Below are 56,531 nucleotides of genomic sequence, written 5' to 3'. Positions count from 1 at the left end.
CCCGAGACGGACCGGCCATCAAACCTCCTACGGGTACCGTCGTGCAAATTCTGTGTACCGGCCGTACGCCAGCTGTAACGCTTCCGCGACGCTTCTTTCGCGTACGGTCACGGAACGGGCACCGAGCTTGACGTGTCAGTGCCCTGGGGCAGACTTGGCCGGGAATAGCACATTCGATCACCGGGATCCGGTCAACGGACAGTCGATCGCGGGAGCACAGCAGCCGCTGCCGCGCCTATGGGGGACGCAGAACATGAGCCAGGACGGCGCACAGGGCCGGTTCGCGGGGCGGGCGCTGGCCGGCGGCCGCTACCAGCTGCGCGACTTGCTCGGCGAGGGCGGCATGGCCTCGGTGCACCTCGCCTACGACTCCGTACTCGACCGCCAGGTCGCGATCAAGACCCTCCACACCGAACTGGGCCGGGAGCAGGCCTTCCGCGAGCGCTTCCGCCGCGAGGCCCAGGCAGTGGCGAAGCTCACGCACACCAACATCGTCTCGGTCTTCGACACCGGCGAGGACGACCTCGACGGCATGACGACGCCGTACATCGTCATGGAGTACATCGAGGGCCGGCCGCTGGGCTCCGTGCTCGAGGAGGACATCCGGCAGTACGGCGCGATGCCCGTCGACAAGGCCCTGAAGATCACCGCCGACGTGCTCGCCGCGCTGGAGATCAGCCACGAGATGGGCCTGGTCCACCGGGACATCAAGCCGGGCAACGTGATGATGACCAAGCGCGGCGTCGTCAAGGTCATGGACTTCGGCATCGCCCGCGCCATGCAGTCCGGCGTCACCTCGATGACCCAGACCGGCATGGTCGTCGGCACCCCGCAGTACCTGTCGCCGGAGCAGGCCCTCGGCCGGGGCGTGGACGCGCGCTCGGATCTGTACTCGGTCGGCATCATGCTGTTCCAGCTGGTCACCGGGCGGCTGCCGTTCGACGCGGACTCCCCGCTGGCCATCGCGTACGCGCACGTACAGGAGGACCCGGTCGCGCCCTCCTCGATCAACCGCTCCCTGCCCCCGGCCGTGGACGCGCTGGTCGCCCGCGCGCTGAAGAAGAACCCGAACGAGCGCTTCCCGAACGCCGAGTCCATGCGCGACGAGTGCCTGCGCGTGGCGGCCTCCTTCCAGGCGGCCCCGCCGAGCATCGTCCCCGGCGCCCACACGCCGAGCGGCGCGGGCGTCGGCTCCGCGGTGTTCCCGCCGGTCGACGCGGCCCCGGCGCCCTCGGGCAACGTCCAGACGCCGTACCAGCCGACCCCGAACCCGTACGGCACCCCGGCTCCGCCGGCCGCCTCCGCGCCGTCTGCGGCATACGGCTACCCGCAGCAGGCCGGCTACCACACGCCCACCCCGTCGGCGTACACGCCGCAGCAGGCGTCGACCCCGCCGCCATACATCTCCTCGCAGGCCACGACCCCGATCGGCGGCCCGGGAACCGGCGGCAGGCGCAACCGGCCGGTGATCATCGGGTCGATCGCCGTCGCCGTCATCGCGGTCGTCGGCCTGGTCGCGGCCCTGGCCCTGAACAACAACGGCAGCGACAACAACGCCAAGGGCGGGGGCAGCAGCGCCAGCGCGTCCACGTCGGCGGTCGCGGGGCACCGCGGGCCGGACCCGTCCAAGACGATCGACAAAAGCGAGTGCACGGAGCCGAACGAGTCGTACAACGACCCGAACAAGATCCGCGTGCCGGACTTCCAGTTCAAGTACATCAAGTCGGTGAAGGAGTGCCTCCAGGCCGCGGGCTGGCAGGTGAAGATCGTCCCGGTCGACGAGAACACGTACGGCGAGGGCACGGTCATGAACCAGTTCCCCGCCGCCGACACGGACGTCGATCCGAAGAACATGCCCGAGATCCAGCTCGACGTCTCGACGGGCAACCCGCCGTCGTCCTGACCGATCCACCCCGGTCAGAGGTGAGGGCCCGGCAGTCCGACTGCCGGGCCCTTGTCGTGTATGCGCCGACGAGGGCGCACTGAGGGGTACGGGCTACAGGTACGGCCCGCCCGCGCGGCCGCCCGCGCGGTGGTCGTCGCTCCCGTCGTGGCCGATGCCCGGCGGAAGGGCGCGGCGCATCTGCTCCAGCTGGGCCCGCGCAGCCATCTGCTGAGCGAACAGGGTCGTCTGGATCCCGTGGAAGAGGCCCTCCAGCCAGCCCACCAACTGCGCCTGCGCGATGCGCAGTTCGGCGTCGCTGGGGGTCGCGTCGTCCGTGAACGGCAGGGAGAGCCGCTCCAGCTCCTCGACGAGCTCCGGCGCCAGGCCGTCCTCGAGCTCCTTCACCGAGCTGGCGTGGATCTCCTTGAGCCGGACCCGACTGGCCTCGTCCAGAGGAGCCGCGCGCACCTCTTCGAGGAGCTGCTTGATCATGCTGCCGATCCGCATGACCTTGGCGGGCTGCTCCACCTGCTCCGTCACCGGGGTCTCGCGGGAGTCGTCGTCCCCACCGCCGCCGAGCGCCATGCCGTCCTGGCCCACGACCAGGATCTGCGGATTCTCCGGCGACCTTTCGTTCCTCGGCATCTCCATGCCGCCATTCTCTCGCACCCGTACATCTCACCTCCGTAGTGCCCCCTGCGGAAGGTGATCCAACGTGTGCGAGGGGGTGGTTTTCCAGGGACGCGGGGTGGTTTTCCCAGGGACGCGGGCGGTTTCCAGGGACGCGGGGCAGGTTTCCGGGGACGCGGGGCAAGTTTCCGGGGACGCGGGGCAAGTTTCGTGGGCGCAGGCGGATTCCGTCAGGCATGTGCTGGGGCGCGGGGCCTTCAGAGGGCGCGGGTCAGTCCTCCGCGTCCGCGCCGTCCGGGCGGTGCAGGCGCAGCAGGCGGGCCTCGCAGTGATCAAGCCAGCGGGCCTCGGCCTCCGCATGGCAGATGAGCCGCTCCAGGACCAGCAGCCGGGCCATCTCCTCCGGGCGCCCGGGCGAGCGGGCCAGCACCTCGGCCCGCTGCCGCACGTAGGCGTGCAGCGCCTTGGACACGTGCCGGCGCTGCGCCGCGACGACCTCGCGTTCGTCGACCCCGGGCGCCCCCACCGCCAGCACCAGCTTGATGGCCAGCTCGTCACGCGGCGGGCTCGCGCGCTCCACGGGCCGCGCGTACCAGGCGAGCAGCTCACCGCGGCCCGCCTCGGTCAGCGCGTACAGCACACGGCCGGCCTCGTCCACGCCCGCCTGGACCACCATGCCGTCCCGTGCCAGGCGGCCGAGCGTGGAGTAGACCTGGCTGATGTTCAGCGGCCAGGCCGCCCCCGTGCGCGCCTCGAACTCGGTGCGCAGCCGTGAGCCGTAGCGGGGGCCGTCCTCCAGGAGCGCCAGCAACCCGTGACGTATCGACATAGCCGGATTGTGCAGTGGGGTCGACCCGCTGGCCGAACCCGGAATGCCGGATTGCGCCAATGATGTGAGTGTTATTCCACTGATCTGCTGACCGGGCACCGTGAGGGGGTCCCGATTTGACTACATGGCTGCGCGCCGCACTGCGGGCGACGGGACCGCTGATCGTGCTGGGAGCGGTCGTCCTGCCCTGCGGCTCCGCCTTGTCGTACGGCGTCGCAGCCGCACCCTCGGCGCCCGCGTCCTCCTCCTCCGCATCCTCGGCGCCCGCGTCCTCCTCCTCCGCACCCTCCTCCTCCGCGTCCCCGTCCGCCGGTGGCTCTTCCCCCTCGCGTTCCCCCGAACCGTCGCGGGCCGGGAGCCGGGCGGGTGAGGGGAGGCAGCGGCCGGGGCGGTCGGGGGAGCCGGCGAAGGAGGTGGAGGGCGACGACACGGCGGAGCCGGAGGAGGAGGGCGAGGAGAGCGAGGCCGGCGAGGACGGCGGGGGCGTGACCGGCACCCCGAAGGCAACGTCCGCCTCGCAGTCGCCCGACGAGGCCGGTGTGGTGCCGTCCGCATCCCCGAACCGCCCCACGTCCCAGCCCATCGCGCAGACCGAGCGCTCCGCCGAGCCTGTGCTGCGGATCCTGCCGCTCGGCAGCGGACTGGTCCTGATCGGCCTCGGCCTGGGACTCGCGTTCGTGGCGCTCAGGGTGCGCCGGAGTTAGCGCCCTTCGCCGACCCCGGGGTTCAGGGCACCACCAGGAGCACCTTGCCGATGTGGCCGCTCTCCTCCACGATCCGGTGGGCGGCCGCGGCGTCGTTCATCGGCAGTTCGCGGTCGACGACCGGCCGTACGTGACCGGCGGCGAGCAACGGCCAGACGTGCTCGCGTACGGCCGCGACGATGGCCGCCTTCTCGCCGAGCGGACGGGCGCGCAGCGAGGTGGCACTGATGGCGGCTCGCTTGTTGAGCAGCGCGCCGATGTTCAGCTCGCCCTTGGCGCCGCCCTGGAGGCCGATGATCGCGAGCCGGCCGTTGACGGCGAGGGTCTGGACGTTGCGGTCGAGGTACTTGGCACCCATGTTGTCGAGGATGACGTCGGCGCCGGCCCCGTCGGTGGCCTGCTTCACCTCGGCTACGAAGTCCTGCTCGCGGTAGTTGATCAGGACGTCGGCGCCCAGTTCGGCGCAGTGGTCGAGCTTCTCCTTGGTGCCCGCGGTGACGGCGACCTTCGCGCCGACGGCCTTGGCGAGCTGGATCGCCATCGTGCCGATGCCGCTGGAGCCGCCGTGCACGAGCAGCGTCTCGCCGGGCCGGAGGTGGGCAACCATGAAGACGTTGGACCAGACGGTGCAGGTCACCTCGGGCAGCGCCGCGGCCTGCTTGAGGTCGACGCCCTCGGGCACGGGCAGCAGCTGACCGGCCGGAACGGCGACCTTCTCGGCGTAGCCGCCACCCGCGAGCAGCGCGCACACTTCGTCGCCGACGGCCCAGCCGGACACGCCGGGCCCGACCGCGGCGATCCGCCCGGAGCATTCCAGACCGGGGTACGGGGAGGCACCGGGTGGCGGGTTGTAGAGCCCCTGCCGCTGCAGAATGTCGGCCCGGTTGACGGCACTGGCCACCACGTCGACCAGCACCTCGCCCTCTCCGGGCACCGGATCCGGCACCTCGTCCCACACCAACGCCTCGGGCCCACCAGCCTCAGGAATCGTGATCGCATGCATGGGGCCGACGCTACTCCTCACCACGACGGCCACCCCGGCGGCGGGCACCTCGACGAATCCCGTGCGACCACGGATGAGTGTCTCGTGGATCTGGGCGATGTGGGCGGTGGCTCAATTCTGGGGCAGCGGCCGGGAGTCCGGGGTGACCTTGGCACCCGGCGTCGCCCGTACGATCGTGATCAGACGGTCCGTCAACTGCAGGGTTCCGATGGACGGATCGTCGTAGCCGAGGACCCGGTGCCCGCGTACGACGCTCACCACCAGGTCGTCCGTCTCGCGTGGGCTCTTGCCCACCTCGGCCTTTATGACGGGCCGTTCGACGATGTCCAACCCGCTCCCCTGCTGGATGAAGTCCTCCATGACCATGCCGGCGGCAGGGCTGAGCACGGACAGGCCCAGGAGGCGGCCGGCCGCGCTGGCGCTGGTGATCACGGCGTCGGCGCCGGACTGCCTCAGCAGCGGCGCGTTCTCCTCCTCGCGTACCGCAGCCACGATCTTCGCGCTGCGGTTGAGCTGCCGGGCCGTGAGCGTCACGAGCACGGCGGTGTCGTCCCGCTGCGTGGCGATGATGATCTGCCGCGCCCGCTGCACCTCCGCGCGCTTCAGCACCTCACTGCGCGTCGCGTCCCCGATGACGCCCGCGTACCCGTCCGCCGTCGCCGCCTCGATCACCTTCGCACTGGGGTCGACCACGACGACCTGCTCCTTCTTCAACCCCGTCGCACAGACGGTCTGGATTGCCGACCGCCCCTTCGTCCCGAAGCCGACGACGACGGTGTGGTCGCGCACGGTGGACCTCCAGCGGTTGAGGCGCCATTCCTCACGGGTGCGTTCGGTGAGGACTTCGAGCGTGGCGCCGACGAGGATGATCAGGAACAGTACGCGCAATGGCGTGATGACGAAGATGTTGGTGAGCCGGGCCGCGTCGCTGACCGGCGTGATGTCGCCGTATCCGGTGGTGGAGAGGGTGACGGTCGCGTAGTAGGCAGCGTCGAGCAGGTCGACCGAGCCGTCCGAGTTGTCGTGGTAGCCGTCGTGGTCGGCATAGACGATCAGGACGGTCGCGACCAGCACCAGCAGGGCCATGACCAGCCGTTTGCCGACCTGCCGTATCGGGCGCTCCGCTATCTTTCTCGGGAGTTCCACCCGATGGGTCACGAGATGTTCGTCCGCCTGGCGGGCGATCGCGTCATGGCCCGGAAGTTTCACGTGAAACACACCCCGATCCCGGCGGCGGCCCAGGGCAGATCGAGGAGTTCGGTTTCCTGACCGGGCCGGGCACCGCCCGGTGGTACGACGGCGAGGGCATCGGCCGCCGCAATACCGCGCAGCATGGCCGGGCCGTTGTAGTGCAACGGGACGGCGTGGTCACCGCGCAGCACGACGGGGACGAGCCGGGTGTCGTACGGATGCCCGTGCACCGCCTCCTTCAGCGGCAGCGTGTACGGCTCCGGGGCAGGGCGCGCCGCCAGGGTGCGCAGCAGCGGCTCGGCGAGCGTGAGTAGCCCGGAGACGGCCGCGAGGGGGTTGCCGGGCAGGCCGACGAGGTGCTGGTTCTCCTTGGTGCGGGCCAGGAGCATGGGGTGGCCGGGGCGCACCTTGACGCCGTTCACCAGGAGCTCGGCGCCGATGCGGCGCAGGGTGGGGTGGACGTGGTCGACCGGTCCGGCGGCGGTTCCCCCGGTGGTGACGATCAGGTCGGCCTTGGACTTGGTGACGGCCTTGTGCAGGGCCTTCGCGTCGTCGCCGATCCGTCGTACGGCGGTGACGTCGGCGCCCAGCGCCCGCAGCCACGGCGGCAGCATCGGGCCGAGCGCGTCCCGGATCAGGCCGTCGTGCGGCAGGCCCTCGGTGAGCAACTCGTCGCCCAGTACGAAGACGTCGACGCGGGGGCGGGGGACCGCGGTGAGGGTGTCGTACCCGGCGGCCGCGGCGAGGCCGAGCACGGCCGGGGTGACGAGGGTGCCGACGGGCAGCAACTGGTCGCCGGTGCGGCACTCCTGGCCGCGCGGGCGGATGTCCTGCCCGTGCCCCACCTCGCGGGTCGCGTGCAGCCGGCCCTTGGCGTCCGTGCGGCCGTGCTCGCTGCGCAGCACCGCGGTGGTGTCCTGCGGAATGCGGGCGCCGGTCGCGATCCGTACCGCCTCCCCGTCGGTCAGCGGCTCGGGCTGCCCGTGCCCGGCCAGGACGCCCTCATCCCGTACGTCCCAGGGGCCGGGGCCGGCGACCGCCCAGCCGTCCATCGCGGAGGTGTCGAAGGAGGGAAGGTCGGTGAGGGCGGTGAGGGGGGCGGCCAGGACCAGACCCAGGGCGGCGTCGAGGGGCACCGACACGGGGGCTCGGCGGGCGCCGGTGGAGGTATCGCCCGGGCGATGGGGGCGGGCGGTGCGGGCGGCGGTGTCACGGGCCTCGGGCCAGGGGGTGGCCTGGTGGCGGTCTGCGGGATGGGGGGAGCCACGGCCGGGTGCGGCCGTCGCCCGGCCCGGGCGCACGCCCTCGAGGGAGGACGTCCCGGGTGCGGTGGCACCGTCGCGCGCGGAAGCGCCCTGGCCCGGCGAACGGCCGGCGCTATAGCCGCCTCCCGGGCCGTTGCCGTTGCCTTCCTTCACGAGGGCGAGCACCTCCTCGACATCGAGGTCCTCGGCGTCCTCGCCGGCCTGGACGCCGCGGGCGGTCATCCGGCGTCCGGGCCCGCGCCGGGCCCCGCCTCGGCGGTGTCCTCTTCCGCCCAGCGCAGGGCGAGGGCGGCGGCCTTGCGGGCGGCCTCGGCGACCGCTTCGGGGCCGCCGTTGCCCTGTGCGGCCGCATAGCCGACGAGGAAGGTGGTCAGGGGTGCCGCGGGCCGAGCCACGCCGTGGGCGGCGTCGCGGGCGAGGTCGAGCAGGACGCCGGTGTCGACGTCCAGGTCGATGCCCAGCTCGTCCTTGACTGCGGAAATCCATTCATCCAACACGTGCCCATGCTCCCTGATCCGTGCTCTGGCGGTGGCGATGTCGTCCCAGGTGTCGCAGTCGAACGACGCGACGGGGTCCGGGACGCGGGTGAGGTCGAGCGCGGCGGTCAACCGACGTAGCGGCAGCCCGGTGAGGGCTCCGTGTGCGCCGGCGAGGGCAGCCAGTTCGCGGCGCAGCGCGTGCGTGCGGTAGGCCGCCACGAGCGGCTGGTCCCGTCCGTCGGCGTCGGTGAGCAGCACGCCGTCGGCGGCGCCCGTGCGCAAGGCGCTCAGCAGCCGCCGTACCGAGGCCTCTTCGAGGAACGGCAGGTCGGCGGAGAGCACGACGACGTGCTCCGCCGTGGTGCGGCGCAGCCCGGCGTCGAGCGCGGCGAGCGGGCCCGCGCCGGCCGGCTCCTCGCGCGCCCATCGCACGGGCCGCGCGGTGGGTCGGGGATCGGCCACAACCACGGTCGTGCGCGCATCGGCGCAAGCGCCGAGAACGCGGTCCAGCAGCGCGCGCCCGCCCACCCGGACGCCTGGTTTGTCGGCGCCGCCGAGCCGCCGGGCGGCGCCGCCGGCGAGCACGACGGCGTCGTAGGCGACATCGGCCCCCGGCGCACGCTCGGTGGCGGCGCCGGGGTCGCCGGAGGGCTCGTACGGGGTCACCCCCCGAGTATGCGTCCCGCCACGATCACAGGGAATGCGGGCGTGCCGACGCGGTCACAACGTCCGCAGCAGCACCGACGGCTGTTCCACGCAGTCGGCCACATACCGCAGGAAACCGCCCGCCGTGCCTCCGTCGCAGACCCGGTGGTCGAAGGTGAGCGAGAGCTGGACGACCTGCCGCACGGCCAGCTCGCCCTCGTGTACCCAGGGCTTGGGCACGATGCGGCCGACGCCGAGCATGGCCGCCTCGGGGTGGTTGATGATCGGCGTGGAGCCGTCGACGCCGAACACCCCGTAGTTGTTCAACGTGAAGGTGCCGCCGGTGAGTTCCGCGGGTGTGAGGGTGCCCGCGCGGGCCGCCTCGGTCAGCCGGGCGAACTCGGAGGTCAGCGACTCGGCGTCCCGCGCGTGCGCGTCCCGCACGACCGGTACGACGAGCCCGCGCTCGGTCTGCGCGGCGAAGCCGAGGTGCACCTCGGCGAGCCGGACGACCTCCCTGGCCTCCATGTCGACCATCGAGTTGAGCTCGGGGTAGCGGGCGAGCGCGGCCGTGCAGATCCGGGCCAGCAGCGCGAGCAGGGAGATCTTCGGTCCCCCGGCCGCGTTCATGGCCGCCCGGGCACGCATCAGCTCCGTCGCGTCGGCGTCCACCCAGCAGGTCGCGTCCGGTATCTCGCGACGGCTCCGGGAGAGCTTGTCGGCGACGGCACCGCGGACGCCCTTGAGGGGGATGCGCGTGCCTGATGGGACCTGCGGGACACCTGGTGCGGCGGTCTGCGCGGGGGCGTTCGGGACACGGGGGGTGGTGGCCGCTGCAGGCGCGGGGGCCGCGGCGGCGTATGCGGACGCGCCGGATGCGGAAGCGGCCGTGGCGACGGGCGTGCCTGCCGTACCGCCGGGCGCCGCGTTGGACCTGAGGACGTCCTCGACATCCGCCCGCAGGATCAGCCCGTCGGGCCCGGAGCCCGTCAGCTGACGCAGGTCCACTCCGTGCTCCCGGGCGAGCCGGCGCACGAGCGGCGAGATGACCGGGACGGGACCGTCGCTCATGCCGGACGCGGCAGCCGTGGTCATCACCCCGCTGCCTGCGGACCGCGCACCTGGCGCCGTAGCCCCGGCCTGTGCGCCGCCCACCGACGCCGCACCACCGGCCCGCGTCCCGTCGGCCGCAGGCACCCCGTCGTTCCGCGAAGCGGACGGGAACGGCTGCGGCCGAACCCTGCGGCGGCGCGCCGGTGCTTCCGACGTGCCGTAGCCGACCAGGACGCTGCCGGAGTTTCCGGTCTCGCCGCCGGCGGCCGGCTCCCCGACCGCCACCGTCAACAGGGGCGAGCCGACGGGAAGTTCGGTGCCCTCCTCGCCGAAGCGGGCCGTGACCACGCCGCCGTAGGGGCAGGGCACCTCGACCATCGCCTTGGCCGTCTCGACCTCGACGACCGGCTGGTCGACGGTGACGACGTCACCGACCTCGACCAGCCAGCGGACGATCTCCGCCTCGGTGAGCCCCTCACCGAGGTCGGGGAGCTTGAACTCCAGCACCTGTGCCATCAGCTCTCGGCCTCCCACTGCAGACGCGCCACGGCGTCCAGGATCCGGTCGACGCCGGGCAGGTGGTGCCGCTCCAGCATCGGCGGCGGGTAGGGGATGTCGAACCCGGCCACGCGCAGCACCGGCGCCTCCAGGTAGTGGAAACAGCGCTCCGTGACGCGGGCGGCGATCTCCCCGCCCGGGCCGCCGAATCCGCCCGACTCGTGCACGACGACCGCTCGTCCGGTGCGCTGTACCGACGCGCTGACCGTCTCGTCGTCGAACGGCACCAGGGAGCGCAGGTCGACGACTTCGAGGTCCCAGCCCTCGGCCCGCGCCGCCTCGGCGGCTTCGAGGCAGACGGGCACGGACGGGCCGTACGTGATGAGCGTGGCGCTCCGGCCGGTGCGCCGCACCACGGCGCGGCCTATCGGTTCAACGGTCTGCGGGTCCTCCGGGTTCCAGGAGTCCTTCGACCAGTACAGCCGCTTGGGCTCCAGGAAGACGACCGGGTCGTCGGAGGCGATGGCGGCGCGCAGCAGCCCGTAGGCGTCGGCGACGGTAGCGGGCGTGACGACATGGAGCCCCGGAGTCGCCATGTAGTACGCCTCGGAGGAGTCGCTGTGGTGCTCCACGCCGCCGATGCCGCCGCCGTAGGGGACACGGATGGTGATCGGCAGGGGCATCTTGCCGCGCGTGCGGTTGCGCATCCGCGCGGCATGGCTGACGAGCTGCTCGAACGCCGGGTAGGCGAAGGCGTCGAACTGCATCTCCACGACCGGGCGCAGGCCGTACATCGCCATGCCGACGGCCGTGCCGAGGATGCCGGCCTCGGCCAGCGGCGTGTCCGTGCAGCGGTCCTCGCCGAACTCCTTGGCAAGTCCGTCGGTGACCCGGAAGACGCCACCGAGGGTGCCGACGTCCTCGCCCATGACGTGCACCGCGGGGTCGGCAGCCATCGCGTCGCGTAGCGCGCGCGTGAGGGCCTGTGCCATGGTGGCCGGCTTGAGGGCGACGGTGGTCATCGGGCCGCACTCTCCTCCGACTCGGCCTCGGCCTCCAGCTCGGCCCGCAACTGGGCTTGCTGTTCGCGCAGTTGCGGGGTGGGCTCGGCGTACACGTGGGCGAACAGGTCCATGGGGTCGAGCGCCGGGTCCTGGTTCATGCGCTCGCGCAGCTGTGCGGCCATCGTCTCGGCGTCCTCGCGCGCGTCCCGGATGCCGTCCTCGTCGAGGAGGCCGCGCTCGGTCAACTCCCGCTCCAGCAGCAGGATCGGGTCGTGCTCGCGCCAGGCCTCGACCTCGGCGTCGCCGCGGTAGCGGGTGGCGTCGTCGGCGTTGGTGTGGGCGTCGATGCGGTACGTCACCGCCTCGACCAGCGTCGGACCGCCTCCCGCGCGCGCGTGCCGTACGGCGTCGCTGAGCACCTCGTGGACGGCGGCGGCGTCGTTGCCGTCGACCAGGCGGCCCGGCATGCCGTACCCGACCGCCTTGTGGGCGAGGGAGGGAGCGGCGGTCTGCTTGGCGAGCGGGACGGAGATCGCGAAGCCGTTGTTCTGCACGAGGAAGACGACCGGGGCCTGCCAGACGGCGGCGAAGTTCAGCGCCTCGTGGAAGTCGCCCTCGCTGGTGCCGCCGTCGCCGACCATCGCCAGCGCGACCACGTCGTCACCCTTGAGGCGGGCGGCGTGCGCGAGGCCGACGGCGTGCGGAAGCTGGGTGGCGAGCGGGGTGCACAGGGGGGCGACGCGGCGCTCGTAGGGGTCGTAGCCGGTGTGCCAGTCGCCGCGCAGCAGGGTCAGGGCCTCGACGGGGTCCACGCCGCGGGCGACGACGGCGAGCGTGTCGCGGTAGCTGGGGAAGAGCCAGTCACGCTCCTCGAGGACGAGCGCGGCGGCGACCTCGCAGGCCTCCTGGCCGGTGCTGGACGGGTAGACGGCGAGGCGGCCCTGCTTGGTGAGGGCGGTGGCCTGCGCGTTGTACCGGCGGCCGAGCACCAGCTGCGCGTACAGCCGGCGCAGCAGCTCCGGGTCGGCCTTCGCGGCCGCCTCCGTACCGAGGACGCGGTACGGCTCCGCGTCGGGCAGCAGCGGCGCGGGGTCGGTACGGGGCTGCCAGGCGGGCGGCGGCGACGGCCGATACGCGCCACGCTGCTCCATGACCGTCATGACGGCACCTCCTCGTGGGAGCGGCTTCAAGAGGCGCGGCGTCTGTGATGCGCCTCACCTACCGATTGTTCGGTCGTCGGCACATTTTGGCTACAGGCCCCCCCAGGCTGTGGACAAACGGTTCTGCACAGCCTGAGATGGACGCAGTACGTCCATGGTAGAGAGGCGGGGGGACATGGCATCTGAACAAATGGCCGAGAGCTCGGACGGCGGCGCCCTGTCGCCCCCGCGCCCGCTGGACCGTGTCGATCAGGACATCCTGCAGATGCTTCAGACGGACGGCCGCGCCTCTGTACGGTCGGTCGCCGAACGGGTCCACGTCTCGCGCGCCAACGCCTACGCGCGCATCAACCGCCTCATCGAGGACGGTGTCATCCGCGGCTTCGGAGCCCGCGTCGACCACGAACGCGCAGGGCAGGGCACCTCGGCGTACATCACGCTGAAGATCGTGCAGAACTCCTGGCGCACGGTGCGCGAGCAGCTCAGACAGCTCCCCGGCGCCGCCCACATTGCGCTGGTGGGCGGCGACTTCGACGTCCTGCTGCTGGTGCACACGCCGGACAACCGGGCGCTGCGGGAGCTGGTGCTCACCCGGCTCCAGGCGATCCCCGAGGTGCTCAGCACGCGCACGCTGTTGGTGTTCGAGGAGGAGGACCTGGAGCCGCAGGGCTGACTCAGGTGTCCTTGCGCAGGCCGCCGAAGACCAACTGGACGACGGCGTCGGCCACTTCGCGCTCGTTCATGCCGCGCCCGTCTGGGCGGTACCACTCCACGATCGAGTTGATCATCCCGAAGACGAGCCGGGTCGCGAGCCGCACCTCCACGTCGCCGCGCACGTCCCCCTCGGCGGCCGCCGCCTTCAGCAGCTCGGCGACCCGGCGGTCGAACTCGCGGCGCCGCTCCAGCGCCCAGCGCTCGGTGTCGGTGTTGCCACGCACCCGCAGCAGCAGCGTCACGTACGGCAGTTCGGCGATGAGCACCTCGACCATGCGCCGTACGACGTACTCCAGGCGCTCGGCGGCGCGCCCCACGCGCGCGTGCTCCTCGTCGAGGATCCCGAAGAGCCCGTCCAGCGCCCGGCTGACCGCCCTGCGCAGCAGCTCCTCCTTGCCGGCGACGTGGTGGTAGATCGACGACTTGGAGATGCCGGCCGCCTTGGACAGGTGCTCCATTGAAGTGCCGTCGTAGCCGCGCTCGTTGAAGACCTGCACGGCGACGGACAGCAACGTCTCCGGGGTGTACGTGTCGCGCTTGACGGCGGTCATGAGGTGCCCTCCCGCTTCTCGGTGGCGTACGCGTGGCGGTAGAGCGCCAGGGACGGCGCGTAACGTCCGGACGGGTCGCGCAGGTGCAGATCGTCCAGGAGGTCGTAGGCCCAGGACCGGCCGAGCCTGCGGCTCCACTCGAAGGGGCCGAGGGGGTAGTTGACTCCCAGGCGCATCGCGGTGTCGATGTCCTCCTCGGTGGCCACGCCCTTGGCGACGGCGTCGTGCGCCAGGTCGACGATCCGCGCGACCGTGCGGGCGACGATCATGCCGGGGACGTCGCCGATGACGCTGACGTCCTTGCCGAGCGCCTGGAAGAGGCCGGTGGCCTCCTTGAGGGTCTGCGGCGAGGTGTCCTGGGAGGCGGACAGGGCGATGCGGGTGGCTCGGCGGTAGTCCAGCGCCAGGTCGAAGTAGACGACGTCCCGGAACTCGACCGAGGTCTGTCCGTCGGCGAGGACCAGCTGGCCGCCGCTGGGCAGCACCAGGCGGGTCCCGTGGTCCTCGTCCTCCTCGCGGACGGAGATGCCCGCCTCGCGGATCAGCGCGAGCACCTCGGACGCCGGTCCCAGATCGCCCTCGGCGACGACGTACGCGGGCTCCTGGGCCTTCTCCGCGGTGTGCGGCTCGGGGCGCTCGGCGCCGTCGGCGTAGTCGTACCAGCCGTGCCCGCTCTTGCGGCCGAGGCGGCCGGACTCGACCAGGCGCCGCTGGGCGAGCGAGGGCGTGAAGCGGACGTCCTGGAAGAAGGACTGCCACACGGAGTGGGTGACGGACTCGTTGACGTCCTGCCCGATGAGGTCGGTCAGCTCGAAGGCGCCCATCCGGAAGCCGCCGGACTCGCGCAGGATCGCGTCGATGGTGGCGGGGTCGGCGGCCTGGGCCTCGTAGACCGCGAAGGCCTCGGCGTAGAAGGGCCGCGCGATGCGGTTGACGATGAAACCTGGGGTGTCCGCGCAGGCGACCGGGGTCTTGCCCCAGGCGCGGGCCGTCTCGTACGCGCGCGTGGCCGACGTGACGTCGGTGGCGAACCCGGAGACGACCTCCACCAGCGGCATCAGCGGGGCCGGGTTGAAGAAGTGAAGGCCCACGAAGCGGCCCGGGTTGCGCAAGGCGCCGCCGATCGCCGTCACCGACAGGGACGAGGTGTTCGTGGCGAGCAGGCAGTCGTCGGCGACGATGCCCTCCAGCTCCCGGAACAGCTCCTGCTTGACGTCCAGCCGCTCCAGGACGGCCTCGACGACCAGCGCGCAGTCCGCGAGCTCGGCAAGGCTCTCGGCGGACCGGAGCCGGGCGCGGGCCGCGTCCCGGTCGGGGCCGGTGAGCCGGTCCTTCTCGACGAGCCGGTCAAGGCGGGCACCGATCGCGGCGGCCGCCTCCCGGGCGCGTCCGGGCACGGCATCGTACAGCCGCACGGGATGGCCCGCGACGAGCGCGACCTGGGCGATGCCCTGTCCCATGGTGCCGGTGCCGACGACGGCCACGGGGCTGCTGAGGTCGAGTGCTGTCATGTGCGCGATCCTCCCGCACGGCGTTTTCCACAGATGCGGCAGGCCCCCTTGTCCCGACCGATCGTTCGGTTACTCTAGCCCTGTCTAGCCGTTCCTGCCCATGGTTCTGCCCAGGTCATGAGCTCGACGAAGAGTTCTTGAGACGAGGAGTTGGTCCCGCATGGCCGCCGAACTGACCGCGCACGAGCTGATCGCCAGGCACCGGCCCACCCTGGACCAGGCCCTGGAGGCGATCCGCACGCGCGCGTACTGGTCGCCCCACCCCGAGCACCCCAAGGCCTACGGTGAGCACGGCAGCCTGGACGCGGCCGCGGGCAAGGCCGCCTTCGACGCCGTCCTGGGCACCCGTCTGGACCTCGGCCAGCCCGGCACGGACGACTGGGTGGGCGGCGAGGTCTCGCCGTACGGCATCGAACTGGGCGTGACATATCCGCACGCGGACATCGACGTGCTGCTGCCCGCCATGAAGGCCGGCCAGCGCGCCTGGCGCGACGCGGGCGCGGAGGCGCGTGCCGTGGTGTGTCTTGAGATTCTCAAGCGGATCAGCGACCGGACGCACGAGTTCGCACACGCCGTCATGCACACCTCCGGCCAGGCCTTCCTGATGGCGTTCCAGGCGGGCGGCCCGCATGCGCAGGACCGCGGCCTGGAGGCGGTGGCGTACGCGTACGTGGAGCAGGTGCGCACCCCGGACACCGCGGAGTGGACCAAGCCCCAGGGCAAGCGCGACCCGCTGGCGCTCACCAAGCAGTTCACGCCGGTTCCGCGCGGGATCGCGCTGGTCATCGGCTGCAACACCTTCCCGACATGGAACGGCTACCCGGGCCTGTTCGCCTCCCTGGCCACCGGCAACGCGGTCCTGGTGAAGCCCCACCCGCGCGCGGTGCTGCCGCTCGCGCTGACGGTGAAGATCGCCCGCGAGGTGCTCGCCGAGGCGGGCTTCGATGCCAACCTGGTCGCGCTGGCTGCCGAGCGCCCCGGCGAGGGCATCGCCAAGACCCTGGCCACCCGGCCCGAGATCAGGATCATCGACTACACGGGTTCGACGGCGTTCGGCGACTGGCTGGAGGCCAACGCCCGCCAGGCGCAGGTCTACACGGAGAAGGCCGGCGTCAACACGGTGATCGTGGAGTCGACCGACAACTACAAGGGGATGCTGTCCAACCTGGCCTTCTCGCTGTCCCTGTACAGCGGCCAGATGTGCACCACCCCGCAGAACCTGCTCATCCCCCGCGACGGCATCCGCACCGACGAGGGCCCCAAGTCCTTCGACGAGGTGGTCGCCGACCTCGCGAAGTCGGTCAACGGCCTCCTCGGCGACGACGCGCGCGCGAACGCCCTGCTCGGCGCGATCGTCAACCCGGATGTGAAGGCCCGACTGGAGGCCGCGGCGGGCCTGGGCGAAGTCGCCCTCGCCTCCCGGGAGGTCAGCAACCCGGACTTCCCGGGCGCGGTCGTCCGTACACCCGTGATCGTGAAGCTGGACGGCGCCAAGCCGGACGCCGAGGCCGCCTACATGAGCGAGTGCTTCGGCCCCGTCTCCTTCGCCGTCGCGGTCGACTCCGCGGCGGACGCGGTGGAGCTGCTGCGCCGGACGATCCGCGAGAAGGGCGCGATGACGGTGGGCGCCTACACGACCGACGAGGAGGTCGAGCAGGCGGTGCAGGAGGTGTGCCTGGAAGAGGCCGCCCAGCTGTCGTTCAACCTCACCGGCGGGGTGTACGTCAACCAGACGGCCGCCTTCTCCGACTTCCACGGCTCGGGCGGCAACCCGGCGGCCAGCGCGGCGCTCACCGACGGGGCGTTCGTCGCGAACCGCTTCCGGGTGGTGGAGGTGCGCCGGCAGGCGTAGGAGCCGGGGGGCGCGCCCAGCGGCGCTCCCGTGCCCCTAGGAGGTGATCGGTGCGCCCCCGGTGGCGCTCCAGTGGTACAGCGTCATGGCCACGCTGGTCGCGAGGTTGTAGCTGGAGACCTGGGGGCGCATCGGCAGTGCCACCAAGTGGTCGGTGCGCGCGCGGAGTTCGGCGGACAGCCCGCTGCGCTCGGAGCCGAAGGCGAGCACGGCGTCGTCCGGCAGCTTCAGCCCTCGGATGTCCTCGCCCTCCGGGTCGAGGGCGAACAGCGGACCGGGCGGCAGCTCGTCGACGGTGAGCCGCTCCACGGCGGTCGCGAAGTGCAGCCCCGCCCCGCCGCGCACCACCGTCGGATGCCAGGGGTCCAGGGTGCCGGTGGTGACCACACCGGTCGCCCCGAAGCCGGCGGCCAGCCGGATCACGGCCCCCGCGTTGCCCAGGTTGCGCGGCTGGTCCAGGACGACCACGGGCGCGCTGCGGGGCATGCGGGCCAGCGCCCGCAGATGGGCGTCGCGGGAGGGGCGTACGGCGAGAGCGGCCACGGCCGTGGGGTGGGGACGCGGGACGAGCGACGCGTACGTCTCCTGCGGCACCTCGGTCAGCTGGGCGGCCAGCCTGTCCCGTACGTCCGGGGCCAGCTCGTCGGCGAGGGCGAGCGCCGCCCGCCGGTCGACGGTGACCGCCACCGGCACCTCGGCCCCGAAGCGCACCGCGTGCTTGAGGGCGTGGAAGCCGTCGAGCAGCACGCAGGTGTCGGCGAGCCGGTGCCAGGCGCGTACGGGGTCGGTCATGCCGTGAAGCCTACGTGGGCGGGCTCGCTGTCCTCCGGGGAGCGCGGGTCCCCCGGCAGGGTCCGGGCGGCGCGCGGAAACAGCCGTCCACGCGCGCGCGCCGCCCAGCCGCCCGCCCGGTGCAGGAACGACGTCGGCAGGAACACCGCGTCCGTCGCGATCATCGCCAGTGAGAAGAACGGCAGCCCCAGGACGACCGCGATCACGGCGTGCTCGGCCATCATGGCCGCCAGCAGGACGTTCTTGACCCGCCGGTTGAAAAGCGTGAACGGGAAGGCGACCTGCACGATGACGGTCCCGTACGTCACCAGCATCACCAGGGTGCCGCTGGCCGACAGCAGGTCGGCGAGCGCCGGCCAGGGCGAGAAGTAGTCCAGGTGGAGCGGGTAGTAGACGGCGGTGCCGTCCTGCCAGCGCGAACCCTGGATCTTGTACCAGCCGGCCGTCGCGTAGATCAGGCAGGCCTCGGCCATGATCACGAGCAGGGCGCCGTTGTGCAGGATGTTGGCGACCACGTCGAGCAGGATCCGTGGCTCCGCCGACCCGGCGCGCCGCCCGACCACCCACCACAGTGCCTGCGCCAGCCACACGGCCCACAGGAGCGCGGGCACGAGCCACTCGCCCTCGAGCCGGCCCGCCGCGGTCACCACGGCCAGGACCAGCCCGAGCGCGGTCCACAGGACGGGGCCGGCCCGGTCAGGCATCCGCTCCCCACGCGCGCGTGCCGCCTCCGCGCGCCGGGCCCGCCGCGCGTCCAGCGACCACACCTGGCCGCAGCGGGTGAAGACCAGGTACAGCGACATCAGGTGCAGGACGTTGTCGCCGCCGTCGCCCACGAAGACGCTGCGATTCTGCAGCGAGAGCACGCCGACCATGAACAGCACGGACATCGTGCGGGTGCGCCAGCCCAGCATCAGCAGCAGGCCCGACAGGACGGCCAGCGCGTAGACAACCTCGAACCAGACCTGGCCCTTGAACCACATCAGGGCCGTGAAGGCGCCGTTGTCCGCGGTCAGCTGCTGGGCGAGGTCCCAGCTCCACGGCCCGTCGGGCCCGTACAGCTCCTGGCGGTGGGGGAACTCGCACAGCAGGAACAGCAGCCAGGTCGCGGAGAAGCCGATGCGTATGACGGCCGCCTGGTAGGGGCCGAGTGCCGCTTCGGTGACCCGGCCGATCCCGCGGGAGACGGAGAGCGCGAGGCGGTTCACCGCACCCCTCCCTCGGCCTCGTCGGCCGGCACCGACCACCACGGCAGCAGGCGGTACGCGGGCCTGTCCGGCACCTTCTCCCCGCTCCACTTCGGCGGGGGCACGTTGGTGATGCGGCTGCGGACCTGGACACGGTCCACGACGCCGCCCGGGCCGGCCGCGTGCTCGCGGTCGAGGCGCAGCACGACGATGCGGCGCAGGTACTGCTCCGCCAGCGCGCCGCGCAGGGCCGCCGGACGGTTGTCGCTGTCGTGCGAGGCGACGTAGAAGTCCCAGGCGCGGCGCAACTCGTTCTGCTGGGTGTGGCTCGGCAGCAGATTGCCGTCGATGGCCCGGCCGTCCTGAGCGGACAGGTCGTACCAGCCGGTGGTGCGCGTGCCGCCGTCCGTCGTACGGACCTCGGCGCGCACCTGCACCGCGATGTTCTGCTGCAGCGGGTTCGGCGCGAAGAGCTTCCAGTTCTGCTCGAACTCCGGGTAGATCCACTCGTCGATGGCCTTGCCGTGCTGCTTCGTCACCGTGTTCGGCGGCGCGACGTGCAGGAACACCATGCCGAGGTGCACGCAGGCGGTCACCGCGACGACCGCGAGCGCCAGCGCCGCGCCGACCTGATAGCGCGGGGAGAGCGCGGCGACACCGGTGCGGGTTCCGGCACGGGGACCGGACTCGGCGGGCGCGGAGACGTACGCCGGTTCGGGGGGAGGTGCGGGGAGGGGACGGGCGGAGTCCGGGAGGGGGCCACTCGGCTCGGCGGACGCCGGGACACGGACACTCCGCTCGCCGGGCGCCGGGAGGCGAACACTCCGCTCGGGGGCTGTCGGCCGGCCGCCGGGCGACGAGTCGTCGGAGTCGGCCGGGCGGCCCGTCCCGCCGGCCCCGGCCGTCCCGCCGGCCCCGGCCGTCCCGGCCGGCCCGTCCGGGACGTTCGAGTCCTCGTCGTACGCGTCCATTCCGCCCCGTTTCCCGATCCCCGTCTTCCGGCCACCCACCCGCCCAGCCGCGCCCGGCCGCAGGGCCGCAGGGCACCGCACTGCCACGCGCGCCGCTCCTCGGCGCCGCACCGGAACGGTACTCAGGCCCGGCCGCCGGGCACACCCCCAGGCCGACCCGGCCGCCCCCTGCCGAGACTGCTTCGCGTGCCGCTCTGCCGGCCGTCGCTCGTACGGCGCTCAAAGCGGCCCACCGCCGAATGGCGCCGGCGTACGGCCCGGCAGGACGTGCCGCAGCTCACCCCACGGCAGACGCCGCACGAGTCGGCTCAGCAGACGTACCGCGCTTTGTCCAAAGGAGGCACAGCGGGTTGTCCACAGCGGTTGACACCTTACGGCGCCGCGGCTCACCATTGAATCGCACGAACCGAACGATCGGTCGGTAGACATGGAAGAAGTCGAGGTCGAGGGGGACCGCATGGCGACAGCAGCCGCCCAGCAGACGGCCCGCACACAGGCGTACGGCGCCTCGGACGGCGCCCCGGACACCGACGCCTACCAGCGCGCCTTCGACGCCGCCGTGGCCGCGGACGAGCGGATCGAGCCACGGGACTGGATGCCCGACGCCTACCGCGCGACGCTGATCCGGCAGATCGCCCAGCACGCCCACTCCGAGATCATCGGCATGCAGCCGGAGGCCAACTGGATCACGCGCGCGCCCTCCCTGCGTCGCAAGGCCATCCTCATGGCCAAGGTCCAGGACGAGGCGGGCCACGGCCTGTACCTGTACAGCGCGGCCGAGACCCTCGGCACCAGCCGCGACGAGCTGCTCGACAAGCTGCACAGCGGCCGCCAGAAGTACTCCTCGATCTTCAACTACCCGACGCTGACCTGGGCGGACGTCGGCGCGATCGGCTGGCTGGTGGACGGCGCCGCGATCACCAACCAGGTCCCGCTGTGCCGCTGCTCCTACGGGCCGTACGCGCGCGCGATGGTCCGCATCTGCAAGGAGGAGTCCTTCCACCAGCGCCAGGGGTACGAGCTGCTGCTGGCCCTCAGCCGCGGCACCCCCGAGCAGCACGCGATGGCGCAGGATGCGGTGGACCGCTGGTGGTGGCCGTCGCTGATGATGTTCGGCCCACCCGACGACGCCTCCCAGCACTCCGCGCAGTCGATGGCCTGGAAGATCAAGCGCCACTCGAACGACGAGCTGCGCCAGCGCTTCGTCGACATCTGCGTCCCGCAGGCCGAGTCCCTCGGCCTCACCCTCCCGGACCCGGACCTGAAGTGGAACGAGGAGCGGGGCCACTACGACTTCGGTCCCATCGACTGGACCGAATTCTGGGAGGTCCTCAAGGGCAACGGCCCGTGCAACGAACAGCGGATCACCCAGCGCCGACGGGCCCACGACGAGGGCGCGTGGGTACGGGAGGCGGCCACGGCGTACGCGGCCAAGCACACCGGTGAGACAGGAGCGAGGCGAGCATGACGAACACCGACTGGCCCCTGTGGGAGGTCTTCGTGCGCACCCGGCGCGGCCTGTCCCACACCCACGCCGGCAGCCTGCACGCCCCGGACGCGGAGCTGGCCCTGCGCAACGCCCGCGACCTCTACACCCGGCGCGGCGAGGGCGTCTCGATCTGGGTCGTCCCGTCCTCGGCGATCACGGCGTCCTCACCGGACGAGAAGGACCCCTTCTTCGAGCCGGCCGCCGACAAGCCCTACCGGCACCCGACCTTCTACCAGATCCCGGAGGGGGTGAAGCACCTGTGACGACCACGGTTCCCACGACGGCCGCCCTCGCCCTGGGCGACGACGCCCTGGTGCTCTCCCACCGCCTGGGGGAGTGGGCGGGTCATGCGCCCGTCCTGGAGGAGGAGGTCGCCCTCGCCAACATCGCCCTGGACCTGCTGGGCCAGGCCCGGGTACTGCTGTCGATGGTCGGGGACGAGGACGAGCTGGCGTATCTGCGCGAGGAGCGCGCCTTCCGCAACCTCCAGCTCGTGGAGCAGCCCAACGGCGACTTCGCCCACACCATCGCCCGCCAGCTGTACTTCTCCACCTACCAGCACCTGCTGTACACGCAACTGGCCGCCGAGGACGGCGACTTCGCCCCGCTCGCCGGGAAGGCCGTCAAGGAGGTCGCCTACCACCGCGACCACGCCGAACAATGGACGCTGCGGCTCGGCGACGGCACGGACGTCAGCCACGAGCGGATGCAACGGGCCTGCCAGACGCTGTGGCGGTTCACCGGGGAGATGTTCCAGCCGGTGGAGGGCCTGGACATCGACTGGGCGGGGATGCAGGCGGCCTGGCTGGAGTCCGTGGGCGACGTACTGCGCCGGGCCACCCTGACGCTCCCCGAGGGCCCGCAGTCCGGGGCGTGGTCGGCGGGCGCGGGCCGGCAGGGCCTGCACACCGAGCCGTTCGGGCGCATGCTCGCCGAGATGCAGCACCTGCACCGCAGCCACCCGGGGGCGTCATGGTGACCGCCACGACACCCCTGGAGGCGGAGCTGCTGCGGCTTGCGGGCTCGGTGCCCGACCCCGAGCTGCCCGTGCTCAGCCTGGAGGAGCTGGGTGTGGTCCGCGCGGTGCACGTACGCGGCGCCGACGCGGTCGAGGTCGAGCTGACCCCGACGTACACCGGCTGCCCGGCGATCGAGGCGATGTCCCAGGACATAGAGCGGGTGCTGCGGGAGCACGGCATGCGCGAGGTCACCGTCCGCAGGGTGCTCATGCCCGCGTGGTCGACGGACGACATCACGGAGGAGGGGCGGCGCAAGCTGCGGGAGTTCGGCATAGCGCCGCCGCGCGCGCGAAGCGCCTCGGGACCGGTCCCGCTGGAGCTCGGCCCGACACGCGCGCTCGAGCCGGATCCCGCGGCCGAGCCGGACCCCATCCGCTGCCCGCACTGCGGATCGGCCGACACCGAGCTGCTCAGCTGGTTCTCCTCCACCGCCTGCAAGGCGCTGCGCCGCTGCCTCGTCTGCCGGGAACCGTTCGACCACTTCAAGGAGGTGTGATGGCCCACTTCCACCCGCTGCCCGTGACCGCGGTCGACCGGCTCACCGACGACTCCGTGGCCCTCACCTTGGTGGTACCCCCCGAGCTGCGCGAGGAGTACCGGCACGCACCGGGTCAGCACCTCGCGCTGCGGCGCGTGGTCGACGGGGCCGAGATACGGCGGACGTACTCGATCTGCTCCCCGGCACCGGAGCCCGACGCCGACGGACCGCGGACGCTGCGGGTCGGGGTGCGGCTGGTGGAGGGCGGCGCCTTCTCCAGTTACGCGCTGAAGGAGATCAACGTCGGCGACGAGCTCGAGGTGATGACCCCGGCGGGCCGCTTCACGCTTCAGCCCGCGCCCGGCCTGTACGCGGCGATCGTCGGCGGCAGCGGCATCACACCGGTGCTGTCCATCGCCGCGACCCTGCTGGCGCGCGAGCCCGACGCCCGCTTCTGTCTGATACGCAGCGACCGGACGACGGCCTCGACGATGTTCCTGGAGGAGGTCGCCGACCTGAAGGACCGCCACCCCGAGCGGCTGCAGCTGGTGACGGTGCTCTCCCGCGAGGAGCAGCAGGCGGGGCTGCCGTCCGGGCGGCTCGACCAGGAGCGGCTCACCGGGCTGCTTCCGGCGCTGCTGCCGGTGCGGGAGGTGGCGGGATGGTTCCTGTGCGGGCCGTTCGGGCTGGTGCAGGAGGCCGAGCGGGCCCTGCTCGGACTCGGGGTGCCCCGGGCCCGGATCCACGAGGAGATCTTCCACGTGGACGCTAGTACGGCACCGGGCCCGGCGGCCGCGGCCCCCACGCACAGCACGGTGACCGTCCGGCTCGACGGCCGCGGCGGGACCTGGCCGGTCCATGACGGTGAGACGCTCCTCGAAACCGTCCTGCGCAACCGGCCCGACGCTCCCTACGCCTGCAAGGGCGGCGTGTGCGGGACTTGCCGGGCCTTCCTGGTCGCGGGCGAGGTGCGCATGGACCGCAACTTCGCGCTCGAGCCGGAGGAGACAAAGGCGGGGTACGTGCTGGCGTGCCAGTCGCATCCGGCGACGGAGACGGTGGAGCTGGACTTCGACCGTTGAGGGACGGGTGATTGCTGTCGGGGCTAACCCGGGGCGAGGTGAGCAGTTACGGCCCGCGGGCGGGGGCGACGTGAGCGGCTCGCGACCCGCGGTCGGGGGCGACGGTGAGCAGTTACGGCCCGCGGGCGGGGGCGACGTGAGCGGCTCGCGACCCGCGGTCGGGGGCGACGGTGAGCAGTTACGGCCCGCAGTAGGGGGCGACGTGAGCGGCTCGCGCCCCGGAGCGAGGTGAGCAGCTCGCGCCCCGGAGCGAGGTGAGCAGCTCGCGACCCGGAGCGAGGTGAGCGCGGCTCGCGGCCTGGAGGAAGGCGAGCAGCCCACGGCCCGGGGAGCCGGAGCGCCCGCTGAGGCGTCGGCGGACGAAGGGCTGCCGGACCGTTCCCTTCTTCTAGAACCTGTTCTATCTTGACGCACCGTCAGAACCGGTCGTCGGAGGGCAGGGACCGTGGACTTCACCTTTACCGAGGAGCAGCAGGCGGCGGCCGAGGCGGCGAAAGGCGTCTTTGCCGGGGTCGCGCCGGATGCCGTGCCCAGCCCGGCGCTCACCGCGGGCGCCGTCGAAAAAAAACGACGACTTCGACCGCGTGCTGTGGGCCCGGCTCGCCGAGGCGGACCTGCTGAGCCTGCTGCTCGACGAGGACTCCGGCGGGGCGGGCCTGGACGCCATAGCGCTGTGCCTGGTGCTGCGCGAGTCCGCGAAGGTGCTGGCCCGCCTGCCGCTCCTGGAACACAGCGCGGCCGCGGCGGCCGTCCAGGCTCACGGCGGCAAGGAGTTGGCGTCCCGTCTGCTCCCCCGGGCGGGCCGGGGCGAGATGGTGCTGACCGTCGCCGCGCACGGCCGCACCGGCCACGACCCCGCCGAACTCGCCGTCACCGCACGGCAGGACGGTGACGTGTGGGTGCTGGACGGAATGCAGACGGCGGTGCCGTGGGCGTACAACGCCGACTTCGTCCTCGTTCCCGCGCACACGGGTGCCGGCCGGAGCGTGCTCGCCCTGGTCCCCCGGAGCCACGAGGGCGTCGTGCTCGCCGAGCAGGTCTCCACCACCGGCGAACGGCTCGGCGAGCTGCGACTGGAATCCGCGCGGATCCCGGCCCACGACGTGATCGACGCCGACGGCGCCTGGGAGTGGCTGCGCCAGCTGCTGGCCACCAGGACGTGTGCGCTGGCGCTCGGGCTGGGCGAGCGCGTGCTGCGCATGACCAGCGAGTACACCAGCAGGCGGGAGCAGTTCGGGTTCCCGATCGCGACCTTCCAGGCGGTCGCCGTGCAGGCCGCCGACCGCTACATCGACCTGCGCGCCATGGAGGCCACGCTCTGGCAGGCCGCGTGGCGGATCTCCTCGGGGACGCAGGGCGCGCTGCCCGCCGCCGGGGACGTCGCCGTGGCGAAGATCTGGGCCTCGGAGGGGGTACGGCGGGTCGTGCAGACCGCGCAGCACCTGCACGGCGGGTTCGGCGCCGACACCGGCTGTCCCCTGCACCGGTACCACGCCTGGGCCAAGCACCTGGAGCTGTCGCTCGGCCCGGCGGCGGCGCACGAGGAGGCACTGGGTGACCTGCTGGCGGCGCATCCGCTCAGCTGACACCTAGAACACCGAGAACACCTAGAACACCTAGAACACCGAGAACACCGAGACCGCCCAGAACGCAGAGAACACCGAGACCGCCGAGACCGCCGCGTCAGGAATGCGGTCGCCCCCTCGTGGTCAGAGGACGTAACCCGGCCGGCCCTCGTCGGTCACGACGGGGCGGCCCGAGGCCGCCCACACCTGCATGCCACCGTCGACGTTCACCGCGTCGATGCCCTGCTGGACCAGGTACATCGCGACCTGGGCCGAGCGCCCGCCGGAGCGGCAGATCACGTGGACCCGCCCGTCCTGGGGCGCCGCCTCGGTCAGCTCGCCGTACCGGGCCACGAACTCACTGATGGGGATGTGCAGCGCTCCCTGGGCGTGACCCGCCTGCCACTCGTCGTCCTCACGGACGTCCAGCAGGAAGTCGTCGTCCTTGAGGTCCGCGACCTCGACCGTGGGCACACCAGCTCCGAAATGCATGGGTCCGACGCTACCTGAAGGAATCGCCGCACAGGCGGGCGCGGGTGACGCCAGTCACCCCTGCCCCAGCAGCACCGCCAGTTCCGCCTCCCGTTCGGCCACCTCGTTGCGGAGTTGTTCGGCGATCTCGTCGAGGAGGCGGTCGGGGTCGTCGGGGGCCAGGCGGAGCATCGAGGCGATCGCGCTCTCCTCCAGCTCCTTGGCGACGAGCGTCAGCAGCTCCTTGCGCTGGGCGAGCCACTCGAGGCGGGCGTAGAGCTCCTCGCTGCGGCTCGGGCCCTGCTTTTTGGGCTTGGGGCCCGCGGCCCACTCCGCGGCCAGCTCCCGCAGCTCGTCCTCGTCGCCACGGGCGTAGGCGGCGTTGACCCGGGTGATGAACTCCTCACGCCGCTTGCGCTCGTGGTCCTCCTGCGCCAGGTCGGGGTGGGCCTTGCGGGCCAGCTCGCGGTAGAGCTTGCGGGCCTCCTCGCTCGGGCGTACCCGCTGCGGGGGGCGCACCGGCTGGTCCGTGAGCATCGCGGCTGCCTCCGGGAACAGTCCGTCCCCGTCCATCCAGCCGTGGAGCAGCTCCTCGACGCCGGGGATCGGCAGCAGCCGGGCCCGTGCCTCGGCCGCCCTGCGCAGGTCCTCGGGGTCGCCGGTGCGCGCGGCCCTGGCCTCGGCTATCTGCGCCTCCAGCTCGTCGAGCCGGGCGTAGAGCGGGCCGAGCTTCTGGTGGTGCAGGCGGGAGAAGTTCTCCACCTCCACGCGGAAGGTCTCCACCGCGATCTCGTACTCGATGAGCGCCTGCTCTGCGGCCCGCACGGCCCGCTCCAACCGCTCCTCCGGCCGCGCCGCACCGTCCTCGGACGTCGCCCGGGCCGCACCGGCGACGCCACCCTGCTCAGCTTCCGGGGTCGTCACCCGACCAGCGTAGGCCACGACGGAGGTGCCCTCACTCACATCGGACTTCCAAGGCTTCGGCTCCGCTTCCGGCAGAGCCCGGTCTGCCGCGGTTGCCGTCGGCGGGTCGCGCGGCACCGACGGAGGGCCGGTCGCGCCCACCCGCGCGCCCCTCGGCACGACTGCCGCGGTCGCGCCCGCCCGTGCGCCCCTACGCCACGACTGCCGCGGCTGGACGGCACACACCGCCAGCCACAACGCCGCCTTGGCTCCCCGGCTCCCTCACACCCCCATCTCCCCAGCAACCCGTCCCGACCGCACCGCAGCCACCAGATCCGCGTGGTCCGCCTCCGTGCGGTCGGCGTAGGTGACGGCGAACGTGGCGATGGCCTCGTCCAGTTCCTCGTTTTTGCCGCAGTAGCCGGCGATCAGACGCGGGTCGGCGCTGTGGGCGTGGGCGCGGGCCAGGAGGGCGCCGGTCATGCGGCCGTAGTCGTCCATCTGGTCGGCGGCGAGCGCGGCGGGGTCGACGCTGCCCTTGCGGTTGCGGAACTGCCGTACCTGGAAGGGCCGTCCGTCGACCGTCGTCCAGCCCAGCAGGATGTCGCTCACCACCTGCATGCGCTTCTGGCCGAGGACCACGCGCCGCCCCTCGTGGTCCACCTCCGGCACCTCGAAACCGGCCGTCGCCAGGTGCGGCACCAGCGCCGACGGCCTCGCCTCCTTCACCTGCAGGACCAGCGGTTCGCCGCGGTGGTCCAGCAGCAACACCACATACGACCGCGTCCCCACGCTGCCCGTGCCGACCACCCGGAAGGCCACGTCGTGCACCGCGTGGCGGGCCAGCAGGGGGAGGCGGTCCTCGGAGAGCGTGGTCAGGTACTGCTCCAGCGATGCCGCCACGGCCGCGGCCTCCGCGTCCGGCACCCGCCGCAGCACCGGCGGGGCGTCCACGAAGCGGCGCCCGCCGTCCTCGGTCGGCTCCGTCGACTTGGCCGCAAAGCGCCCGCTGGTGTTGGCCCGCGCCTTCTCCGAGACCCGCTCCAGCGTGCCCAGCAGGTCGTGGGCGTCGGTGTGGGAGACGAGTTCCTCGTCCGCGATGGCGTTCCACGCATCCAGCACCGGAAGCTTGGCCAGCAGCCGCATGGTGCGCCGGTAGGCGCCCACCGCGTCGTGGGCGGCCTCGCGGCAGCTGTCCTCGTCGCAGCCCGCCTCCCGGCCGGCGAGCACGAGCGAGGCGGCGAGCCGCTTGAGGTCCCACTCCCAGGGGCCGGGGACCGTCTCGTCGAAGTCGTTCAGGTCGATGACCAGGCCGCCGCGGGCGTCGCCGTACAGGCCGAAGTTGGCTGCGTGGGCGTCTCCGCATATCTGCGCGCGGATCCGGGTCATGGGCGTGCGGGCCAGGTCGTAGGCCATGAGGCCCGCCGAACCGCGCAGGAAGGCGAACGGCGTCGCCGCCATCCGGCCCACCCGGATCGGGGTGAGCTCCGGGATCCGGCCGAGGTTGGACTCCTCCACCGCCGTGACCGCATCAGGGCGCGAGGCGTCCAGGTCGAGGACGGCGTGCGCCCGGCGCGGCACCCGGCGCCGCAGGGCCTTCCCCTCTTCTTTGGGCGACCCTTCCACCGGCCACTGGGCGAAACCCCGCACCCGGGGCAGCCGACGCGCCCTGACGGTGCCCGCCGCCCTCTGCTGAGCCGGCACCGTCTCCGCCACCCCTGCACCGACCTCGGTCACCCGCGACCGCCTCCCCCGCACACGCACGAACATCAACTCGAGCCGACCGTACAGCCGACGGCGGAGACGCGTCAGACCCTGTGGACAACTGCACGGCTGTGGACAGCTGCACGGCTGTGGACAACCCCGCCCCGCCGACCCCGGCCAGGTCGTGCGAACCCGTGTGATTGTCCTCACCCGAGACCACCGAGAACCACGGGCCGCACGGCGTGAGACATGCACCACACACGCAAAAGCCCCGCAGGTCCGAGACCTGCGGGGCTTCCAGCTGTGCGCGAGGGGGGAGTTGAACCCCCACGCCCTTGCGGGCACTGGAACCTGAATCCAGCGCGTCTGCCTATTCCGCCACCCGCGCATTGGGTGTGTCCTCGGGCTCCGGCCCTTTGGGGGCTGGCGCCTTCCGACATCCAGAAGATTAGCACGCCGGAGAGGGTGGGTTCACATCCCTTTCCCGGGGGCCCGCCCGTGCGGCGCCCGGCCCCCGGCCCGCCCGGAACCCCGCCGTTCCGTATCAACGTGTGCCGGTTCACGTATCAACCTCGTACCGGTCCCGCCCGTCTCCCCAGGAGCCGGTCGGGGTCCACAGTCAGGTGCGGGACACTGGTCTGCGGCCACCTCTACGATCCTGGGCAGAAGGATCCTGGGCAGTAGTGCGCGCAGGAGGACTTCGCAAGGTGTTCGAAGAGGAGTTCCGCAGGGGACCTCGGAGGCAGCTCCGCAGGTAACCCGGGAGGCGTCGACACCCGTCGACGGGGCCGACAGGGGGAACCAGCCGATTTCCCGGCGCGTGGATACGATCAGTAAGCAGTACCAGGTAAGCAGTACGCAGCACGACGGCAACGACGGAGGAGGTGCCCCATGGGAGTCCTGAAGAAGTTCGAGCAGCGTCTCGAAGGTCTGGTCAACGGCACCTTCGCCAAGGTCTTCAAGTCCGAGGTCCAGCCCGTGGAGATCGCGGGTGCGCTCCAGCGCGAGTGCGACAACAACGCGACCATCTGGAACCGCGACCGCACCGTCGTCCCCAACGACTTCATCGTGGAGCTGAGCGCGCCGGACTACGAGCGCCTGAGCCCCTACTCCGGCCAGCTCGGCGACGAACTGGCCGGCATGGTGCGCGACTACGCCAAGCAGCAGCGCTACACCTTCATGGGACCGATCAAGGTCCACCTGGAGAAGGCGGACGACCTGGACACCGGTCTGTACCGGGTGCGCAGCCGTACGCTCGCCTCCTCCAGCAGCCAGCAGGCCCCCTCGTCCGCCCCTGCCGGGCGGCCGGGCGCCGGCGCCCCGGGCGGGTACGGCTACCCGCCGGCCGCAGGGCCCTCTGGAGCACCTCCGATGCCGTCCGCGCCGCCGCCGGGCGGCCGCCCCGGCGGCTACGGTTACCCGCAGCCCGCCGCGCAGCGGCCCGCGGCCGCCCCGGTGAGCGGCGGACGCACCCGCTACTGGATCGAGATCAACGGCACCCGCCATCAGATCTCCCGTCCGACGCTGGTGCTGGGCCGCAGCACCGACGCCGACGTGCGGATCGACGACCCCGGCGTCTCCCGCCGGCACTGTGAGATCCGGACCGGAACGCCCTCGACGATCCAGGATCTCGGGTCCACCAACGGCATCGTGGTGGACGGGCAGCACACCACCCGCGCTACGCTCCGCGACGGCTCGCGGATCGTCGTGGGCAGCACCACCGTTATCTATAGGCAAGCCGAAGGGTGAACCGGGGGCAATGTCAGAGCTGACCCTCACGGTCATGCGGCTGGGTTTCCTGGCCGTACTGTGGCTGTTCGTGATCGTGGCCGTGCAGGTCATCCGCAGCGACCTGTTCGGTACGCGCGTCACCCAGCGGGCGGCCCGCCGGGACGCCGCGCGGCCGCAGCAGGCCGCGCGCCAGGCGGCACCTCCACCGCAGCGCGGTCAGCAGGGCGGGGGCCGCCAGCGCCGCAACGCCCCCACCAAGCTCGTGGTGACCGAGGGCACCCTCACCGGTACCACGGTCGCGCTGCAGGCCCAGACGATCACCCTGGGCCGCGCGCACGACTCCACGATCGTGCTGGACGACGACTACGCCTCCAGCCGCCATGCCAGGATCTATCCGGACCGCGACGGCCAGTGGATCGTCGAGGACCTCGGATCCACCAACGGCACGTACCTGGACCGGACCCGGCTGACGACCCCCACACCGATTCCGCTGGGTGCGCCGATCCGCATCGGCAAGACCGTCATCGAGCTGCGGAAGTAGTACGACAATGAGCGAGCGGAGCGAGCACGCAGTGGCGGCCGGCACCCCGAGCCGCGGCGCGCTCCCGACCGGAGGGTGGGCACCGTGCGGATGTACCCGGAGCCGACGGGCGAGGTGCGCATGAGTCTGTCACTGCGCTTCGCCGCCGGATCGCACAAAGGCATGATCCGCGAGGGCAACGAGGACTCCGGTTACGCCGGTCCGCGCCTGCTCGCGATTGCCGACGGGATGGGCGGCCAGGCCGCCGGCGAGGTCGCCTCCTCCGAGGTGATCTCCACCATCGTCGCGCTCGACGACGACATCCCGGGCTCCGACATCCTCACCTCGCTCGGCGCGGCCGTGCAGCGCGCCAACGACCAGCTGCGCGCGATGGTCGAGGAGGACCCCCAACTCGAGGGCATGGGCACCACGCTCACCGCCCTGCTGTGGACCGGGCAGCGGCTAGGCCTGGTGCACGTCGGCGACTCGCGCGCGTACCTGCTGCGCGACGGCGTCCTGACGCAGATCACGCAGGACCACACCTGGGTGCAGCGCCTCGTCGACGAGGGACGCATTACGGAGGAAGAGGCCAGCACCCACCCGCAGCGCGCCCTCCTCATGCGCGCCCTCGGCAGCGGCGAGCACGTCGAGCCCGACCTGTCCATCCGCGAGGTCCGTGCCGGCGACCGCTACCTGATCTGCTCCGACGGCCTGAGCGGTGTCGTCTCTCACCAGACGATGGAGGAGACCCTCGCCAGCTACCAGGGCCCGCAGGAGACCGTGCAGGAGCTGATCCAGCTCGCGCTGCGCGGCGGCGGCCCGGACAACATCACCGTCATCGTCGCCGACGTCCTCGACCTCGACACCGGGGACACCCTCGCCGGGCAGCTCTCCGACACCCCGGTCGTGGTCGGCGCGGTCGCCGAGAACCAGAACCACCTGCACGACAACGGCATCATGCAGACCCCGGCCGGCCGCGCCGCCGGCCTCGGCCGCCAGGTGCCCGGGCAGGGCGGCGGGGGCGGCGAGTTCGGCCCGCCCGGCTCCGGTGACACGACCGGCTACATCCCGGCGGCCGGCTTCGGCGACTACGGCGACGAGGACTTCGTCAAGCCCAGGAAGAGCCGCAAGTGGCTGAAGAGATCCCTCTACAGCCTGCTCGCCCTCGCCGTCATCGGCGGCGGCCTGTATGGCGGCTACCGCTGGACGCAGACGCAGTACTACGTCGGCACCAAGGACGAGCACGTCGCGCTGTACCGGGGCATCAGCCAGGACCTGGCCTGGGTGAAGCTGTCGAAGGTGGAGAAGGACCACCCCGAGATCGAACTCAAGTACCTGCCGCCGTACCAGCAGAAGCAGGTCAAGGCGACGATCGCCCAGGGCGGTCTGAACGACGCCGAGAAGAAGATCGACGAGCTGTCCGTGCAGGCCTCCGCGTGCAAGAAGGAGGCGCAGCGCCGCGCCGTCGAGAGTCAGAACAACGCCAAGACGGGCCAGGGCCAGGCCGGTGGTACCACGGGAACCACCAGCACCTCCTTTACGTCCAAGGCGACACCGACACCGACACCGACACCGACGCCGAATCCGTCGACGTCGAAGCCGAAGTCCCCGTCCACGTCCGCGACCGCGCCCACTCCCAGCCCCGGCCCCAGCCTCTCGGAGGAAGAGCAGAAGGTCGTCTCGCTGTGCGGTAAGCAGTAGGCAAGCCGTGAGAGGCCCTGTCACACGATGAGCAGTACTACCAACACGTCGACGCACCACACGTCCACGATCGGCGCGATCGGTACGCCGAGCAGGCGCAACACCGAGCTCGCGCTGCTGGTGTTCGCCGTCGCGATCCCGGTGTTCGCCTACGCCAACGTGGGCCTGGCCATCAACAACCAGGTGCCGTCCGGCCTGCTGAGCTACGGCCTGGGCCTCGGCCTGCTGGCCGGCGTCGCCCATCTCGTCGTACGGAAGTTCGCCCCGTACGCGGACCCGCTGCTGCTGCCGCTGGCCACGCTGCTGAACGGGCTCGGACTCGTCGTCATCTGGCGGCTGGACCAGTCCAAGCTGCTGCAGTCGATCAAGCAGGCGGGCACCGCCGCGCCACGGCAGCTGCTGTACACGGCGCTGGGCATCGCGCTCTTCATCGTCGTCCTGATCTTCCTCAAGGACCACCGCGTCCTGCAGCGCTACACATACATCTCCATGGTCGGCGCGCTCTTCCTGCTGCTGCTCCCGCTGGTCCCCGGCCTCGGCCAGAACATCTACGGCGCCAAGATCTGGATCTCGGTCGCCGGGTTCTCCATCCAGCCCGGTGAGTTCGCGAAGATCGTGCTGGCGGTCTTCTTCGCCGGCTACCTGATGGTCAAGCGCGACGCGCTGGCCCTCGCCAGCCGCCGCTTCATGGGCCTGTACCTGCCCCGCGGCCGCGACCTCGGCCCGATCCTGGTCGTCTGGTTCATCTCGATCCTCATCCTGGTCTTCGAGACCGACCTCGGTACGTCGCTGCTGTTCTTCGGAATGTTCGTCATCATGCTGTACGTCGCCACCGAGCGGACCAGCTGGATCGTCTTCGGTCTGCTGATGTCCGCGGCCGGTGCCGTCGGCGTGGCGTCCTTCGAACCGCACGTCCAGCAGCGTGTCCAGGCGTGGCTCGACCCGATGAAGGAGTACACGCTCAGCCGGCAGGGCGTCGTGGGCCACTCCGAGCAGGCCATGCAGGCGCTGTGGGCCTTCGGCTCCGGCGGCACCCTCGGCAGCGGCCTCGGCCAGGGCCACTCCGACCTCATCCGGTTCGCCGCCAACTCCGACTTCATCCTCGCCACCTTCGGCGAGGAGCTGGGCCTGGCCGGCATCATGGCGCTGCTGCTGATCTACGGCCTGATCGTGGAGCGCGGCGTGCGCACCGCCCTCGCCGCCCGCGACCCGTTCGGCAAGCTGCTCGCCGTGGGCCTCTCCGGCGCCTTCGCCCTGCAGGTGTTCGTGGTGGCCGGCGGTGTGATGGGCCTGATCCCGCTGACCGGTATGACGATGCCGTTCCTGGCGTACGGCGGTTCCTCCGTCATCGCCAACTGGGCGCTCATCGGGATCCTGATCCGCATCAGCGACACCGCGCGCCGCCCGGCACCCGCCCCCGCCTCCAACCCCGACGCCGAGATGACCCAGGTGGTCCGCCCGTGAACAAGCCCCTGCGCCGGATCGCGATCTTCTGTGGCCTCCTGGTCCTCACCCTGCTCATCCGTGACAACTGGCTCCAGTACGTCAAGGCCGACAGCCTGAAGAACGACGACAACAACCGCCGTGTCACCATCGCGCGCTACTCCACTCCGCGCGGCGACATCATCGTCGGCGGCAACCCGATCACCGGGTCCACCGAGACGAAGAACAACGGGCTCAACGACCTCAAGTACAAGCGCACGTACAAGAACGGCCCGATGTGGGCGCCCGTCACCGGGTACGCCTCGCAGGCCTTCGGCGCCAACCAGCTGGAGTCCCTCGAGGACGGCATCCTCACCGGCAACGACGACCGGCTCTTCTTCCGCAACACCCTGGACATGATCACGGGCAAGCCCAGGCAGGGCGGCAACGTGGTCACCACGCTCAACGCGGACGCGCAGAAGGCCGCCTACAACGGCCTGAAGAGGGTCGGCGGCAAGGGTGCCGCGGTGGCGCTGGACCCGGCGACCGGCAAGATCCTCGCCCTGGCGTCCTACCCGTCGTACGACCCGTCGTCGTTCGCCGGCACCTCCGACTCGGACGCCGAGGCCTGGAAGAAGCTGCAGAAGAAGTACAACCCCAACGACCCGATGCTGAACCGGGCGCTGCGTGAAACCTATCCGCCGGGCTCCACCTTCAAGGTGGTCACCGCGGCCGCCGCGCTGGAGAACGGGCTGTACACATCGGCGGACCAGGCGACGAACTCGCCGCTGCCGTACACCCTGCCGAACACCACGACCGAGCTGAAGAACGAGGGGAACATCCCCTGCAAGAACGCCACCATGCGCGAGGCGCTGCGGGTGTCCTGCAACACCGTCTTCGGCAAGATCGGCGCCGACCTCGGCAAGGACAAGATGCTGGCCGAGGCCAAGAAGTTCGGCTTCGACTCGGAGCAGTTCACGCCGGTGCGCGCCAGCGCCTCCAACTTCCCCGAGAAGATGGACAAGCCGCAGACCGCGCTCAGCTCCATCGGCCAGTTCGAGACCGCCGCGACCCCGCTGCAGATGGCCATGGTGGCCTCGGCCGTCGCCAACGACGGCAAGCTGATGAAGCCGTACATGGTCGACAAGCTCCAGTCGCCGAACCTCGACACCCTCGAGCAGACCGAGCCGCAGGAGCTGAGCCAGCCGCTGTCGTCGAGGAACGCGCAGATCCTGCAGTCGATGATGGAGACGGTCGTCAAGCAGGGCACGGGTACCAGGGCGCAGATCAACGGCGTCACCGTGGGCGGCAAGACCGGTACCGCCCAGCACGGCGTCGCCAACAGCGCGAACCCCTACGCCTGGTTCATCTCGTACGCCAAGCTGCCCGACGGCAGCTCGCCGGTCGCGGTGGCCGTCGTGGTCGAGGACGAGAACGCCAACCGTGACGACATCTCCGGCGGCGGCCTCGCGGCGCCGATCGCGAAGAACGTGATGGAGGCGGTCATCAACTCCAAGAAGTGACCCCTGTCACGTCCCCTTCACATCGGTGCACGTTGCGATACCGGTCCTGTATCGGGTGACGGGCTTGGCCAGGTCACAGAAAGCGAGCCGGGTACGGTAGGCCCGGACGGCAGCCTCCGGCGGCACAAGTCGTGCCGGTCGGGACCGACGGAGAGGGCTGGTAGGTAGCTATGGAAGAGCCGCGTCGCCTCGGCGGCCGGTACGAACTGGGCCAGGTGCTCGGCCGTGGTGGCATGGCGGAGGTGTACCTCGCGCATGACACCCGTCTGGGACGCACCGTGGCAGTGAAGACGCTGCGCGCCGACCTGGCGCGCGACCCTTCCTTCCAGGCCCGGTTCCGCCGGGAGGCCCAGTCGGCCGCCTCGCTCAACCATCCCGCGATCGTCGCGGTCTACGACACGGGCGAGGACTACATCGACGGGGTCTCGATCCCGTACATCGTGATGGAGTACGTTGACGGCTCCACACTCCGTGAGCTTCTTCACAGCGGCCGCAAGCTGCTGCCCGAGCGAGCCATGGAGATGACCATCGGCATCCTCCAGGGCCTGGAGTACGCCCACCGCAACGGCATCGTCCACCGCGACATCAAGCCGGCCAACGTCATGCTGACGCGCAACGGCCAGGTCAAGGTGATGGACTTCGGCATCGCCCGCGCCATGGGCGACGCCGGCATGACGATGACGCAGACGGCGGCGGTCATCGGCACCGCCCAATACCTCTCCCCGGAGCAGGCCAAGGGCGAGCAGGTCGACGCACGCTCCGACCTGTACTCGACGGGCTGCCTGCTGTACGAGCTGCTGACGGTCCGGCCCCCGTTCGTCGGGGACTCCCCGGTCGCGGTCGCCTACCAGCACGTACGGGAAGAGCCGCAGCCGCCGAGCGTCTTCGACCCCGAGATCACGCCCGAGATGGACGCGATCGTGCTGAAGGCGCTGGTCAAGGACCCGGACTACCGCTACCAGTCCGCCGACGAGATGCGCGCCGACATCGAGGCCTGCCTCGACGGCCAGCCGGTCGCGGCCACGGCCGCGATGGGCTCGGTGGGCTACGGCGGCTACCCCGACGACCAGCCGACGACGGCCCTGCGCTCCGATGCGGGGGGCGGCGCCACGACGATGCTGCCGCCCATGAATCCGGACGAGGGCGGCTTCGGCTACGACGACCGCCCCGACCGGCGCCGCCAGAAGAAGTCCAACACCTCGACGATCCTGCTGGTCGTCGCTGGCATCCTGGTCCTCGTCGGCGCGATCCTGATCGGCAGGTGGGCCTTCAGCGGCAACGGCGCGGGCAACGACACGGTGGCCGTGCCCAACTTCGTCGACCAGACGAGGCAGGACGCCCGGAGCATGGCGGACAACGTCGGCCTGAAGGTGTCGTTCACCTCGAAGGCCTGTGACAACGAGCCCAAGGGCAAGATCTGTTCACAGGACCCCAAGCCCGACAACAAGGTCAAGAAGGGCTCCACCGTCAACCTGGTGGTGTCCACCGGGGCGCCGAAGGTGGCGGTGCCCAGTGTGATCGGCCTCAGCCTCGACGACGCCAAGGCGAAGCTTGAGGGCGACGACTACCAGTTCCACGTCGAGACGAAGACGAGGGAGTCCACGGAGAACCCGAACACCGTTCTGGACCAGGACCCGGTCTCGGGCAAGGAGGTGCAGAAGGGGGCGACGATCACCCTCGTCATCGCCAAGGCCGCCGAGAAGTCCACCGTCCCCGACGTCACGGGTCAGTCCTGCGACGCCGCCAAGCAGCAGATGCAGGCGAACAACCTCGTCGGCACCTGCACCGAGGTGGACACCAACGACCCCAACCAGGTCGGCAAAGTCATCCAGACCTCCCCGCAGGCCGGCTCCCAGGTCGACAAGAACTCGACGGTGACCATCCAGATCGGCAAGCAGGCCCAGCAGAGCCAGGTCACGGTCCCCAACATCCAGGGTCAGAAGCTCAAGGACGTCAAGCAGATGCTCCTGCAGGCGGGCCTGCAGGTCGGCAACATCGCCGGCTCCCAGGACGACAACGCGATCGTCCTCGCCTCGAACCCGACCCAGGGCACGCAGGTCGACCAGGGCACGGCGGTCAACCTGATCGCCGCGGACCAGGGCGGCAACAACAGAGGCAACGGCAACGGAGGCCTCTTCGGAGGAGGCGGCGGCTGACGCGCCTCTCACCGACGGAGCCCCGGCTCCCTCCTGGAGAGGGGGCCGGGGCTCCGTCGTACGGGCGTCTGCGGCGTCAGCGCAGTTCCTTCGGCGGGGTCCGCTCGCTGTCCACCTTCTCCACGCGGACCAGTTCGCCCCACACCACGTAGCGGTAGCGGCTCGTGTAGACCGGTGTGCAGGTCGTCAGCGTGATGTAGTGGCCGGGCTTCTTCACGCCCGACTCCTTCGGGACCGACAACAGGACCTTGACGTTGTACTTCGAGGTCTCGGGGAGGATGTCGTAGACCTTGTAGACGTACCACTTGTCCTTCGTCTCGAAGACGATCGGGTCGCCCTTCCTGACCTTGTCGATGTTGTGGAACTTCGCTCCGTGGCCGTCGCGGTGGGCGGCGAGGGCGAAGTTGCCAGTCTTGCCGGTCATCGGGAGGGTCGCCTTGACGGGGTCCGTGTAGTAGCCGGCCACGCCGTCGTTCAGCACGCTCGCCGACGTGCCCTTCTCGACCAGGACCTCGCCGTTCTTCATGGCGGGCACGTGCAGGAAGCCGATGCCGTCCTTGGTGTCGAGGGCGCCGGGGCCGGTCGGCTCGTGGGCCCAGGTGTCGCGGACCTTGTCGGCCTGTTTGTCGGCCGCGCGGTCGGCGATGACGTTCGTCCACCACAGGGAGTAGACGACGAACAGGCCGAGGACCAGGCCCGCCGTGATGAGGAGTTCACCGAAGACGCTGACCGCCAGGGCCAGCCGGCCGGTGCCGCGGCGGCGCCGTGCGGGGTCGGCGGCGGGCGCGTCACCGTGCCCTTCGCCGCCGTCGGTGTGCTCTGCCGTGTCGTCCGTGGTCGCTGCCACTGTTCATCTGCCCTTTAACTGACGAGCGCATCCGGCTTGCCCTTGCTGCGCGGCCGTTCCTCGACCATCTTGCCCCAGACGATCAACCGGTACTTGCTGGTGAACTCCGGCGTGCAGGTGGTGAGCGTGATGTAGCGGCCGGGTCTGGTGAAGCCGGACCCCTTGGGGATGGGGTCGAGGACGCTCGTGTTGCCCGGCGACGTCACCGGCAGCATCGACGTCATCTTGTAGACGAAGTAGGTGTCCTGCGTCTCCACGACGATCGCGTCGCCCGGCTGGAGCTTGTTGATGTACCGGAACGGCTCGCCGTGCGTGTTGCGGTGGCCCGCGAGCCCGAAGTTGCCCGTCTTCGCGTCGGGCATCGCGGTGTTGAGGTCGCCCTGGCCGTAGTGCCCGACCATGCCCTTGTCCAGCACCTTCGCCTTGCTGGTGCCCTCGGCGATGGGCACCACCACGTCCAGCTTGGGGATGTGCAGGATGGCGAAGCCCTGCCCCGGCTCGAACGTCCCCGGGCTCCGCCTGCCGCTCGCCCAGTCGTTCTGCAGCTGGTGCGCCTCGCTGCCCGCCTGTTCGTGGGCCCGGACGTTCGTCCACCACAGCTGGTAGGTGACGAAGAGCAGCATCACGACACCGGTGGTGATGAAGACCTCGCCGATGATCCGGCTGGCGAGGACGGCCGGGCTGGGCTTGCGCGCCCGCGCCTGGCGCCGCGCCTCCACGCGGGACAGGGGCGCGGACGGCTTGCCCCTGCCCGGCGCCGTCTCCGGTGGCGTCTCCGGTGGCGTCTCCGCCGCACCGCCGTGCCGCCCGTGACGGCGCCTGGCGGCCTTTCTGCGGGCCGCACGGCCGCCCGGCGTGGTTCCGGTGGTCCCTGTGGCAGAAGAGGCTCTAGGGGCGGACGTGGGCTCGGTGTCGTTCGTGCCCGGCGGTGGACCGGGGATGCGCAGCGCCACCGTCTCGTCGTCGACGGCAGGCCGGTACGCCGGGTCGACGGCGGGTTCGTACGGCACCGCGGCCGGGGGCTCGTACGTCGCCGCGGCGGGCTCGTACGGCGTCGGGCCGGGGGGCTGGTACGGCGCCGGGCCCGGGGACTCGTAGGGCACCGCGCCCGAGGACTCGTAGGGCGCCGCGTACGGCTCCTGAGGCGCGCCATGCGCCTCGGGGCCGTACCACTCCACGAACGCGCCCGACCCCCCGTACGACTGCTGCCCGTACGAGGTGTCGGTCTCGCGCTCGGGGCGCAGCGCGGTCACGCCGTGGCCCTGCCCACCACCGGGGCGAGCCCCGCCGACCTCGCCACGGCATCCTGGTCGCCGCACTCCACCAGCCAGTTGGCCAGCATCCGGTGCCCGTGCTCGGTCAGCACCGACTCGGGGTGGAACTGCACGCCCTCGACGGGGAGTTCCCGGTGGCGCAGGCCCATGATGATGCCGTCGTGCGTGCGCGCGGTGACCTCCAGCTCGGCCGACACGGTCGCCGGCTCGGCGGCCAGGGAGTGGTAGCGGGTCGCCGTGAACGGCGAGGGCAGGCCCGCGAAGACGCCCTTGCCCTCGTGCTCGACCAGCGAGGTCTTGCCGTGCAGCAGCTCGGGCGCCCGGTCCACGACACCGCCGTACGCCACCTGCATCGACTGCATGCCGAGGCAGACACCGAAGACGGGCACCCCGGTCGCCGCGCAGTGCCGCACCATCTCGACGCAGACACCGGCCTCCTCGGGGGTGCCGGGGCCCGGCGACAGCAGCACGCCGTCGAAACCGTCCTGGGCGTGCGCCGTCGACACCTCGTCGTTGCGCAGCACCTCGCACTCGGCGCCCAGCTGGTACAGGTACTGGACGAGGTTGAAGACGAAGCTGTCGTAGTTGTCGACGACGAGAATCCGCGCACTCACTGGTTGTCCACCGTCACATCGTTGAAGGGAAGCAGCGGTTCGGCCCACGGGAAGACGTACTGGAACAGGATGTAGACCGCGGCCAGGACCAGCACCAGTGAGATCAGCGCCTTCACCCACGCGTTCCCCGGCAGATGCCGCCAGATCCAGCCGTACATGCCGTCCCTTCCGTCGCACCACGGCACCAGACTCACGCCGTACGCCACCAGACTAACGGCGCAGCGCCTCCGGTTTCCCGGCCTCCACAGGCTGTGTGGAGTCCAGGTGCGCCCAGACGATCAGCCGGTGACTGTGCCCCCATTCCGGATCGCACGTGGTCAGCGTCAGATAGCGGCCCGGACGCGTGTACCCGGACATACGTGGCACAGGGTCGATCACCTCAACGTCCGTCGGCACGGTTTTGTAGAGCCCTTTGTCGACCCGATACGTGAACCAGGTGGTCCAGTCCGTGAGTACCACCGCGTCGCCGGGGCGCAACTCGGGGAAGTCCTTGAAGGGGTCGCCGTAGGTGCGCCGGTGGCCTGCGACCGCGAAGTTGCCCGTCTGTCCCAGCACCGCGGTGCCCGCGTAGTGGCCGAGGCCCTTCTTCAGCGTGCCGGTGGCCGTGCCCTCGAGCACGGGCTTGTTCCACGTGAAACCGAGCCGCGGGACGTACATGATCGCGAACGGCTTGCCGCTCCGGTAGGGCGCGGGCTTCGGGGGGCTCGCGGAGGCGCCGGGGGCCGAGGCGCCAGGGGCCGCCGTCTGCTGCACCGCTGCCTTCGACCACTGCCGCTGCAGCTGGTCGATCTGGTCGTGCATCACGCTGTCGGCCTTCACGCCGGTCCAGAACAGCACGTAGACGACGAACAGCACGATCAGGGTGCCGACGGTGATGCAGAGCTCGCTGACGGTCCTGACGATCACGCGCACCGGCGGCTCCTGTAACGGGCACCTACTTCACGGGCTTCGCGTAGTGCAGGTCCACTGTGCCCGAGTAGCCGGGCAGAGTCACCGTCCCGTTCTCGGTGACTTTCCAGCCGAGGCCGTAGACGTTTACGTACACCATGTAGTTCTGGATGGCCGGGGAGTCCGCGAGCGCCTTCTGCAGCTTGTCCGGGTCGCCGATCGCCGTGATCTTGTACGGAGGTGAGTAGACGCGGCCCTGGAGGATCAGGGTGTTGCCCACGCAGCGCACCGCGCTGGTGGAGATCAGCCGCTGGTCCATGACCTTGATGCCCTTGGCACCGCCCTGCCACAGGGCGTTGACCACGGCCTGCAGGTCCTGCTGGTGGATGACGAGGTAGTCGGGCTGCGGCTCGGGGTAGCCGGGGAGCTTGGCGGTGGCGTTCGGCGGGGCGTCGTTGAGCGTGACCGTGATCGCCCTGCCCTTGAGCGGCTGCGTGCCCGCGCTCTTCTCCAGTTGGGCCAGCTTCTCGTCCTGGGCCTTCGTGCTGCCGTCGTCACGCTCGGCGAGCGACTCGACGTCGTCGCGCAGGGCCGCGTTGGACTCGTCGAGCTCCTTGTTCTTGCGGCTGCGCTCCTGGATGAGGTCGGACAGCTTCAGAAGGGACGTGTCCGTGCGGATATTGGTGCCCTTGGCCGTATTGAAGCTGGTGAAGAAAATGAGCCCCGCGAGGGCGAAGACGGCCACCGTGAGGATCCGCACCGGCCGGAAACGGCGGGTGCGGGCGGGGCTGGAACCCGTCCCCGGGGAGTCGGCAGAATTGCTCAACGTACCCTTATCTCCTTCGGCGCCGCGGAAGCACTACGCTAACGGACGCCCGGGGGAGCGCTCAGTGTCCCCTTGTACGCTGCCCCGAGCCAGCCCAGTTCCCTGCGCGGCCACGCAGCGCATCGACAGGAGAGACCCTCGTGCCGAAGTCACGTATCCGCAAGAAGGCCGACTACACGCCGCCGCCGGCGAAGCAGGCTGCAAGCATCAAGCTGGAGAGCCGCGGCTGGGTCGCGCCCGTCATGCTCGCCATGTTCCTCATCGGCCTGGCCTGGATCGTCGTCTTCTATGTGACCGACGGCTCGCTGCCCATCGACGCGCTGGACAACTGGAACATCGTGGTGGGCTTCGGCTTCATCGCCGCCGGATTCGGAGTCTCGACGCAGTGGAAGTAGGGCCTTTCCGGCCGGGAAGGGGCCTTCCTGGCCGGGAACGCAAGGCCGGCTTCCCGGTGAACACAGCTCTGCCCACGGCTATCCGCTGAGTTATCCACAGCCCTGGCGGAATTTCCACACTGACCTGGGGAAAAGCCGACGATCTGTGGATAACTAGTCGGGCATTGACGCCGGTACTACTGTCGCACCACCCTGCGGAAGCCCGATCGCCCCCCGCCTGACCTGCGGAAACCCGGGTCAGCGACAGCAGGCACACCTGTTCCCACACAGTATGCACAAGATCCGCCACACGCTGTGGACAACGGTTCGGTATCAGGCGAGCTGGGCCGTCCTCAGCAGGGTCATCACCACGACGACCGCGAGGACCAGCGCACAGGTGCCGTACTGCACCAGAGTCCGCCGCTCACGCGGGGCGTGCACCATCGCGTAGCCGACCACGACACCGGCGACCAGGCCACCGATGTGGGCCTGCCAGGCAATGTTGCTCCAGCCGAAGGTGAAGATCAGGTTGATCACCAGCAGGGCGATGATCGGCCGCATGTCGTAGTTGAGCCGGCGCATCAGGACGGCGGTCGCGCCGAAGAGGCCGAAGATGGCGCCGGAGGCGCCCAGCGAGGCCTGGCTCGGGGAGGCCAGCAGATACGTCAGCGCGCCGCCCGCCAGGCCCGAGACGAAGTAGAGCGCGAGGTAGCGCAGGCGGCCGAGGGCCGCTTCCAGGGGGCCGCCGAGCCACCACAGACTCAGCATGTTGAAGGCGATGTGCCACACCGCCTCGTGCGTGAACATCGAGGTCACCAGGCGGTACCACTCGCCGTCCGCGACGCCCATGCTCGGGGTGAACGGCTTCGGGGGCCACGCACCGATGAGGACCAGGTGGTCCAGGAGCGAGGAGTCGGCGTGGACCGCGATGAACACCGCGACGTTGATCCCAATGAGGATCTTGGTGAGGAGCCGGGGGTCGGCGGTCATGGTGCCACCGGCGAGGGTGCGGGGACGGGCGGCAGCAGGCGCGGGGCCCGTGCCGGAGCCGACGCAGTCCGGGCAATGGAAGCCCACGGAGGCGTTGACCATGCACTCGGGGCAGATCGGCTTCTCGCAGCGGGTGCAGCGGATGCCCGTCTCGCGGTCCGGGTGGCGGTAGCAGGTGGGCACGCTCTGGGCGTCCTGCGGGCCCTGCTCGCTCGGGCCCTGCGGGCTGCCTGGTGCCTGATCCATGGGTCCCCTCAATTCGTCGTGGGCAATGCACCGCCCCGCTCATCCTTACGGACGAGCGGGGCGTTTGGTTCCCTCGGAAGGCTCCGGGCTCAGGCCTCGCGGGTCTCGACCACGACCGTCTCGATGACGACGTCCTTGAGCGGGCGGTCGGTGCGCGGGTTGGTCTGCGTGGTCGCGATGGAGTCGACGACCTTCTGGCTGGCCGCGTCGGTGACCTCGCCGAAGATGGTGTGCTTGCGGTTCAGCCAGGCCGTCGGGGAGACGGTGATGAAGAACTGCGAGCCGTTGGTGCCCGGGCCGGCGTTGGCCATCGCCAGCAGGTAGGGCTTGTCAAAGGCGAGGTCGGGGTGGAACTCGTCCTCGAACTGGTAGCCGGGGCCGCCGGTCCCGTTGCCCAGCGGGTCACCGCCCTGGATCATGAAACCGCTGATCACCCGGTGGAAGACCGTGCCGTCGTAGAGCTTCGCCGTGGACTTCTCGCCGGTGGCGGGGTGGGTCCACTCACGCTCGCCCTTGGCGAGCTCGACGAAGTTCCGGACCGTCTTGGGGGCGTGGTTCGGCAGGAGCCGGACTTCAATGTCGCCATGGTTGGTCTTCAGGGTGGCGTAGAGCTGCTCAGCCACGATCTGCCTTCCGTTGTCTTTCTGTGACCCCCTGATCCTCGCACGGCCCGCGCCGTGCGTGGCCCGGCGACCGCTTCTGAGCGGACATCCGCCGGATTCGGTTGAGGAAAAACGGCCGAGTCGCCCCGGGGCGGGAGCGCGGAGCGGCGATCCGTGGCATTGTCGACGACAAGCTCCTGTTACTCCGTATTCATCCGCTATTGCACGTGATCGTCTCTCGGGCGGGTGCTTGACCGGAAGAGTCACACAGAGACCGCAGTCATAGCCCGTGACCCGGATGCCTGTTCTCACGTGCCTCCGGGCTCATTGGCAGGCATGATCCGTAAAAGGGTGGAAAGTCGAATTACCGTACGCCACCGAGGAGGAGGAACCCGTGACCCGCATCGACAGCGTGCGCGCCGCGACCGGCTCGGCGAAGGACAGCGTGCTGCACGCCGCGGAAGTGGTGGCGCCCTACGCCGACACGGCCAAAGACAGGGCCGCGCACTACGCACACGAGGCACGCGTACGGCTCGCGCCCAAGGTGTCGCTGGCCGCCGACCAGGCCCGCGTCCAGTACAGCGCCCATGTCGCACCCCGGCTGGAGCAGGCCCGTGCGCAGGCTCTGGCCCATGTGCCGCCGAAGGTCGACCAGGCCGCCCACGAAGCCGCCGAACGTACGCGCAAGGCTGCCCGACAGGCCGCCGAGTACTCCCGGCCGAAGATCGAGCAGGCGGTGGCCGCGGCCGTGCCCGTCGCCGACGAGGCCGCCGCGCGCAGTGCCGCCGCACTGCTCGCACTGCGCGGTCAGGTACCGGCGCAGAAGATCCAGAAGCTGGCCCGCAGGCATGAGCGGCGGGCGAGGGCCGGACGCATCGCGAAGGTGCTCGCGGTGGTGGGCGCGCTCGCCGGCGGTGCCTTCGCCGCCTGGAAGTGGTGGGACAAGCAGGCCAACCCCGACTGGCTGGTGGAACCGCCCGCGGCGACCGAGGTCCCCGAGTCGGGTCGGCTGACCTCGGTGGACGGCAGCGGCCAGTCGGTGCTGGACCCCGAGGTCCAGGCGAAGGAGGCCGAGGAGGAGGCGGACCGCGACGAGCGCGGCTGACCACCGCCGGGTGGCACAACGCAATTCCCCCTGATCCGCGTTTCCGTGGAGCAGGGGGAGCTTCTTTCGTGCCCTCGAGACCTCTGACCAGGGTCTCGTCGGGCGCTTCTCGGGGGGGTTGTCCGCTCCCGGCTCGGCGGGTCGTCGACGGCGAGGGAGAGGCGGCGGACGCCGCCCGGGGGAACGGCCTGTCCATCAACGGCAGTTCGCGGGCGAAGACGTCCGTGAGGACATGGTCGCTGAACACCGCCGGCCCGGATGATCGGCCCCAACACCACCTGGACCCATGCCGCCCAGCTTCCTGAGGCGCTCGCCCAGGGCCGCACGGACCGGGCCGAGCCCGCCGGCGCTGGTGCCGGAGATGCCGGGCAAGGACCAGGCGCGGCAGGTGACCGCGCTGAGGACATCACGGGTCGGTTCACCGGTACGCTCACCGTCTGCTCAGCGGTCGGCTCACCGGCGATCACGAAGGCACTCAAAAAGCCCCTCTGCCCCGCGTTTCCGCAGGTCAGAGGGGTTCTGAGGAAGTGGAGCCTAGGGGAGTCGAACCCCTGACATCTGCCATGCAAAGACAGCGCTCTACCAACTGAGCTAAGGCCCCGGAAGAGGAGCGTCCGGCCGGAGGAGCCGCGTACCGGTCGGGCGCTGCAGACCAGAGTACCGGGTCACCCCCCGGATCTCGCAAAAGGATTGGGGGTCCCCGTGGCCGACCACTCTCCGTAAGATGCTCCGCGTGGTTCGCTACAGCGAACCGCGGTACTCGGGGAAGCGATGGGGAGACGCAATGGACGCCGCACAGCAGGAAGCCACCGCAAGAGCGCGGGAACTGCAGCGGAACTGGTACGGGGAGCCGTTGGGGGCACTCTTCCGTAAGCTCATAGACGACCTCGGTCTCAACCAGGCTCGTCTGGCGGGGGTACTGGGACTGTCCGCACCGATGCTGTCGCAGCTGATGAGCGGCCAGCGCGCGAAGATCGGCAACCCGGCGGTGGTCCAGCGGGTGCAGCTGCTGCAGGAGCTGGCGGGACAGGTGGCGGACGGCAGCGTCAGCGCCGCCGAGGCCACCGAGCGCATGGAGGAGATCAAGAGGTCGCAGGGGGGCTCGGTGCTCAGCAACACCACGCAGACGACGAACAGTTCGGGAGCGCCCACGGTCAAGCGGGTGGTCCGCGAGATCCAGTCGCTGCTGCGTTCCGTGGCTGCCGCCGGCGACATCATCGAGGCGGCGGACACCCTCGCCCCGACCCACCCCGAACTGGCAGAGTTCCTGCGGGTCTACGGCGCCGGCCGCACCTCCGACGCGGTCGCGCACTACCAGTCCCACCAGAGCTGAAGCCCACGGCCCGGTCGCCGCAAGGGGGTTCGGCAGCCGGGGCGAACGGCCGAGGGGGTTTCCGGACGACGAGTGGCGCATCGCTCGTCCGACACGGGAGTCGTATCGCTCGCCGAGGGGGAAGCAAGGGGGGTAACCGCAGGGGGAGGAGCGACGCACAGCCATGGGTGAGGTCTTCGCCGGCCGGTACGAGCTGGTCGACCCGATCGGACGCGGTGGGGTTGGCGCGGTCTGGCGCGCCTGGGACCACCGCCGCCGCCGGTATGTGGCCGCCAAGGTTCTGCAGCAGCGCGACGCGCACTCCCTGCTGCGCTTCGTCCGGGAACAGGCGCTGCGGATCGACCACCCCCATGTGCTCGCACCGGCCAGCTGGGCCGCCGACGACGACAAGGTCCTGTTCACCATGGACCTGGTGGCCGGCGGCTCGCTGGTCCACCTGGTCGGGGACTACGGCCCGTTGCCGCCGGCCTTCGTCTGCACGCTGCTCGACCAGCTGCTGTCGGGGCTCGCCGCGGTGCACGCGGAAGGCGTCGTGCACCGCGACATCAAGCCCGCCAACGTGCTGTTGGAGGCCACCGGCACCGGCCGGCCCAAGCTCCGCCTGTCCGACTTCGGCATCGCGATGCGGCTGGGCGAACCGCGGCTGACGGAGACCAACCTCGTGGTGGGGACGCCGGGTTACCTCGCGCCGGAGCAGATGATGGGCGCGGAACCGGACTTCCCCGCCGACCTGTTCGGCGTCGGCCTGGTCGCCCTCTATCTGCTTCAGGGCGCCAAGCCGGACGCCAAGGCGCTCGTGGAGTACTTCGCGGCGCACGGGACGCCGAGTGCGCCCAAGGGCATTCCCGAAGCGTTGTGGCAGGTCGTGGCCGCCATGCTGCAGCCGGACCCGCAGGCCCGGTTCCGTACGGCCACGGGTGCGCGCAAGGCTCTCGCCGCGGCCGCCGAGCTGCTCCCGGAACCCGGCCCCGACGACGAGCTGATCGAGATCTTCGACCAACTCGGACCGCTCCCATCGGGGTTCGGGCCCGACGGACCCCTGCCGGCCAACCCGTCGGCTGCTCCGTCGGGCGGTGCGCCCGGCGCCGTCGGGGGTGCGGCGCAGTCCGTCCCCCCGCCGTCGCTGTGGGAGACCGGCAGCTTCCAGCTCGCCCCGCCTGCGCGGTACCCCGAGCAGCCGAGCACCCCACCGACGCCCACGTCCACTCCCCTGCCGGCTCAGGCCGCGCCTCCGCCGGCCCAGGCGCCCGTTCCCCCTCATCCGTCCCCTACGTCGGCCCCCCAGTCCGCGCCCGCACCGGGCGTCTCCGAAGCCCCGACCTCAGTGGTGCACCACGATTACGCTCCCACTCGTCCATACACCGCTCACGTCCCGCAGGTTCCGTCCCCGTCCGCCACGAGACCCCCGGCCGCGCAGACCCCGCAACGCCGACCGGGACCGCCCCCGAAGGTGGCGATCCCGATTCTGGTCGTGGCGCTGCTGTGCTTCGCGGTCGGCATCTGGGCGCTGACCGGGAGCTGATTCATCAGGCGGGCTTGTCTGAATGCGGCAGTGAGGCCGAACCCTCAGAGGTGATCCCTGTAAAGCAGCCAGGTCCCCTCCGTTCGTGATGGACAGAGGGAACCTGCGTGCCTTTATGAAGTCACCTTGAGGCAGGCCCTGGCGATCCATCGCCCGATGTCGGCCTGGATCCACCAGGCGGACGTATGGCCACATGCGGTGATGTCGTCCTGACCGGCCCAGTTCTGGAGCGACGAACAGAACACGGATCCGTTGGCGAACGTCCCCACTACCCGACTCGATCGGTTGACGCCGTGAGCCGTGACCCGGATCCGACCCACCGGCCCCGGCCACCGAGGCCTCGCCCCCGCCCGCGCCGCCTACCAGACCCGCGCCCGCCGCCGGGCCACCACCGTCCACACCCCGAGCACCGCCAACAGCACGGTCCCCGCACCGATCCCGGCCACGGCGATCACCGTCCTCGCAGAGTCACCGCCGAGGCCCCCGCCCGAACCCCCCGCCGCCGCTTCCCGGTCCCGGGCGGTGACCCCGAACACGCCCTGCGGCTCGGCCGACCCGGCGTACCCGGGCCCCGCCTGGGCCGCCCCCCGGACCCGGACACGCAGCGTCACGCCGTACGGGCCATCGCCGAACTGGTCGGCCGTCTGGGCGGCGAGGTGCACGACGAGGTAGTACGAGCCGGCGAACCGCATCCCCTTCACCTGGTCGGCGACGTCGTAGCGGTTGGCGTAGGCGACGGGCGGCAGGGGCGCGAGCGCGGCGGACGTCTGCCTGCCCTGGTAACCGGCGCCCGCCTCCTCGACGTAGCCCCGCACCGGGTTGTAGAGCGTCAGCGTCAGCGCGCCGTCCACATAGCCGCTGCCGCCGCTCGAACTGCCCAGCTCGGCAGTGGCGCTCAGCTGCTGCCCCCAGTCGACCGGCACCTTGTAGAAGAGCGTCTGCCCGGGCCGGAGGCGGTCCCGCCAGACCCCTTGCCCGACCGCGCTCGCCCGGGCGAACCCCGTGCCGCCCACTCGTTCCACCGTCTCTCCGGTGACGGGTGCGGGCGAGGCCGAGTCCCAGGACTCGGGTGCCTTCGTCGCAGTGGTCCGCTTCAGCGGCGGCTCTGACACCACCGCCAGTTCCAGGGGCCAGGTGTCCGGTGAGGAACCTGTGGCGTCGACGCGTTCGACGACCACGTAATACGTACCGGCTCCCTGGCACAGCACATGACCGGGGGAGGCCTCGCGCGCCACCGACGCGGCGATCGGGTGCGGGCTGCGGCTCGCTCCGAAGCTCGCGCTCTGGAAGGAACAGGAGTTGTGGTCGGCGTCCTGGACCGAAACCCGCAGGCCGTCGGTGGCTGCCACCGTGGTGCCCGCGGGGGGGACGGCGGTGGCGGAGACGTACGCGGTCGACGTGGTGTCGAGGTCGAGACGGTAGTAGACCTTGCCGTTCCTCGACAGGGAGCTCCGGTATGTACGGCCGGGCTCCAGGCGTACGGCGTCCGTGGCGCTCGTCGCTCCGGTGACGGACCGCGCGCCGTCGGCGAAAACGTACGGGACCGGCGTCCCGGCCGCCACCGCGGTCTGCCCCGGCCCGGCGGCCGCCAGACACAGCACCGCGGCGGCGACGGTCGCGCGCACGACGGCGTACGACGGACGACGACCGCGCCGGCCGTGCCCCGTCCTCGCCTGCCACCCCGCCGTACGCCGCACCATCCCGCGCCCCCTCGTCGTTGCTTCGGACGTCGCCCATCCTGCCCCGCGCGTCCGTACGCCATCCGCGCAATCCGTACGAGCGTCCGAAACGCCCGGCTCGTGAGACGGCTGACTACCCCACGCGCGCCGCCTGCGCAACACGTGACCCCGACCAACACAAAACCCCGACCGCTACGGCGGTCGGGGTCTGCTCAGTATCGGATGTCAGTACTCACGAACCCGTGGGCACGGAGTCAGTCGCCTCCGTCCACAGATCCTGCTCGGCGCGATCCGCCTGGATCTGGCGGTACACGAGGAGCCCGCCGATGGCGGCCAGTGCGACCAGGAGAAGCTTCTTCACCGCGCGACCTCGTCTTTCCTTGACGTAGGGGACCTCTGGCGCCCGACTATACACACCGACCGATATCGATCGGTGACCTGCGTCGGCTGCCAACTCCCGTCCGGCTCGGCGCAGTAGAAGCGGACCACACCGCTCCGATCGGAGGGTGATCACACCCATACAGGCGGTGACTTTTGTCACTCTCCTCCCGTCTTGGTGGTTTTCGCCCCTCTTGCACCCATCCGAGTGGTGTTCATCCGAAGATCGACGCGCCATGGGCGTCGGTCCACCACTTCGCGCCCCTCATACACATCATGAGGAAAGTACGCAAATCGCCCAACCCGAACGTGAGGGGCCATGGACCAGCAGAACAAGGCAATGAAGCTGTGGACCGCCATCGTGACCGTCTTCCTCGCACTGTGCACGGCACTCGGACTCATCACGACGACCGCCGCCGCGGCCCCGGCCGCACCGCAGCCCGAGACGGCACCCAAGAACAGCGCGCCCGTGCCGACGCAGACGACGTCCCACTGGTCCCGAGCCTCCACCAGGTCCCTTCCCCCCACGATGAAACAACGCATCCGCGCCGAGGCCCACGGCAAGACCCCCACCTGCCGCCACCACCCGCTCGCCGACTCCCCGTCCCTCGCGACCGACCCCCTCTGCGCCCCCGCCGACCCGCCGGCCAGGCCCACCATCCCCCTCCAGCGCTGACAGCGACGGCACGGCACCGTCAGGGCCGTCTCCCACACCGTAACGGCGAATTGCGTACTGCGTACTGCGTACCGCACCACCTGAAAACCACGAAGATCCCCGGTCGACGCCGACCGGGAATCTTCGTGTCTACCCGCATGTCCGCTCACTCTGATGAGTCACTGGACGCGCCACCGGCCCGGGCTCACCCCGAGGCGGAGCCACAGCTACTGCAAGATCGACTCGCTGCGGCTTCCGCCTCGCCTTGGCTCCGCCCGACCAGCGATCCAGGGGCGAGAAGCTGCGCATGGCGGTGTGTGGCTGAGCAAGGTCCTCAAGCATGTCTCGCCGAAGGCGGCCAACTACGCGGGCAGATACGGCAACAAGATCGCTGACGCGATCGAGGCCGTGGAGAACCGGGGCGAGCACGCGCTGACCATTGCCCTGGTGAGGGCAGGAGTGCCGTACGACGTGGCGGGCGACCTCGCCGGAGGGCAACGGTATGGACGACGAGCCATCGGCCCCAGGGAGAAGCGGCCTGCCCGAGTCGTCGTCGCCGGGTTGATCCTGTTCGCCGGGCTCCGGGCTCGTGGGACTGGTGTTCCTGCTGGTTCTCCTCGTCACGGCGGCGGTGTTCCCGGGGACGATCGAGTTCGACGGTCTCGCTCCCGTGTTCTGGGCGTTGCTGCTTCTGGCTCCGTACTCGGCGATCGCCATGTCGATCACGGTGCCGACGCGGCGCCTGGTGTGCGCCTCGCTCCCGCCACTCACCCACCGTTGCCCGGCTGGCGCCGCCTTCGGCTGGCTGTCCGCGTTCCTCGTCGGTCTGATGCTGCTGGAGTGGATGCCGGGAGTTCACGCCCACTCGGTCCTGCCGGCGGTCGTCGTGGCCACGGTCGGACTCCTGCTGGAGCCGCTCGCGCAGCAGCTTGGCGGCAGCAAGACGAAGGGATAGCCGGCGGAGCCTGGGGCAACACCCCCGAGAGCCGAAACGAAGAGCGGGCGTCTCCCACCAGGGAAACGCCCGCTCTCTGCGATCTTCAGCTGTGGGGCTAACAGGATTTGAACCTGTGACCTCATCCTTATCAGGGATGCGCTCTAACCAACTGAGCTATAGCCCCGCCGCGCTCTGCGGTGTGTGTCCCGCGCGCCGACTCCTGAAGATTAGCGCACGACGTGGGCAGTCCCAAAATCGATAGTCGGGAACCGAAGCCCAGGCCTTGTCACTCGTCCTCGGCCAGCGTCAGTTCGATTCCGCCGACGAAGCCCGCGGAGAGGTTGTAGATGAACGCGCCGAGGGTCGCGAGGGCTGTCGCGAGGACGACGTCGATGACCGCGATGATCGTCGTGAACATCAGGACGTGCGGGAGGGAGAGGAAGGACTGCAGGTCGAAGCCGTTCGATTCGTTCGAGCCCGTCGCTTCCGAGATCGTCCCGCCGACCGTCGAGAAGACACCCATCGCGTCCATGACCATCCACAGCACGGCGGACGCCACGACCGTGCAGATGCCCAGCGCGATGGAGAGCAGGAAGCTGACCTTCATCACCGACCACGGGTCGGCCTTGGCCACGCGCAGCCGTGCCTTGCGGGTGCGCGGCGTCGTACGGGCGCCCGTACGCGGCCGGCGTACCGCCCCTGGGGCCGCCACGGCCGCCGGGTAGGCCTGCGGCGGGTGGTACGGCCCCGCGGGCTGCTGCGGCTGCCGCTCCCCCGGCAGCGGCGAGGCCGGGGCCGGCTGCGGCGCACCAGCACCCCCCTGCTGCGGAGCAGCCGCCTGCTGCTGAGCCACCGGGGCGGCCTGGCCGACCCCCGGCTGGGGCTGCTGAGCCGACGGCTGCGCCTGCGCGCCCGGAACGGCGGCCGCGCCCTGAGCTGCGGCCGGGCCCGCTCCAGCCGCGTACTGCTGGGTCTGCGGGCCTCGGGTGTCCGTCACAGTTCCCCCCTGGGATCCATGAGTGTCAGAAGAGTGCGAGTCCGTCGTCTGCGCGGCGGAGCCACGGCCGCCGCCGTCCGTTTCCGTACCAGGCGAGGTACCGGCCGATCCGGCGCCCGTGGCTCCGCTCAAGATGACTCACTCCTCGTGCTACTCGGCCGAGGGCGCCTCACCCTCGTCCGTGCCGGTGGTCGCGGCACCCTCGGCGGCCTCGTCCGCGGCCTCGTCGCCGCTGACTTCCTCCGCCTCGCGTCCCGCCTCGGCGTTTCGAGCGATGCCGACCACGGCATCGCGCTTGCCCAGGTTGATCAGTTGGACGCCCATGGTGTCACGGCCCGTCTCCCTGACCTCGCTGACTCGCGTACGAATCACACCGCCCGAGAGTGTGATGGCGAGGATCTCGTCGTTCTCCTCGACAATCAACGCGCCCACGAGTGAACCGCGGTCCTCGACGATCTTGGCGGCCTTGATGCCGAGGCCGCCGCGACCCTGGACGCGGTACTCGTCGACGCTGGTCCGCTTCGCGTACCCACCGTCTGTGGCAGTGAACACGAACGTACCGGGTCGAACAACATTCATCGAGAGAAGCTCGTCGCCCTCGCGGAAACTCATGCCCTTGACGCCCGAGGTGGCACGGCCCATGGGGCGCAGGGTGTCGTCCGAAGCGGTGAACCTGATCGACTGCGCCTTCTTGCTGACCAGCAGCAGATCGTCCTCGGCCGAGACGAGTTCGGCTCCGATCAGTTCGTCGTCGGACCCGTCCTCCCGTTCCCGCAGGTTGATGGCGATCACGCCGCCCGAGCGCGGGGAGTCGTAGTCCTTCAGCGGCGTCTTCTTCACCAGGCCCGCCTTGGTGGCCAGGACGAGGTACGGCGCCGCCTCGTAGTCGCGGATCGCGAGGATCTCGGCGATCGACTCGTCCGGCTGGAAGGCGAGCAGGTTCGCCACATGCTGGCCGCGCGCGTCACGGCCGGCGTCCGGCAGCTCGTAGGCCTTGGCGCGGTAGACGCGGCCCTTGTTGGTGAAGAACAGCAGCCAGTGGTGGGTGGTCGACACGAAGAAGTGGTCGACGATGTCGTCTTCCTTGAGCTTCGTGCCGCGCACGCCCTTGCCGCCGCGCTTCTGGGCACGGTAGTCGTCGGTCTTGGTGCGCTTGATGTAGCCGCCCCGGGTGACCGTGACGACGATGTCCTCCTCGGCGATCAGGTCCTCGATGGACATGTCGCCGTCGTAGGGGATCAGCTTGGTCTTGCGGTCGTCGCCGTACTTCTCGACGATCGCGGCCAGCTCCTCGCTGACGATGCCGCGCTGGCGGACCGGGGAGGCGAGGATCTCGTTGTACTCGTTGATCTTCGCCTGGAGTTCGTCGTGCTCCTGGACGATCTTCTGGCGCTCCAGGGCGGCCAGGCGCCGCAGCTGCATCTCGAGGATGGCGTTGGCCTGGAGGTCGTCGATCTCCAGCAGGCCCATCAGGCCCTCACGCGCGACCTCGACGGTCGCGCTGCGCCGGATCAGCGCGATGACGTCGTCGATGGCGTCCAGGGCCTTGAGCAGACCACGCAGGATGTGCGCCCGCTCCTCGGCCTTGCGCAGGCGGAAGCGCGTACGACGGACGATGACCTCGATCTGGTGCGCCACCCAGTGGCGGATGAACGCGTCGAGCGAGAGGGTGCGCGGCACGCCGTCCACCAGCGCCAGCATGTTGGCGCCGAAGTTCGTCTGCAGGTCGGTGTGCTTGTAGAGGTTGTTCAGGACGACCTTGGCGACCGCGTCCCTCTTGAGCACGATGACCAGGCGCTGACCCGTGCGGGACGACGTCTCGTCACGGACGTCCGCGATCCCACCGACCTTGCCGTCCTTCACCAGGTCGGCGATCTTCTGCGCGAGGTTGTCGGGGTTGACCTGGTAGGGCAGCTCCGTGACCACCAGGCACTGGCGGTTCTGGATCTCCTCGACCTCGACGACCGCGCGCATGGTGATGGAGCCGCGGCCGGTGCGGTAGGCCTCCTCGATGCCCTTGCGGCCCACCACCAGGGCGCCGGTCGGGAAGTCGGGGCCCTTGATGCGCTCGATGAGCGCCTCGAGCAGCTCCTCGTGCGTCGCCTCCGGGTTCTCCAGGTACCACTGGGCGCCGGCCGCGACCTCGCGCAGGTTGTGCGGCGGGATGTTGGTCGCCATGCCGACCGCGATACCGGCCGAGCCGTTGATCAGCAGGTTGGGGAAGCGGGACGGCAGGACGGTCGGCTCCTGGGAGCGGCCGTCGTAGTTGTCCATGAAGTCGACGGTCTCTTCGTCGATGTCACGGACCATCTCCATCGACAGCGGCGCCATCTTGCACTCGGTGTAGCGCATCGCCGCCGCCGGGTCGTTGCCCGGGGAGCCGAAGTTGCCGTTGGAGTCCACCAGCGGCATCCGCATCGACCACGGCTGCGCGAGGCGGACCAGCGCGTCGTAGATCGAGGAGTCACCGTGCGGGTGGTAGCTGCCCATGACGTCGCCGACGACGCGGGCGCACTTGTAGAAGCCGCGCTCGGGGCGGTAGCCGCCGTCGTACATGGCGTACAGCACGCGACGGTGGACGGGCTTGAGCCCGTCCCGGACGTCGGGCAGCGCACGCGAGACGATGACGGACATCGCGTAGTCGAGGTACGAGCGCTGCATCTCCGTCTCGAGCCCGACGGGCTCGACACGGAGGGCGGCCTCGGCGCCTTCTTCAGGCGTAACGGGGGTGTTCTCGTCGGCCATTGCTGGTGAAGATCCTTCCTGATGCGGTCAGCTGAGACCGACTCAGATGTCGAGGAAGCGGACGTCCTTGGCGTTGCGCTGGATGAACTGGCGCCGGGCCTCGACGTCCTCGCCCATCAGGACCGAGAACAGGTCGTCGGCCTGGGCGGCGTCGTCGAGCGTGACCTGGCCGAGGACGCGGTGCTCCTGGTCCATGGTGGTCACGCGCAGCTCCTCGGCGTTCATCTCGCCGAGACCCTTGAAGCGCTGGATCGAGTCCTCCTTGATGCGCTTCCCCCGCTGGCGGCCCAGCTCGATCAGCGCGTCGCGCTCGCGGTCGGAGTACGCGTACTCGACGTCCTCCCGGCCCCACTTGATCTTGTAGAGCGGGGGACGGGACAGGAATACGTGCCCGGCCTCGACCAGCGGCCGCATGAAGCGGAACAGGAAGGTCAGCAGCAGGGTGTTGATGTGCTGGCCGTCGACGTCGGCGTCCGCCATCAGGATGATCTTGTGATAGCGGAGCTTGGAGATGTCGAAGTCCTCGTGCACACCGGTGCCGAAGGCGGAGATCAGCGCCTGGATCTCCTGGTTCTGCAGGATCTTGTCGATCCTGGACTTCTCCACGTTGAGGATCTTGCCGCGGATCGGGAGGATCGCCTGGTACTGCGGGTTGCGGCCGGACTTGGCCGAGCCGCCGGCGGAGTCACCCTCGACGATGAAGATCTCGCACTTGGTGGGGTCGTTCGACTGGCAGTCGGACAGCTTGCCCGGAAGGGACGCCGACTCCAGAAGGCCCTTGCGGCGCGTGAGGTCGCGGGCCTTGCGGGCCGCCACGCGCGCGGTGGCCGC

General features: G+C 70.8%; 51 protein-coding genes, 3 tRNA genes and 1 pseudogene (1 of these 55 cut by a window edge). 22 read left to right on the top strand and 33 right to left on the bottom strand.

Annotation, left to right across the window (positions count from 1 at the left end):
- Positions 1-253: 253 nt before the first annotated feature.
- Complete coding sequence (locus ABZV31_RS25480) at positions 254-1,903, top strand: protein kinase (protein ID WP_355898027.1); 1,650 nt, start codon at positions 254-256, stop codon at positions 1,901-1,903.
- 93 nt (positions 1,904-1,996) lie between these two features.
- Here the strand turns inward: ABZV31_RS25480 and ABZV31_RS25475 are convergent, their stop codons facing one another.
- Together ABZV31_RS25475 and ABZV31_RS25470 are read right to left on the bottom strand one after the other, a co-directional pair.
- On the bottom strand, positions 1,997-2,536 hold the full coding sequence (locus tag ABZV31_RS25475) for a bacterial proteasome activator family protein (RefSeq protein WP_355898024.1): 540 nt from the start codon (positions 2,534-2,536) through the stop codon (positions 1,997-1,999).
- A gap of 250 nt (positions 2,537-2,786) precedes the next feature.
- Positions 2,787-3,344: a helix-turn-helix transcriptional regulator gene (locus ABZV31_RS25470; RefSeq protein WP_355898022.1), complete on the bottom strand. Its 558-nt coding sequence runs from the start codon at positions 3,342-3,344 to the stop codon at positions 2,787-2,789.
- A 116-nt stretch (positions 3,345-3,460) separates the two neighbouring features.
- Between ABZV31_RS25470 and ABZV31_RS25465 the strand changes: the two genes are divergently transcribed.
- Positions 3,461-4,048 (top strand): hypothetical protein, encoded by a 588-nt coding sequence (locus tag ABZV31_RS25465; protein ID WP_355898019.1) that lies wholly within the window; start codon positions 3,461-3,463, stop codon positions 4,046-4,048.
- Between the two features lie 22 nt (positions 4,049-4,070).
- Here the strand turns inward: ABZV31_RS25465 and ABZV31_RS25460 are convergent, their stop codons facing one another.
- The 7 genes from ABZV31_RS25460 to pdhA form a co-directional block, all read right to left on the bottom strand.
- Positions 4,071-5,051: an NAD(P)H-quinone oxidoreductase gene (locus tag ABZV31_RS25460; RefSeq protein ID WP_355898017.1), complete on the bottom strand. Its 981-nt coding sequence runs from the start codon at positions 5,049-5,051 to the stop codon at positions 4,071-4,073.
- A 111-nt stretch (positions 5,052-5,162) separates the two neighbouring features.
- Positions 5,163-6,260, bottom strand: a complete 1,098-nt coding sequence (locus ABZV31_RS25455) for a potassium channel family protein (protein ID WP_355898014.1) — start codon at positions 6,258-6,260, stop codon at positions 5,163-5,165.
- Positions 6,257-7,729: a molybdopterin molybdotransferase MoeA gene (locus ABZV31_RS25450; RefSeq protein ID WP_355898012.1), complete on the bottom strand. Its 1,473-nt coding sequence runs from the start codon at positions 7,727-7,729 to the stop codon at positions 6,257-6,259. The genes ABZV31_RS25455 and ABZV31_RS25450 overlap by 4 nt, the downstream gene beginning before the upstream one ends.
- Positions 7,726-8,571 (bottom strand): NTP transferase domain-containing protein, encoded by an 846-nt coding sequence (locus tag ABZV31_RS25445; RefSeq protein WP_355898061.1) that lies wholly within the window; start codon positions 8,569-8,571, stop codon positions 7,726-7,728. Before ABZV31_RS25445 ends, ABZV31_RS25450 begins: the two co-directional genes overlap by 4 nt.
- Before the next feature lie 135 nt (positions 8,572-8,706).
- The gene (locus tag ABZV31_RS25440; RefSeq protein WP_355898010.1) at positions 8,707-10,200 is read right to left on the bottom strand and encodes a dihydrolipoamide acetyltransferase family protein; all 1,494 of its coding nucleotides are present in this window, start codon (positions 10,198-10,200) and stop codon (positions 8,707-8,709) included.
- The gene (locus tag ABZV31_RS25435; RefSeq protein ID WP_355898008.1) at positions 10,200-11,204 is read right to left on the bottom strand and encodes an alpha-ketoacid dehydrogenase subunit beta; all 1,005 of its coding nucleotides are present in this window, start codon (positions 11,202-11,204) and stop codon (positions 10,200-10,202) included. Before ABZV31_RS25435 ends, ABZV31_RS25440 begins: the two co-directional genes overlap by 1 nt.
- Positions 11,201-12,346, bottom strand: a complete 1,146-nt coding sequence (gene pdhA / locus ABZV31_RS25430; protein WP_355898005.1) for a pyruvate dehydrogenase (acetyl-transferring) E1 component subunit alpha — start codon at positions 12,344-12,346, stop codon at positions 11,201-11,203. The genes ABZV31_RS25435 and pdhA overlap by 4 nt, the downstream gene beginning before the upstream one ends.
- A 190-nt stretch (positions 12,347-12,536) precedes the next feature.
- On the opposite strand from pdhA, the gene ABZV31_RS25425 reads away from it, so the two are divergent.
- Entirely contained in the window at positions 12,537-13,019 is a 483-nt protein-coding gene (locus tag ABZV31_RS25425) for an Lrp/AsnC family transcriptional regulator (RefSeq protein ID WP_355898058.1), read from the top strand.
- Position 13,020: 1 nt separating this feature from the next.
- On the opposite strand, the gene ABZV31_RS25420 is transcribed toward ABZV31_RS25425, so the two are convergent.
- Both ABZV31_RS25420 and ABZV31_RS25415 read right to left on the bottom strand, forming a co-directional pair.
- Positions 13,021-13,611 carry a TetR/AcrR family transcriptional regulator gene (locus ABZV31_RS25420; protein ID WP_355898002.1) on the bottom strand — a complete coding sequence of 197 codons (591 nt, stop codon included), beginning with the start codon at positions 13,609-13,611 and terminating at the stop codon, positions 13,021-13,023.
- Positions 13,608-15,122 (bottom strand): 3-hydroxyacyl-CoA dehydrogenase, encoded by a 1,515-nt coding sequence (locus tag ABZV31_RS25415; protein WP_355897999.1) that lies wholly within the window; start codon positions 15,120-15,122, stop codon positions 13,608-13,610. The genes ABZV31_RS25420 and ABZV31_RS25415 overlap by 4 nt, the downstream gene beginning before the upstream one ends.
- Positions 15,123-15,282: 160 nt before the next feature.
- Between ABZV31_RS25415 and paaN the strand changes: the two genes are divergently transcribed.
- A complete protein-coding gene (paaN, locus tag ABZV31_RS25410; protein ID WP_355897996.1) occupies positions 15,283-16,974 on the top strand; it encodes a phenylacetic acid degradation protein PaaN in 1,692 nt (563 codons plus the stop codon).
- A 36-nt stretch (positions 16,975-17,010) separates the two neighbouring features.
- On the opposite strand, the gene ABZV31_RS25405 is transcribed toward paaN, so the two are convergent.
- Genes ABZV31_RS25405 through ABZV31_RS25395 form a run of 3 tightly spaced genes read right to left on the bottom strand, consistent with a single transcriptional unit; the run spans position 17,011 to position 19,924 of the window.
- Positions 17,011-17,766: a TrmH family RNA methyltransferase gene (locus ABZV31_RS25405; RefSeq protein ID WP_355897993.1), complete on the bottom strand. Its 756-nt coding sequence runs from the start codon at positions 17,764-17,766 to the stop codon at positions 17,011-17,013.
- Positions 17,763-18,974, bottom strand: coding sequence for an HTTM domain-containing protein (locus tag ABZV31_RS25400; protein ID WP_355897990.1), 1,212 nt, complete (start codon positions 18,972-18,974; stop codon positions 17,763-17,765). Before ABZV31_RS25400 ends, ABZV31_RS25405 begins: the two co-directional genes overlap by 4 nt.
- Positions 18,971-19,924 carry a DUF5819 family protein gene (locus ABZV31_RS25395; RefSeq protein WP_355897988.1) on the bottom strand — a complete coding sequence of 318 codons (954 nt, stop codon included), beginning with the start codon at positions 19,922-19,924 and terminating at the stop codon, positions 18,971-18,973. Before ABZV31_RS25395 ends, ABZV31_RS25400 begins: the two co-directional genes overlap by 4 nt.
- 457 nt (positions 19,925-20,381) lie before the next feature.
- On the opposite strand from ABZV31_RS25395, the gene paaA reads away from it, so the two are divergent.
- The 6 genes and pseudogenes from paaA (at position 20,382) to ABZV31_RS25365 (ending at position 25,578) form a co-directional block, all read left to right on the top strand.
- Positions 20,382-21,392: a 1,2-phenylacetyl-CoA epoxidase subunit PaaA gene (paaA, locus tag ABZV31_RS25390; protein ID WP_355898055.1), complete on the top strand. Its 1,011-nt coding sequence runs from the start codon at positions 20,382-20,384 to the stop codon at positions 21,390-21,392.
- Positions 21,389-21,676, top strand: a complete 288-nt coding sequence (gene paaB / locus ABZV31_RS25385; protein ID WP_355897985.1) for a 1,2-phenylacetyl-CoA epoxidase subunit PaaB — start codon at positions 21,389-21,391, stop codon at positions 21,674-21,676. Before paaA ends, paaB begins: the two co-directional genes overlap by 4 nt.
- Positions 21,673-22,392 (top strand): 1,2-phenylacetyl-CoA epoxidase subunit PaaC, encoded by a 720-nt coding sequence (gene paaC, locus ABZV31_RS25380; RefSeq protein WP_355897982.1) that lies wholly within the window; start codon positions 21,673-21,675, stop codon positions 22,390-22,392. Before paaB ends, paaC begins: the two co-directional genes overlap by 4 nt.
- Complete coding sequence (gene paaD / locus ABZV31_RS25375) at positions 22,386-22,928, top strand: 1,2-phenylacetyl-CoA epoxidase subunit PaaD (protein ID WP_355897979.1); 543 nt, start codon at positions 22,386-22,388, stop codon at positions 22,926-22,928. Before paaC ends, paaD begins: the two co-directional genes overlap by 7 nt.
- Positions 22,928-23,992 carry a 2Fe-2S iron-sulfur cluster-binding protein gene (locus ABZV31_RS25370; RefSeq protein WP_355897976.1) on the top strand — a complete coding sequence of 355 codons (1,065 nt, stop codon included), beginning with the start codon at positions 22,928-22,930 and terminating at the stop codon, positions 23,990-23,992. Before paaD ends, ABZV31_RS25370 begins: the two co-directional genes overlap by 1 nt.
- Before the next feature lie 445 nt (positions 23,993-24,437).
- Positions 24,438-25,578: pseudogene (locus ABZV31_RS25365) on the top strand (acyl-CoA dehydrogenase).
- A gap of 123 nt (positions 25,579-25,701) precedes the next feature.
- Here ABZV31_RS25365 and ABZV31_RS25360 read toward each other — a convergent pair.
- The 4 genes from ABZV31_RS25360 to ABZV31_RS25345 form a co-directional block, all read right to left on the bottom strand.
- Positions 25,702-26,031: a rhodanese-like domain-containing protein gene (locus tag ABZV31_RS25360; RefSeq protein WP_355898052.1), complete on the bottom strand. Its 330-nt coding sequence runs from the start codon at positions 26,029-26,031 to the stop codon at positions 25,702-25,704.
- Between the two features lie 72 nt (positions 26,032-26,103).
- Positions 26,104-26,952 carry a hypothetical protein gene (locus ABZV31_RS25355; protein ID WP_355897973.1) on the bottom strand — a complete coding sequence of 283 codons (849 nt, stop codon included), beginning with the start codon at positions 26,950-26,952 and terminating at the stop codon, positions 26,104-26,106.
- 261 nt (positions 26,953-27,213) lie between these two features.
- On the bottom strand, positions 27,214-28,701 hold the full coding sequence (locus ABZV31_RS25350; RefSeq protein ID WP_355897970.1) for a DUF2252 domain-containing protein: 1,488 nt from the start codon (positions 28,699-28,701) through the stop codon (positions 27,214-27,216).
- 238 nt (positions 28,702-28,939) lie between these two features.
- Positions 28,940-29,023: transfer RNA gene (locus tag ABZV31_RS25345), tRNA-Leu, on the bottom strand.
- 503 nt (positions 29,024-29,526) lie between these two features.
- Between ABZV31_RS25345 and ABZV31_RS25340 the strand changes: the two genes are divergently transcribed.
- The 6 genes from ABZV31_RS25340 to pknB all read left to right on the top strand — a co-directional run bounded on the left by ABZV31_RS25340 (position 29,527) and on the right by pknB (position 37,688).
- On the top strand, positions 29,527-30,384 hold the full coding sequence (locus tag ABZV31_RS25340; protein WP_355897967.1) for a DUF3662 and FHA domain-containing protein: 858 nt from the start codon (positions 29,527-29,529) through the stop codon (positions 30,382-30,384).
- A 10-nt stretch (positions 30,385-30,394) separates the two neighbouring features.
- Positions 30,395-30,907, top strand: coding sequence for an FHA domain-containing protein (locus tag ABZV31_RS25335; RefSeq protein ID WP_355897964.1), 513 nt, complete (start codon positions 30,395-30,397; stop codon positions 30,905-30,907).
- Positions 30,908-31,027: 120 nt separating this feature from the next.
- Positions 31,028-32,587 carry a Stp1/IreP family PP2C-type Ser/Thr phosphatase gene (locus ABZV31_RS25330; RefSeq protein ID WP_355897961.1) on the top strand — a complete coding sequence of 520 codons (1,560 nt, stop codon included), beginning with the start codon at positions 31,028-31,030 and terminating at the stop codon, positions 32,585-32,587.
- 27 nt (positions 32,588-32,614) lie between these two features.
- On the top strand, positions 32,615-34,051 hold the full coding sequence (locus tag ABZV31_RS25325; RefSeq protein ID WP_355897958.1) for an FtsW/RodA/SpoVE family cell cycle protein: 1,437 nt from the start codon (positions 32,615-32,617) through the stop codon (positions 34,049-34,051).
- Complete coding sequence (locus ABZV31_RS25320) at positions 34,048-35,532, top strand: penicillin-binding transpeptidase domain-containing protein (protein ID WP_355897955.1); 1,485 nt, start codon at positions 34,048-34,050, stop codon at positions 35,530-35,532. Before ABZV31_RS25325 ends, ABZV31_RS25320 begins: the two co-directional genes overlap by 4 nt.
- 170 nt (positions 35,533-35,702) lie before the next feature.
- Entirely contained in the window at positions 35,703-37,688 is a 1,986-nt protein-coding gene (gene pknB / locus ABZV31_RS25315) for a Stk1 family PASTA domain-containing Ser/Thr kinase (RefSeq protein WP_355897953.1), read from the top strand.
- A gap of 76 nt (positions 37,689-37,764) precedes the next feature.
- Here the strand turns inward: pknB and ABZV31_RS25310 are convergent, their stop codons facing one another.
- Genes ABZV31_RS25310 through ABZV31_RS25285 form a run of 6 tightly spaced genes read right to left on the bottom strand, consistent with a single transcriptional unit; the run spans position 37,765 to position 42,137 of the window.
- A complete protein-coding gene (locus tag ABZV31_RS25310) occupies positions 37,765-38,535 on the bottom strand; it encodes a class E sortase (protein ID WP_355897950.1) in 771 nt (256 codons plus the stop codon).
- Positions 38,536-38,549: 14 nt separating this feature from the next.
- A complete protein-coding gene (locus ABZV31_RS25305; RefSeq protein ID WP_355897947.1) occupies positions 38,550-39,788 on the bottom strand; it encodes a class E sortase in 1,239 nt (412 codons plus the stop codon).
- Complete coding sequence (locus tag ABZV31_RS25300) at positions 39,785-40,423, bottom strand: aminodeoxychorismate/anthranilate synthase component II (RefSeq protein WP_355897944.1); 639 nt, start codon at positions 40,421-40,423, stop codon at positions 39,785-39,787. Before ABZV31_RS25300 ends, ABZV31_RS25305 begins: the two co-directional genes overlap by 4 nt.
- On the bottom strand, positions 40,420-40,617 hold the full coding sequence (locus ABZV31_RS25295; RefSeq protein ID WP_355897942.1) for a hypothetical protein: 198 nt from the start codon (positions 40,615-40,617) through the stop codon (positions 40,420-40,422). The genes ABZV31_RS25300 and ABZV31_RS25295 overlap by 4 nt, the downstream gene beginning before the upstream one ends.
- Before the next feature lie 16 nt (positions 40,618-40,633).
- The gene (locus ABZV31_RS25290) at positions 40,634-41,335 is read right to left on the bottom strand and encodes a class E sortase (RefSeq protein ID WP_355897939.1); all 702 of its coding nucleotides are present in this window, start codon (positions 41,333-41,335) and stop codon (positions 40,634-40,636) included.
- Between the two features lie 22 nt (positions 41,336-41,357).
- Entirely contained in the window at positions 41,358-42,137 is a 780-nt protein-coding gene (locus ABZV31_RS25285; RefSeq protein WP_355897936.1) for a DUF881 domain-containing protein, read from the bottom strand.
- Positions 42,138-42,277: 140 nt separating this feature from the next.
- Between ABZV31_RS25285 and crgA the strand changes: the two genes are divergently transcribed.
- Positions 42,278-42,532: a cell division protein CrgA gene (crgA, locus tag ABZV31_RS25280; RefSeq protein ID WP_355897933.1), complete on the top strand. Its 255-nt coding sequence runs from the start codon at positions 42,278-42,280 to the stop codon at positions 42,530-42,532.
- A gap of 312 nt (positions 42,533-42,844) precedes the next feature.
- On the opposite strand, the gene ABZV31_RS25275 is transcribed toward crgA, so the two are convergent.
- On the bottom strand, positions 42,845-43,747 hold the full coding sequence (locus ABZV31_RS25275) for a rhomboid family intramembrane serine protease (protein WP_355897931.1): 903 nt from the start codon (positions 43,745-43,747) through the stop codon (positions 42,845-42,847).
- An 89-nt stretch (positions 43,748-43,836) separates the two neighbouring features.
- A complete protein-coding gene (locus ABZV31_RS25270; protein WP_355897929.1) occupies positions 43,837-44,370 on the bottom strand; it encodes a peptidylprolyl isomerase in 534 nt (177 codons plus the stop codon).
- A 373-nt stretch (positions 44,371-44,743) separates the two neighbouring features.
- Here ABZV31_RS25270 and ABZV31_RS25265 point away from each other — a divergent pair, with 373 nt between their 5' ends.
- Positions 44,744-45,454: a DUF5324 family protein gene (locus ABZV31_RS25265; RefSeq protein WP_355897926.1), complete on the top strand. Its 711-nt coding sequence runs from the start codon at positions 44,744-44,746 to the stop codon at positions 45,452-45,454.
- Positions 45,455-45,982: 528 nt separating this feature from the next.
- Here the strand turns inward: ABZV31_RS25265 and ABZV31_RS25260 are convergent.
- Positions 45,983-46,055, bottom strand: a tRNA-Ala gene (locus ABZV31_RS25260).
- A gap of 183 nt (positions 46,056-46,238) precedes the next feature.
- On the opposite strand from ABZV31_RS25260, the gene ABZV31_RS25255 reads away from it, so the two are divergent.
- Complete coding sequence (locus ABZV31_RS25255; protein WP_355897923.1) at positions 46,239-46,787, top strand: DNA-binding protein; 549 nt, start codon at positions 46,239-46,241, stop codon at positions 46,785-46,787.
- Positions 46,788-46,950: 163 nt separating this feature from the next.
- Positions 46,951-48,309 (top strand): protein kinase, encoded by a 1,359-nt coding sequence (locus ABZV31_RS25250; RefSeq protein WP_355897920.1) that lies wholly within the window; start codon positions 46,951-46,953, stop codon positions 48,307-48,309.
- A gap of 359 nt (positions 48,310-48,668) precedes the next feature.
- Here ABZV31_RS25250 and ABZV31_RS25245 read toward each other — a convergent pair whose 3' ends face one another.
- Together ABZV31_RS25245 and ABZV31_RS25240 are read right to left on the bottom strand one after the other, a co-directional pair.
- A complete protein-coding gene (locus ABZV31_RS25245; protein ID WP_355897918.1) occupies positions 48,669-50,009 on the bottom strand; it encodes a hypothetical protein in 1,341 nt (446 codons plus the stop codon).
- Positions 50,010-50,220: 211 nt separating this feature from the next.
- The gene (locus tag ABZV31_RS25240) at positions 50,221-50,349 is read right to left on the bottom strand and encodes a DLW-39 family protein (RefSeq protein WP_003999697.1); all 129 of its coding nucleotides are present in this window, start codon (positions 50,347-50,349) and stop codon (positions 50,221-50,223) included.
- A 336-nt stretch (positions 50,350-50,685) separates the two neighbouring features.
- Here ABZV31_RS25240 and ABZV31_RS25235 point away from each other — a divergent pair, with 336 nt between their 5' ends.
- Positions 50,686-51,042 carry a DUF6344 domain-containing protein gene (locus ABZV31_RS25235; RefSeq protein WP_355897915.1) on the top strand — a complete coding sequence of 119 codons (357 nt, stop codon included), beginning with the start codon at positions 50,686-50,688 and terminating at the stop codon, positions 51,040-51,042.
- Between the two features lie 568 nt (positions 51,043-51,610).
- Positions 51,611-51,976: a hypothetical protein gene (locus ABZV31_RS25230; RefSeq protein ID WP_355897912.1), complete on the top strand. Its 366-nt coding sequence runs from the start codon at positions 51,611-51,613 to the stop codon at positions 51,974-51,976.
- A gap of 92 nt (positions 51,977-52,068) precedes the next feature.
- On the opposite strand, the gene ABZV31_RS25225 is transcribed toward ABZV31_RS25230, so the two are convergent.
- From ABZV31_RS25225 to gyrB, 4 genes are all read right to left on the bottom strand, one after another.
- Positions 52,069-52,142, bottom strand: a tRNA-Ile gene (locus tag ABZV31_RS25225).
- Between the two features lie 102 nt (positions 52,143-52,244).
- On the bottom strand, positions 52,245-53,087 hold the full coding sequence (locus ABZV31_RS25220) for a DUF3566 domain-containing protein (protein WP_355897909.1): 843 nt from the start codon (positions 53,085-53,087) through the stop codon (positions 52,245-52,247).
- 18 nt (positions 53,088-53,105) lie between these two features.
- Positions 53,106-55,700, bottom strand: a complete 2,595-nt coding sequence (gyrA, locus tag ABZV31_RS25215; RefSeq protein WP_355897907.1) for a DNA gyrase subunit A — start codon at positions 55,698-55,700, stop codon at positions 53,106-53,108.
- 42 nt (positions 55,701-55,742) lie between these two features.
- Positions 55,743-56,531 carry the 3' end of a DNA topoisomerase (ATP-hydrolyzing) subunit B gene (gene gyrB / locus ABZV31_RS25210; RefSeq protein ID WP_355897904.1) on the bottom strand. Its footprint extends 1,293 nt past the window's final position, so 789 of the gene's 2,082 nt are visible here — the last part of the coding sequence; the start codon falls outside the window, past its right edge; the stop codon is at positions 55,743-55,745.

Origin of the sequence: Streptomyces sp. NPDC005202, from assembly GCF_040608235.1 — a bacterium.
In the GTDB taxonomy this organism is placed as follows: domain Bacteria; phylum Actinomycetota; class Actinomycetes; order Streptomycetales; family Streptomycetaceae; genus Streptomyces.
The sequence above is the reverse complement of the archived record's forward strand: the minus strand, read 5'-3'. Positions and strand labels throughout refer to the sequence as shown.

What these genes read in the sequence shown, in the direction of transcription:
- ABZV31_RS25330 (WP_355897961.1), top strand. Translation starts at nt 31,028, where the DNA reads ATGAGTCTGTCACTGCGCTTCGCCGCCGGATCGCACAAAGGCATGATC.
- ABZV31_RS25335 (WP_355897964.1), top strand. Translation starts at nt 30,395, where the DNA reads ATGTCAGAGCTGACCCTCACGGTCATGCGGCTGGGTTTCCTGGCCGTA.
- ABZV31_RS25340 (WP_355897967.1), top strand. Translation starts at nt 29,527, where the DNA reads ATGGGAGTCCTGAAGAAGTTCGAGCAGCGTCTCGAAGGTCTGGTCAAC.
- ABZV31_RS25275 (WP_355897931.1), bottom strand. Translation starts at nt 43,747, where the DNA reads ATGGATCAGGCACCAGGCAGCCCGCAGGGCCCGAGCGAGCAGGGCCCG.
- ABZV31_RS25475 (WP_355898024.1), bottom strand. Translation starts at nt 2,536, where the DNA reads ATGGAGATGCCGAGGAACGAAAGGTCGCCGGAGAATCCGCAGATCCTG.
- paaA (WP_355898055.1), top strand. Translation starts at nt 20,382, where the DNA reads ATGGCGACAGCAGCCGCCCAGCAGACGGCCCGCACACAGGCGTACGGC.
- ABZV31_RS25425 (WP_355898058.1), top strand. Translation starts at nt 12,537, where the DNA reads ATGGCCGAGAGCTCGGACGGCGGCGCCCTGTCGCCCCCGCGCCCGCTG.
- ABZV31_RS25250 (WP_355897920.1), top strand. Translation starts at nt 46,951, where the DNA reads ATGGGTGAGGTCTTCGCCGGCCGGTACGAGCTGGTCGACCCGATCGGA.
- ABZV31_RS25395 (WP_355897988.1), bottom strand. Translation starts at nt 19,924, where the DNA reads ATGGACGCGTACGACGAGGACTCGAACGTCCCGGACGGGCCGGCCGGG.
- pknB (WP_355897953.1), top strand. Translation starts at nt 35,703, where the DNA reads ATGGAAGAGCCGCGTCGCCTCGGCGGCCGGTACGAACTGGGCCAGGTG.
- ABZV31_RS25235 (WP_355897915.1), top strand. Translation starts at nt 50,686, where the DNA reads ATGGACCAGCAGAACAAGGCAATGAAGCTGTGGACCGCCATCGTGACC.
- pdhA (WP_355898005.1), bottom strand. Translation starts at nt 12,346, where the DNA reads ATGACGGTCATGGAGCAGCGTGGCGCGTATCGGCCGTCGCCGCCGCCC.
- gyrA (WP_355897907.1), bottom strand. Translation starts at nt 55,700, where the DNA reads ATGGCCGACGAGAACACCCCCGTTACGCCTGAAGAAGGCGCCGAGGCC.
- ABZV31_RS25435 (WP_355898008.1), bottom strand. Translation starts at nt 11,204, where the DNA reads ATGACCACCGTCGCCCTCAAGCCGGCCACCATGGCACAGGCCCTCACG.
- ABZV31_RS25470 (WP_355898022.1), bottom strand. Translation starts at nt 3,344, where the DNA reads ATGTCGATACGTCACGGGTTGCTGGCGCTCCTGGAGGACGGCCCCCGC.
- ABZV31_RS25450 (WP_355898012.1), bottom strand. Translation starts at nt 7,729, where the DNA reads ATGACCGCCCGCGGCGTCCAGGCCGGCGAGGACGCCGAGGACCTCGAT.
- ABZV31_RS25480 (WP_355898027.1), top strand. Translation starts at nt 254, where the DNA reads ATGAGCCAGGACGGCGCACAGGGCCGGTTCGCGGGGCGGGCGCTGGCC.
- ABZV31_RS25415 (WP_355897999.1), bottom strand. Translation starts at nt 15,122, where the DNA reads ATGACAGCACTCGACCTCAGCAGCCCCGTGGCCGTCGTCGGCACCGGC.
- ABZV31_RS25325 (WP_355897958.1), top strand. Translation starts at nt 32,615, where the DNA reads ATGAGCAGTACTACCAACACGTCGACGCACCACACGTCCACGATCGGC.
- ABZV31_RS25440 (WP_355898010.1), bottom strand. Translation starts at nt 10,200, where the DNA reads ATGGCACAGGTGCTGGAGTTCAAGCTCCCCGACCTCGGTGAGGGGCTC.
- ABZV31_RS25350 (WP_355897970.1), bottom strand. Translation starts at nt 28,701, where the DNA reads ATGTTCGTGCGTGTGCGGGGGAGGCGGTCGCGGGTGACCGAGGTCGGT.
- ABZV31_RS25460 (WP_355898017.1), bottom strand. Translation starts at nt 5,051, where the DNA reads ATGCATGCGATCACGATTCCTGAGGCTGGTGGGCCCGAGGCGTTGGTG.
- paaN (WP_355897996.1), top strand. Translation starts at nt 15,283, where the DNA reads ATGGCCGCCGAACTGACCGCGCACGAGCTGATCGCCAGGCACCGGCCC.
- ABZV31_RS25245 (WP_355897918.1), bottom strand. Translation starts at nt 50,009, where the DNA reads ATGGTGCGGCGTACGGCGGGGTGGCAGGCGAGGACGGGGCACGGCCGG.
- ABZV31_RS25405 (WP_355897993.1), bottom strand. Translation starts at nt 17,766, where the DNA reads ATGACCGACCCCGTACGCGCCTGGCACCGGCTCGCCGACACCTGCGTG.
- ABZV31_RS25255 (WP_355897923.1), top strand. Translation starts at nt 46,239, where the DNA reads ATGGACGCCGCACAGCAGGAAGCCACCGCAAGAGCGCGGGAACTGCAG.
- paaD (WP_355897979.1), top strand. Translation starts at nt 22,386, where the DNA reads ATGGTGACCGCCACGACACCCCTGGAGGCGGAGCTGCTGCGGCTTGCG.
- paaB (WP_355897985.1), top strand. Translation starts at nt 21,389, where the DNA reads ATGACGAACACCGACTGGCCCCTGTGGGAGGTCTTCGTGCGCACCCGG.
- ABZV31_RS25420 (WP_355898002.1), bottom strand. Translation starts at nt 13,611, where the DNA reads ATGACCGCCGTCAAGCGCGACACGTACACCCCGGAGACGTTGCTGTCC.
- ABZV31_RS25370 (WP_355897976.1), top strand. Translation starts at nt 22,928, where the DNA reads ATGGCCCACTTCCACCCGCTGCCCGTGACCGCGGTCGACCGGCTCACC.